We start from the raw sequence: 55518 nt of genomic DNA, 5'->3' as shown, positions 1-55518 counted from the left end.
GACGCTGTATTCGGCGGGACGCAGCAGGATCTGCTGCAGGAACGCGTCGGCGATGCTGTCCTTGACGGTGATGTCCTTGCCGGTCTTCGGGCTCTTGAACTTCATCCACGGGCCGCCGTCGATGAGTTCGGCGCCGAATTCCTTCTGGGCCAGGGCGTAGCCCCAGTCACGGAAGCCACCTTCGGTGAACTTCATGATGTTGCCCTTGTGCACCAGCGTTACGCTCGGCTTGTCGTTGTCGATCGCGTACTGCAGCGCCTTGCGCACCAGGCGCTCGGTGCCCTCCCTCGACACCGGCTTGACGCCGATGCCCGAGGTCTCGGGGAAACGGATCTTCTTGACGCCCATTTCCTCTTGCAGGAACTTGATGAGCTTCTTGGCCTTGTCGCTCTCGGCTTCGAACTCGATGCCGGCGTAGATGTCTTCCGAGTTCTCGCGGAAGATGACCATGTTGGTCTTGTGCGGCTCGCGCACCGGGCTGGGCACGCCTTCGAAGTACTGGATGGGACGCAGGCAGACGTAGAGGTCGAGTTGCTGGCGCAGCGCGACGTTCAGCGAACGGATGCCGCCACCGACGGGCGTGGTCAGCGGGCCCTTGATCGAAACGACGTAGTCGCGCACGGCGTGCAGCGTTTCCTCGGGCAGCCATACGTCGGGACCGTAGACCTTGGTCGACTTCTCGCCGGCATAGACCTCCATCCAGTGGATCTTCTTCTTGCCGCCGTAGGCCTTGGCCACCGCCGCATCCACCACCTTCAGCATCACGGGCGTGATGTCCAGACCGGTGCCATCGCCTTCGATGAAGGGGATGATCGGCTGGTCGGGCACATTCAGGGAGTTGTCGGCGTTGACCGCGATCTTCTGGCCTTCGGCCGGGACTTTGATGTGCTGGTAGCTGGACATGAAGGGGGAAAACTCCGAGGGTGGACCTAATTCAGGACGACTGTCTGCGAATTCAGACAGCGAGGGAGATTCGCTGTACAGCCCGCGAACAAATCGCTGTACATTTTAGACGCAACCCATCAGTGGGCGTTTGTCAACCTGCGGGCCGCCGGCCTCGTTAGTGCCTGACCTTCTGCTCGCCGGGAGGCGTTTCCAACCAATTCTCGATAGAGGAATCATCAATGAGCAAACTTCTCGCAGTCATGATCGCTGGCCTGTTCGCAGCCGGCGCCTATGCCCAAAACCCGGCTGGCACCACCCCCGAACAAGGGAACGCCAGCAACAGCAAGGCGCAGCAACGCGCTGAAGCCCGCAAGGACGCACGTCCTGCTGGCAAGGTGGCTGCTCCCGCTGGCGACATCGCCAAGACGCCCGAAGGCGGCGCCATCGGCACCGACAAGGCTGCCACCTCCGGCGAGAAGCGCGCTGAAACCCGCGACCAGCGTCGTCGCAACAAGGACGGCAGCGTGAAGCGCAAGTCGACCCAAGGCGGCACGCCCAACTAAGGATTCGTCCTCTTGAAAGAAAGCGCTCCATCGGGGCGCTTTTTTTTCGCCCTCATTCCTTGCTCATTTTTCAGGGGACGCGCCTGTCAACCGCGACGAATGCTTTCCGTTGAACATGCACCTCCACCGGGAGGTGGTCCATACCTAACAATCTCAAAGGATTTGTCATGAAGAAGCTGTTCGCTGCCCTGGTTGCCGGTCTCGTCGCATTCGGTGCCTTTGCCCAACAACCCGCCGAACCCGCCGCGGCCGCTCCCGCGGTCACCAAGGCCAAGGCGCCCGCCAAGAAGCACGCCGCCGCCAAGAAGCACAAGGCCCGCAAGGTCGCCAAGGCCCACGTCGCCACCAAGAAGGCGTAAGCTAGCCGCCTTCACAGGCCATGCCCGCCAGGCCCGCGTCAGCGGGCTTTTTTCATGGGGCCGGGCATGGCCTTCGTTGTATGGAAGAGTCTGAAAGAACCCCGATGCTCCAGCGTTTTGCCGCCCTCCTGGCCTGCTCCGTCGCCATCTCCGCCGCCCTGCTCGCTCCGGCCCACGCCCAGCAGGAACCCCAAACCAACCTCCCGCGCACCAAGCTGTCGATCGGCCTCTACACCATCGATGCGCAGATCGCCCAGGCGCCGGTCGAGCGCCAGGTCGGCCTGATGTTCCGCAAGGAGATGCCGCAGGCCGAAGGCATGATCTTCGTGTTCGAGCAGCCGGCCACCCAGTGCTTCTGGATGCGCAACACGCTGCTGCCGCTGACCGCAGCCTTCGTGGCCGAGGACGGCCGCATCGTCAACCTGGCCGACATGAAGCCGCAGACCGACGACTCGCATTGTTCCGAGGAGCCCGTGAAGTACGTGCTCGAGATGAACCAGGGCTGGTTCAAGAAGAAGAACATCAAGAAGGGCGCGAAGATCACCGGCGAATTGTTCGCCGTCGGCAAGCGCTGATTGCTTGCGTGCCCGCGCCGCCAACCGATAGCGGTTGGCCCAGCAAAAAGCCCCGCATGCGGGGCTTTTTCATTCGTGAAAGCACCGTGATGGTGCCTCTCGTCGGTCTCAGCCGAAGTTCTTCTCGGCGAACTCCCAGTTGACCAGCTTGGCCAGGAAGGTCTCGACGAACTTCGGACGCAGGTTGCGGTAGTCGATGTAGTAGGCGTGTTCCCAGACGTCGACCGTCAGCAGCGCCGTGTCGGCGGTCGTCAGCGGCGTGCCGGCGGCGCCGGTGTTCACGATGTCCACGCTGCCGTCGGCCTTCTTCACCAGCCAGGTCCAGCCCGAGCCGAAGTTGCCCACGGCCGACTTCACGAAGGCTTCCTTGAAGGCGTCGTAGCTGCCCCACTTGGCATCGATGGCCTTGGCCAGCGCGCCGCCGGGAGCGCCGCCGCCTTGCGGCTTCATGCAGTTCCAGAAGAAGGTGTGGTTCCAGATCTGGGCCGAGTTGTTGTAGATGCCGCCGCTGGACTTCTTGACGATCTCCTCGAGCGTCATCGACTCGAACTCGGTGCCCTTCTGCAGGTTGTTGAGGTTCACCACGTAGGCGTTGTGGTGCTTGCCGTAGTGGTACTCGAGGGTCTCCTTCGAGTACTCGGGTGCCAGTGCGTCGAGGGCGTACGGCAGGGGTGGGAGCACATGTTCCATGGTTTTTTCTCGTGGGTTGGTTGTGGGGAATCGATGATTCTAGAAAGGAAACGTGGCGCTCACGTCGGACGCGTTCCCGTCGCGCCGCGTGACGCGACGGTCAGATCGACGGAGCCATCGGACAGGCGGGCAACGACGGCATCGCCGGGTGCGAGCGCCTTCGCGCTGACGACGGCGCGGCCGTCGGCGTCGGTGATCCAGGCATAGCCGCGCTGCAGCACGAGCGCGGGATCGAGCAGCCTCAGCCGCAGCGCGACGCGCTCCAGGCGCTCGCGGCGCTGCACCAGCGCACGGTCGAACTTCGCGGGGAAATCGTCGGCCAGCTTCTGGGCCGCTTGCGATTGCCGCTGCGTCCTCGACAGCACCGCATAGTGCAGGCGCTGTGCGTGATGCGCGAGCCGCAGCTGCTGCCGCGCCACCAGCGTCGAGGGACGGCCCAGCCGGCCGGCGGCCTGGTCGAGCCGCTGGCCCAGCGCATCGAGCCGCGCGCCGATGGCGTCGTCGAGGCGCTCCTCGAGCAGCGCGAGGGCATCGAGCCACAGCGCCCGCGGCGCGCTCACCAGCTCCGCCGCGGCGGTGGGCGTGGGAGCGCGCAGGTCGGCGCAGAAATCGGCGATGGTGAAGTCGGTCTCGTGGCCCACGCCGCTGATGAGCGGCACCGGGCTCTGCACGATGGTGCGCGCCAGGCTCTCGTCGTTGAAGGCCCAGAGGTCCTCGATCGAGCCGCCGCCGCGCACCAGCAGGATGACGTCGACCGCGGGCTGCAGCGCATAGAGCGACTGCAGCGCGCGCACCAGTTCGCCGGGCGCACCGGCGCCCTGCACCGCGGCGGGAGCCACCGTCACGGGAATATGGGGCACGCGCCGGCGCAGCGCGGTCACCACGTCGTGGAGCGCCGCGGCGCCCAGCGAGGTGACCACGCCGATGGCGCGCGGCATCACCGGCAGCGCGCGCTTGCGCGCCGGGTCGAACAGCCCCTCGGCCTCCAGGCGCGCCTTGCGCTGCAGGAACTGCTCGAAGAGCGCGCCCTGCCCGGCCCGGCGCAGGCTCTCGACGACGAGTTGCAGGTCGCCGCGCGGCTCGTAGACCGCGAGGCGACCGCGCACCTCGACCTGGTCGCCGTCGCGCGGCGAGAAATCGAGCAGGCCCGCCGCGCGGCGGAACATGGCGCAGCGCAGCTGGCCCGACTCGTCCTTGAGCGAGAAGTAACAATGTCCACTCGCCGCGCGCGAGAAACCGGAGATTTCGCCGCGCACGGAAACCGGATTGAAGCGGGCATCGAGCGCATCGGCGACCGCGCGGCACAACGCGCCGACGGCCCATACGCGGGGCCCGGCGGGCGGATTCGGGTCACGCAAGTTCACAGAACCGCCGAATCATGATTTGGCACTCTTCCACAACGGGTGCCGCGGGCGGGGCGCCGCGCCCCCGGGGTCGGACAATTGCACGGTTTCTCGTGCAAGTTGTTGATTTCATTAAAAAAAGCGGTGCCCAAAATTCAATCGATCTAATGGAAAGCCCAGTTGGCGCGGCTCGCGGCGACTTGCGCAGCAGGTTAATCACAAAGTTATCCACAGAATCTGTGCGTCTTGGCCGACACGCAAACAAGCGCCGTGGCAATGGTGGGCTCGGTGGATAATCGCCGCGCATTGACAGCCTACGGGGCCGGAGGATTCCTTGTTTTCCATCATAGTTGCTGCAGGTTGGCCCATCTGGCCGCTGCTCGCTTGCTCGGTGATCGCACTCGCGCTTGTTATAGAACGTTTCACAAGTCTCAAGACGGTGAAAGTGCTGCCGCCCAAGCTGCTCGAAGAAACCATCACGGTGTCGCACAACGCGGTGCCGGGGCCCGACGTGGTGACCAAGCTGGAAAACAACTCGATGCTCGGCCAGGTGCTGGCCGCCGGCCTGCGGGCGCTGAACGCCAATCCGCGCTGCACCGAGGACGACCTGCGCGCCGCCATGGAGGCCTCGGGCCGCACCGTGGCGCACCGGCTGGAGCGCTACCTGCCCGCCCTCGCCACCATCGCCTCGGCCGCCCCGCTGCTCGGGCTGCTGGGCACGGTGATCGGCATGATCGAGATCTTCGGCTCGCAGTCGCCCACCAGCGGCGCGGTGGGCTCGGGCAATCCGGCGCAACTCGCGCACGGCATCTCGATCGCGCTCTACAACACCGCCTTCGGCCTGATCGTCGCGATCCCGACACTGATCTTCTGGCGCTATTTCCGCAGCCGCGTCGACGAGTACCTGCTGAACCTGGAACTCTCGGGCGAGCGCTTCGCGCGCCATCTCAACGCGCTGCGCAAATGAGCGCGCCCACCGCCGCCATGGCCGCCGCCGGGAGCGCCCGATGAGCCGCGGCCGCATGCAGTTTCGCCACGGCGCACGCGACGAGCCCGAGATCAACCTGATCCCGTTCATCGACGTGCTGCTGGTGGTGCTGATCTTCCTGATGCTGTCGACCACCTACAGCAAGTTCACCGAGATGCAGCTGCGGCTGCCGACGGCGGACGCGGACGCGCAGCGCGACTATCCCAAGGAAGTGATCGTCGGCGTCTCGGCCGACGGGCGCTACTCGATCAACAAGACGCAGTTGCCCGACCGCGCCGTGGACACCGTGGCGGCGGCGCTCGCCGCGGCCGCCACCGGCGGCAAGGACAGCGTGGTGATCATCAGCGCCGATGCCAGCAGTCCGCACCAGGCCGTGGTCACGGTAATGGAAGCGGCGCGCCGCGCGGGCCTGATGCAGATCACCTTCGCCGCCCAGTCGACGGCGCAAGCCGGGCACTGAGTTGCCGTCGCAGGGGCGCAACGGCACCGACACCGGCGCAACCGCCTCGCGGCTTCGGCACGCCTGGCTGCGGCGCGGCCCGCTGGCGATGCTGCTGTGGCCACTCTCCCTGCTCTTTCGCACCCTGGTGGCGCTGCGCGCGCTGCTCTATCGCCTCGGCTGGCTGCGCGCCGAACGCGTGCCTGTGCCCGTGGTCATCGTCGGCAACGTGATCGCGGGTGGCGCGGGCAAGACGCCGGTGGTGATGGCCGTGGTGCAGCATCTGCGCGAACGCGGCTGGCGGGTGGGCGTGGTGTCGCGCGGCTACGGCCGGCATACCGACGACTGCCGCGAAGTCCTGCCCGACAGCGATCCGCGCGAGGTCGGCGACGAGCCGGCGCTGATCCGACGCAGCACCGGCGCGCCGGTGTTCGTGGCGCGCCGCCGCGCCGAGGCCGCGCGCGCGCTGCTCGCGGCCCATCCCGCCACGCAGCTCATCGTGAGCGACGACGGCCTGCAGCACCTGGCGCTGGCGCGCGACATCGAGATCTGCGTGTTCGACGACCGCGGCATCGGCAACGGCTGGCTGCTGCCGGCCGGCCCCCTGCGCGAACCCTGGCCGCGCGATTGCGACCTGGTGCTGCACAGCGGCGAGCATCCGGCCTTCGCCGGCGGCTTCACCGCCACGCGCCAGCTGGCGACCTACGCGGTGGCGCACGACGGCACCCGGACGCCGCTGGCCTCGCTGGCTGCGCGCCCCATCACGGCGCTGGCGGCGATCGCGCGGCCCGAAGCCTTCTTCGAGATGCTGCGCGCGCAGGGCATCGAACCCGAACGGACCATCGCCCTGCCCGATCACCACGATTTCGCCGAGTGGCACGACGACGTGCCGGCCGACCACCTGCTGCTGTGCACCGAGAAGGACGCGGTCAAGCTCTGGCGCCAGGCGCCGCGCGCGCTGGCCGTGCCGCTGCTGTTCACCCCCTCCGAAGCCTTCCTCGCGGCGCTCGACGCAAAGCTATCATCGACCGATGGACACCAAGCTGCTTGAACTGCTCGTCTGCCCCGTCACCAAGGGCCCCCTGACCTGGAATCCCGAGAAGCAGGAACTCTGTTCGCGCAGCGCGCGCCTGGCCTATCCGGTGCGCGACGGCATCCCGGTGCTGCTCGAGAACGAGGCCCGCACCCTGTCCGACGACGAGCTCGGACTGTGAGCTTCACGGTTCTGGTGCCGGCCCGGCTGGCATCGACGCGGCTGCCCGACAAACCGCTGGCCGACATCGCCGGCGTGCCGATGGTGGCGCGCGTGGCGCAGCGCGCGGCGCAGTCCGGCGCGGCGCGCGTGGTGGTGGCGGCGGACCATGCCTCGATCCTCGCCGCCTGCCAGGCCCACGGCGTGGAGGCGATCCTCACCCGCCAGGACCATCCGAGCGGCAGCGACCGCCTCGCCGAAGCGTGCGAACAGCTCGGCCTCGATGGCGATGCGGTGGTGGTCAACGTGCAGGGCGACGAGCCGCTGATCGATCCGGCGCTGATCGACGCCGTGGCCGCGGCGCTGCTCTCGCGGCCCGATGCCGCGATGAGCACCGCGGTGCATGCCATCGATTCGGTGGCCGACTACCTCAATCCCAACGTCGTGAAGGCCGTGCTCGACGCGCAGGGCAACGCGCTCTATTTCAGCCGTGCGCCGATCCCGTGGTGGCGCGACGGCGCCGCGCCCGGCGTGCCGCCTGCGCGGCTGCCCTCGCCGGCGCCGCTGCGCCACATCGGCATCTACGGCTACCGCGCGGGCTTCGTGCGCCAATTTCCCGCGCTGCCGCCCTCGCCGCTCGAAGGCATCGAGGCGCTCGAGCAGTTGCGCGCGTTGTGGCATGGGCACCGCATCGCGGTGCACGTGAGCGACGCGGCGCCGGGTCCGGGCGTGGATACGCCGGAAGACCTGGCGCGGGTGCGGGCGCTGTTCGCCGCTACGACTTGAGCATCACCTGCCACAACCGGCCGGCCGGATCGGTCACGCGGACGTCGTAGAACCTCGGGTGCTCCCAGGTTTCGAACGGCAGTCCGATCTGCTCGAGGGTCTCGAAGAAGGCATCGGGGTCGGCCTGGTTCGACACCGAGACGAAGATCTCGGTGCTCGCGGAAGGCTTGGCCGGCGCCTCGGTGAAGTAGAACTCGAAGCCTTGATGGCCGGGCGCCACGTAGGAACGCCCGTCCTGGCTCGCAAACCCCAGCAAGGCCAGGAAGCGCTCCATGCGGGGCTTGTCGTTCGATCCGAGGATCACGGAAATCATGGCGTCGGCGCTTTCGGTGTCAGTCGCATTGCAGCTTCTTGTACTTCATTCGCGGCCGGCAGTTGCACTTGGCCCGCATCTCGTCGATGGTTCTGAACACGCCGTCCGAATCCTTGACCTTCTTGACCACCGTCGCCTTGTGCCCGAGCTTGGAGAGTTCCTCGAGCTCCGCGGCGTAATAGGGACTGTTGGAACCCTGCACGCCGATGGTCTGGAAGGTGTAGCCCTCGGCGGCGCGGTCGCGGATCCACTGCCGGTTGAAATCCACCGCCTCGCACATCCGGCGCCGCCACTCCTCGGGATCGGTCACGCCCTTGAGATTGGGGAAATTGTCGGGCCAGTCGTTCTTGATGGTCCGGGCGCCGAGCCTCGACGCAACGGCCTCGACGGCATCCTGCCCTTCGCCCAGCAGGATGACGCCCGCCAGGCCGTACGGGTCGATCCAGCCGATGGGGTTGGGCGCATAGGCAAAGAAGTTCTCGCCGCCGGCCAGGCCGATCGGGTCCTCGCTCACGAAGCGCCCGACATCGGGGTCGTAGTAGCGAAAGCGGCTGTAGTGCAGCCCGCTTTCGGCGTCGAAGTACTGGCCCTGGAACCGCAGGTTCTGCTCGACGGGCTGCGTCCCGGCGCGCGGCGTGCTTGAAGGCACCTCCACCTTGAGCGTGTTGCCCCAGGCCTTGTAGCTCGCGCTCCAGACGATCTCGCCATCCTCGCTGCTGAGCTCGCGTGGCGTGCCGAGGTGGTCGGTGTGGTAGTAGCGGATGCGCCAGGCATCGAGATCCACCACCGAGGCGCCGACGGCGGCCTCGTCCCGCGCCGGCGCGGCGGATGCTGCCTCGCCCTCGCCCCGGCTGCGCGCCTGGATCTGGCGTGCGGTGGCCAGCATCCGGTCGACGAAGGCGGTGCGGGACCGGCGAGGCTGCCAGTCCTGGTCTTCGTCGTCCTCTCGCGCCTCGCCCGCCGGCTCGCCCCGGAGGACTTCGGCCTGGACCTGCGCGACCGGCACGAAGCCAAGCCCCTGGTAGAGATACAGCGTCTGCAGCGCGCCGCGCTGCTCGCTCAGCAGCCGGTTGCCGTCCCATTCGAACAGCGTGCGTCCGAGCCGATCGCTTTTCTCGATGCGGCGCCCGAACGCGTCGTAGCGGTAGCGCGTGGTCTGCGTCGTGGTGCTGCCGCCCTGGCCCTGCCGCACCACGGTGACGCCCTGGAGCTGGTGCTCCACGTCCCACTCGAACTGCATGCGCGTGTGCCGGCCGATCCTCTTCTCGACCAGGTTGCCGTGGCTGTCGTAGCGGTAGCGCTTGTCCTCGAACACCTCGACGCGGTTGTCCTTGATCGCCCCCGCCGAAGGGGCGGCACCGCCGCCGGCGTCCGCGCCGGGCAGCAGGTTGTGGGCCGGATCGAACGCGAACTGCTCCTGCGACATCGGCTGCAATGCCGACAGCAGCCGGCCGATGCGGTCGTATCCATAGCGCGCGCGGCCACGCCGGCGATCGACCAGTTCGAGCAGGTTGCCGCCAGGGTCGTAGACATACTGGCGCGCCAGCACGAAGCGCTCGTCCCATCCCGGGACGGCATCGGTGCCGGCACCGGGATCGACCCGCGCCTCGTCGGCCCGCGGGCGCGCGGTGGCCTGGGCCAGAAGGCGGCCGACCGGATCGTAGCGATAGCGGCTCTCCAGCGCGCCCTGGCTGCGCGCGACCTCCCGATGCAGCGCATCGCGCTCGATGTCGCAGACCACCCGGCCGTCGAGGTTGATCTGGTGCAGATGGCCCGAACCGTAGTGGAGCCAGCGGATCTCGCGCCCGTCGGGCAGCACGGTGGCCAGCCGGTTGCCGAGCGCGTCGTAGCGATGGCGCTGCGTCGTGCGCAGCCCCTGGCCGACGCGGGTCTCCTCGAGCAACTGGCCCATGGCGTCGTAGCCCAGCGAGATCCGGCCGCCATTGTCGTTGGCGGCCTCGACCAGCCGGCCCGCGGCATCGTGGCGATAGTGCGTGGACTTGTGCTGCGCGACGCGCCGCCCCCGCGCGTCGAGCACGTGGCCGGCCACGAGCTTGTGCACCAGCCGCCCGCCCGCGTCGCGCTCGTAGCGGGTCACGATCGCCTGGCCGGCGGCGCTCGCCGCGGCAGCCGTCACCTCGTCCGTCAGGCCGAAGCCCCAGGGATCCTCGAAGGTCGGCGCGGTGCGCCTCGGCGGCAGGGCCTGCGGCGTGCCCGGCTGGCGCGATTGCTCGCGCGCCAGCCGCTGGTCGAGCCGCTGGCGCAGGGTCAGGCAGCCGAGCTCGATCTTCGCGAGCAGCAAGCCCGCGGGATCCCGCACGTAGCGCGTGTGGCGACCGTCGAAGCCGGTCTCCTCGACCAGCCGGCCCAGCGCGTCGTAGCCGAAGTCGTAGCGCACGGCGTTCTCGTTGTAGAGCGCCACCAGGCGGCGGGCGCCGTCGTACTCGTAGCGCAGTTCGCCGCCGGCCGCATTGCGCCGCACCAGCGGCAGTCCATCGAGCGCGAGCAGGTATTCGGTGCGGGCACCCAGCGGACTCACATGCGCCGTGAGGCGGCCCGCCGCGTCGTACTCGAAGCGTTCGACCGTGCCGTCGGCGCCGACGAGCGAGCGCAGCCGTCCGAGCTCGTCGCGCTGGTAGCGGGTGGTGTGGCCCAGCGCATCGGTCACGCTCTCGAGCCGGCCCCACTCGTCGTAGCCGTAGCCCGTAGGCTGCCCCGAGCAATCGACCTGCCGCACGACCTGTCCCGCCGCGTTGTAGCTCAGGTGGCGCGTCTTGCCGAGCGCGTCGACGATGGCGACCGGCAGGCCGCGGTCGTCGTACCGGTAGCGCGTGGGCTGCCCCAGCGCGTCGATCACCTCGACCAGGTTGCCGCGCGCGTCGTAGCGGTACCCGGTGGTCGCGCCGAGCGCATCGGCCAGGCTCGCGGGCTGGCCCGTCGCCGTGTCGTAGCGCACGGTGGTCACCACGAACTCGGTGTCGGTGGCCCCCGGAACCTGCACGCGCACCGGCCGGCCGCGTTCGTCATAGCCGTAGCGCGTGGTCCGCCCCGCCGGATCGGTCAGCGCGAGCAGGCGGCCGAAGGCATCGAGCTGCCGCACGGTGCGCCCGCCCATCGCGTCGACCGTGGCGGTCCATTCGCGGTCGGCGTTGAATTCGTAGACCTCGACACGGCCCAGCTGGTCGGTCACGCGGGTCGCGCGCGCCAGGTACTCGAAGTCGTAGCGCTCGCCGTTCGAGATCTCGCTGCAACGCACCCGGCCATGAGGCGCCTCCACGTCGTAGGCGTAGGAGGCGCGCAGGCCGCCGGGCTCGGTGTGCGCCACCAGCACGTGGTTGCGGTACTCGAATTCGCGCCGCATGCCGCCGAGCCGGTCGGTCACGCGGACCAGGTCGCCCGCGCGGTCGTACTCGTAGCCCACCAGCGGCGTGCGACGCCCGCCGTCGGCCGACAGCAGCTCGACCTTGCGCAGCCGCAGCGGCTCGCGCGCGCCTGGCACGACGTGCTCGAAGCCGAGCAGCAGCACCCGCCCCGCGCTGTCGACGATGCGCTCGGGCAGCGCCGAGGGGCCGTGTTCGATGTCGATCCGGTTGTCGTTGCGGTCCATGATCGACGCCAGCAGGTAGCGGGCGCTCCGCCCCGCGCCGCCGGGGAAGCGCCGGAAGACGAAGCGCTGCTCGCCATCCAGGCCCTCCAGCTGCAGCCGCTGCGCATCGAGCGCCCTGAGCGTGAAGCGTTCGAACTCGTTGTAGTGGCTGGCACCGGGCTTGAGCGCGGGAAAGACGATGTCGCGGCCGGATTCGTCGACCAGCACGAGCTTCGCGCGCCCCTGGATGCGACGCTCCTCGACGAAGAGGCCCAGCGGCAGGGTCCAGCCCTGCCCCAGCCAGCCGACGCGCGCATTGCGCGAGACGTAGGTCCGCTGCCACGGCAGCGGCAGCGGCGCTGGCAGGTCGAAGTCGAGCTCGAGCCCGCCGCCCAGCACCTTGCAGCCGAGCACCGGGTTCACGGGCTTGCCCACCACCGGGCACATCGGGCAGACATCGGGCTTGCGATCCCCCGGCGTGCTCGAATCCTCCCCGTCCGCCAGCCTGCGCGGATGCGGCTCGCCGCCCTCGTGCGGCCGCTCCTTGTGCTTCTTCTTGAACTCCTTGAGCTTGCGGATCGCCGCCGCGATGTCGTCGCCCTTGGTGATGCCGGCCTTGGCCATCAGTTGCGCGGCCTTGGTCGCGCCGCCCGCCGCCGCGCCCACGCCGGCCGTCGCCAGCGAGACGGCCACGGCCTCCGCGGTCTGGCCGAGGATCACGCCCACGGCCTCGCAGCCCTTGCCCTGCTTGACCATCTCCTCGACCTGCGCGGCGATCTCGCAGAGCTGGTCCTGCAGCATGTCGGCCGCGAAGTCGAGCAGGTCGTCCATGGTGATGGAGCCGTCGCGCAGGCCGTTGATCACGCCCACCACCTGCTTGCCCGCCTCCACCGCCTGGGCACCGAACTTCTGCAGCCCGTCGACCGCGCTGCTCATCGAGCCCAGCGGATCGGAGAAGAAGGCCTTGATGCCGCCCCACACGCTGCCGAGCATGTCGCCCACCGCGGCCACGTCGCCGGTGATGGTGTTCCAGGCGCCCGAGAGCACGTCCTTGCCGCAGCCCGCGGGGTCCGCGAACATGCGGTCCTTGCTGGCCACGCCGAGGGCGGCCATGTTGGTCTTCATCTGCTCCCAGCAGGCCTTGTCGGCGATCGCCTGCTCGGGGTTGATGCTGGTGTAGACCTTGGCCGGCGCATTCCCCTTGTTGATGGTGCCCATGTGGCCGTTGAACACGGCCAGGCCGCCGTCGATGTGCAGCGTCTGCGACCACTCCTTGGGCTCGAACTCGTCCATGTACGTGCCCGACATGACGCCCTTGCCCTTGCCGGCCTCGCCGCCGCGGCTGACCGGCACGCGCGAGCGGTCGAGGAAGTACTCGTTGGTGCGGCCGTCGGAACGGCTGGCGGTCTGCACCGATTCGTCGAAGTACGAGATCGTCCAGTAGGGAACCGGCACGCCCTTGTCGGGCTTGAGCGGCGTGTACTTCCAGTCGGGCGCCTTGGCCAGCGCGAAGTGTTCGTGGCGTTTCTCCGCCTGCTCGGGCGCGGCCATGCGTTCAGCGCTCCATGATGCTGAGGCTGGCCTGCGACCAGTCCTGCGCGCCGGTGGTCAGCCGCCAGACCAGCGCCAGCGTGCCCAGGTCGAGGTCGATGTGGACGGTCGACAGGTCCATGTCCAGCGGCACCACGATGCCGTCGTGGTCCGCCATCAGCGCGGTGGCCTTGAACGCCGGCAGGCGAAAGCCGCGCACGGCCTCGAACAGGCCCTCGAGCTCCACGTCCTCGTCGCCGCGCAGGTAGCCGTTGGTCTGCTGGTCGTCGGGCGCGCAGTTGAAGTAGCGCAGGTCGAAGTCGCGCGGCAGGTGCGGCGCGACCTGCGTGCGCCAGGCCTCGTCGGTGGTGCCGATGCGCGAGACGCGTGGCTGCCAGTCGCCGGGCACGGGCGCGAAGTTGAGGGTGCGGTAGTGGCGCCCAGGGGCGGCGGCCAGCGTCTCGTCGGGCGACAGCAGCTGCGGCGCCGGCCATTCGCGGTCGCGCTCCCAGCGCTCGCCGCGTTCGCCGCGGTGCCGGCCGCCGAAGCCGACGCCGACCGGGTTGGCGAGCCAGGCATCGCGCGGCTCGTCGTCGCCGCTCGGATGCTCGCCGCCGAAGGCATGCTCGTAGAGCAGCGGCACGCCGCGCACCGGCGCGGGATGCGACAGCTCCCAGCCCCCCATGGCACGGTAGCGCCAGTGGCGCGGCCCGGTGAGCTGCAGCGACTTGCGCAGCGCGCCCACCTGCACGTGCGCGAGCCAGCCATGGGCCGGTTCGCCGCCCGGCGCCCTGGCCTCGCCGGTCACCAGCACGTCGGTGCGTTCGCGAAACGGGATCAGGTCGCTGGGCTGCAGCAGGCTCGACGCACCCGGCTCTCCCGCGTAGCGGTCGGCCATGTTCAGCGGCGGCTGCTCCTCGAGCGGCGACAGGCCCTGGGCCGTGATCGCGAAGGTCGCCTTGGCGGCGAGGCTGTGGTATTCCTTTTCGTCGTACAGCTCGGTGTCGAATCCAAAGGCGGGGTACGGGGTCTCGTTGATCAGGGCGATGGCCATCGTCAGTTCATGTGGATGTGCTGGCCGTCCATGTCGACGACGGTGGCGCCGTTGACCTGGATGCGGTCGCCGCGGATGGCGATGGTTCCGTCCGACTTGAGCGTGATCGACGAGGCACCGCACACCAGCGTGAGCTCGTCGCCGGCCTGGTGCACCATGGTGCTGCCGGCGTTCACGCTGACCGTCTTGCCCGAGCTCAGCGAATAGCTGGTGCCAACCGTGGTCGCGTAGCGGGTGCCGACGTTGTGCGTGTGCAGGAAGCCCACGTTGCTCATCCACATCGCGCCCACGTTGAGGTTGTAGGCGGCGCCGATGTTGGTCATCTGCGCGATGCCCACGTTCTTCAGGCTGGTCAGGCCGATGGTCTCCTGCTTGTTGGAGCCCACCGTGAGGTTCTGGTTGACGCCGATCTTCACCTTCTCGTTGTTGCCCACCGTCTCAGTGCGGTTGACGCCGATCTTGATGGTCTCGTTGAGGCCGACGTCCTCCTTGCGGTTCTCGCCGATCGAGATCGTCTCGTTCTGGTCCACGCGCTCGCCGCGGTTCTTGTGGATGGTGATGCGCTCGTTGCCGTCGACGGTCTCGGTGCGGTCGTTGTGCACCGTGATGGTCTCGTCGTGATCCACGGTCTCGGTACGGTCGTGGCCCACGTGCACCGTCTCGTCGTGGTCGATGGTCTTGGCGCGGTCGTGGCCCACCCAATGGGTCTCGTCGTGCTCGACCTCGATGTCCTGGTTGCGCTCGGCATGCAGCCACACCTGCTCGGCGCCCTTCTTGTCCTCGAAGCGCAAGGCATTGGCGTTGGCGTCGGTCGCGCCCTCGGAGCTGCGCGTGAGCAGCCCGCTCTGCGTGGCGTTGGCCGGCAGCTCCCAGGGCGGCATGTTGTCGGCGTTGTAGACCCGGCCCGTGACGATCGGCCGGTCGGGGTCGCCGTTCTCGAAGTCGACGATCACCTCCTGGCCGATGCGCGGAATCTGGATGCCGCCGAAGTTGGTGCCGGCCCAGGGCGACGACACACGTATCCAGCACGAGCTGTTCTCGTCCTTGGTGCAGTAGCGGTTCCAGTGGAAGCTCAGCTTCACGCGGCCGTACCGGTCGGTCCAGAGCTCGCGTCCGGCCGGGCCGGTGACGATCGCGGTCTGCGGTCCCGTGGTGCGCGGGCGCGGCACGGCGGGCGCGTCGGCGCGGTAGACCTTGCTGGTCGGGATCACCTCGAAGTCGACGCGGCACTCGAAGCCCTGCTGGTCGCTCGCGTCGCCCACGTCCTGCAGGTGCAGCCGCGCGTCTGTCACCAGGTACTGCCGGTTGGCCTCGTCCTGCGGATGGCGCTCGAGTTCGAGCAGGCAGCCCGGCACCACGGCGCGCAGGTTGCCCGAGCCGCTGGCGCGCTCGCCGCCGACGCCGGCCTCCTGCATGCGCACGCGCGCCAGCTGCTCGCCCTCCGACTCGACCACGTAGTCGCCGGGCCAGCCGTAGCGCTCGCGGTCGCTCTGCGCGGTCTTGCGCGGCATCGCGCTGACCTGCTGCAGCCGCGCCTTCGGCCGCTGGAAATCGAAGTCGTCGGTGACCCAGCGCCCGCTCTGCAGGCATTCGGCGGCCTGGAAGCTGTCGCAATGCTCCTCGGCGATGGTCTCGTCGGCACCGCGGAACGGCACCTTGCGGTAGGCGGCATTCGCGTAGGGCTGGTGCGAGGACATGTCGTCCACGATCACCAGCTTGTGCGAATCCTCGGCGTGCTCGAAGTAGTAGTACAGGCCCCACTCGTGCAGCAGCCGCGCCACGAAGTCGTGGTCGCTCTCGCCGTACTGCACCTGGAACTCGCGCGGCGGATAGCTCTGCGTGGCGCGCAGCTCGAATGCGAAGCCGTAGCTGCCGAGCACCTCCTGCACGATCTCGAGCACGCTCTTGTTCTGGAAGATGCGGTAGTCGCTGGTGCGCACCGCCAGCGTCAGCCAGGGCTCGATCACCGCCTCGTAGAGCGCGCGGCGGTTCTCCAGGCGCAGGAAGCGCATGCGCGTCACCAGCCCGGAAATGTGCCGCTTGCTGCCACCCGCGCCTGGGCGGCCGTCCAGCACGATGTGGGCCGTGAGCGTTTCGCCCACCATCGGCTTGATGTCGACGTTGGCCGCCTGGCGCGGGCTGTGGCCCGGGGTTTCGGGGGTCGCGAGCACCAGGCTGTAGCGGAAGAGCCGGCTCAACCCCTCCTCGCCGTCGATGGACACCGGCTGGAGGGCCGGCCGCCCCCCGAGCATGGGCATGGCCGCACAGCTGGCGTCGAGGATGCAGCCGGCCTGCGAGGAAGCAATGGGCATGAAGTTGGATGTGTCCCGTGATGCGATGAGGCGCCGGATCGTGGACACGATGGCGTCATCTTTGTTTCTTCTTTTAACTTTCCGGATCAGTCTACGAAGAGCCGCCTTTGGGGGTCAAGAAGTCCTAAGTACTGCTTTCCCGCCATCGGCGCCCTCGATGTCCGGCGAAATTGTTCACGGGGCCGCGTGCTATCCTCGACGCAATTCCGTCCGCCGCACTCTGTCTTTGTCGAGGAGTGCGTGCGCGACGCGACACAAATCCAAGAACCCTCCGAGGACACCATGAGACTGATTTTGTTGGGCGCGCCCGGGGCGGGCAAAGGCACGCAGGCGGCCTTCATCTGCCAGAAGTACGGCATTCCGCAGATCTCCACCGGCGACATGCTGCGTGCCGCCGTCAAGGCCGGCACGCCGCTGGGCCTGCAGGCCAAGGCCGTGATGGATGCGGGCGCGCTGGTCAGCGACGACCTCATCATCAATCTCGTGAAGGAACGCATCGCCCAGCCCGACTGCGCCGAAGGCTTCCTGTTCGACGGCTTCCCGCGCACCATTCCGCAGGCCGACGCGATGAAGGCCGCGGGCGTCAAGCTCGACTACGTGCTCGAGATCGACGTGCCCTTCGGCGACATCATCGAACGCATGAGCGGCCGCCGCTCGCACCCGGCCTCGGGACGCACCTACCACCTCAAGTTCAACCCGCCCAAGGTCGAAGGCAAGGACGACCTGACCGGCGAGGAGCTGATCCAGCGCAAGGACGACGAGGAAGAGACCGTGCGCAAGCGGCTCGACGTCTACAGCCAGCAGACGCGTCCGCTGGTCGACTACTACTCGGCCTGGGCCAAGGCCGATCCGGCCGCCGCGCCGAAGTACCGCGCCATCCAGGGCGTGGGCACGGTCGAAGAGATCACGCAGCGCGCCCTGGCCGCACTCAGCAGCTGAGCCCCGGCTCGAATCGCGAGCCGCGCGCGGGCCCCGGGTCCCGCGACGCGGCTTTTTCTTTGCCCCCCGTTTTCAGATCAGCGCGAGCGTCAGCGCGATGCGCGCCTTGACCGGCGTCAGCGTGCCCGCGTCGCGCAGCTTGTCGCCCGGCTTCGCCAGGATGCGCCCCTGCGTGCAGCGGGTGGCGCGCAGCACCGCGATGCCGGCCTCCTGCGCCTCGAGTGCGGCCGCCTCGAGCGCATGGTGCAGCGTGCCGTTACCGGTGGTCGCCAGCACGAGGCCGCGCAGCGGCGAGATGGCGGCGTCGTCGGCGCGCAAGGCACGGATCACCGCATCGCTCGCGCCCGCGTGGCTCATCACGATCTCCACGCGCGGCCATGCGGCTTCGTCCTCGGGAAGACGACCGAAGGCCGCGCCCGCTTCCGAAGCCGGCCAGTCGCGCACGCGCCGCACCTCGCCCTCCTCCACGTAGCCCACCGGCCCCGCGTCGCCCGCGTCGAAGGCATCGAGCCGGTAGGTGTGCACCTTCTGCACGTCGAAGGCACCGAGCACCGTGCCCGCGCAGACCGCGGTCACGCCCTGCGCATCCGGCGTCGCGGCCACGGCGATCGCGTCGCGCACGTTCTGCGGGCCGTCGGGCGACAGCGCGGAGGCCGGGCGCATGGCGCAGGTCAGCACGATGGGCTTGCGCGGCGCCAGCACCGACTGGAGGAAGAAGGCGGTCTCCTCGAGCGTGTCGGTGCCGTGGGTGATCACCACGCCGGCCACGTCGGGCTGCGCCAGCCAATGGGCGCAGCGCAGCGCCAGCGCGCGCCAGATCGCGAAGGACATGTCCTTGCTGTCGACCTGCGCCACCTGCTCCGCCGCCAGCGTCACGCCCGCGGGCGCCTCGATGCCGCCGAGCAGGTCGGCCACGCCCACCTCGCCGGCGGTGTAGCCGATGTTGTCGCCGCTGTTCGCCGCGCGGCCCGAGATGGTGCCGCCGGTGCCAAGCACCACCACGCGCCGCGGATTCGAGGGGGAAGAAGTCGCCATCGCTTGCCAACTTTGAAAAACTGGTTAAAAATACAGGTACTGGATGTTCAGCCAGTGCCGCAAGGAACCACCATGCAGTTCGCCGTGAAGCTTACCGCCCGCCAGCAGCAGATCCTCGATCTGATCCAGAGCGCCATCGCCCGCACCGGGGCGCCGCCCACCCGTGCCGAAATCGCGAGCGAGCTGGGCTTTCGCTCCGCCAACGCGGCCGAGGAACACCTGCAGGCGCTGGCCCGCAAGGGCGTTATCGAACTCGTGAGCGGCACCTCGCGCGGCATCCGCCTCAAGGGCGATGCGCTGCGCTCGCTGGCCGAGTCGCGCAACAGCCAGTTCTCGCTCTCGCTGCCCGGCATGGCTCAGCTCGCATTGCCGCTCATCGGCCGCGTCGCCGCCGGTTCGCCGATCCTCGCGCAGGAGCACGTCGACCAGACCTACTACGTCGAGAACACGCTGTTCCAGCGCCAGCCCGACTACCTGCTCAAGGTGCGCGGCATGTCGATGCGCGACGCCGGCATCATGGACGGCGACCTGCTCGCCGTGCAGGCCACCAAGGAAGCGCGCAACGGCCAGATCGTGGTGGCGCGCCTCGGCGACGAGGTGACCGTCAAGCGCCTCAAGCGCAACAAGCAGGTGATCGAGCTGCACGCCGAGAATCCCGACTACCCGACCATCGTGGTCCAACCCGGCGAACCCTTCGAAATCGAAGGCCTCGCGGTCGGCCTGATCCGAAACACCATGCTGATGTAGCCCCGCCAGCCGGCCCGGCGGTCTGCATCGCCGAGCCGCTTCGCGGATCCGCATCCCGCATACCCCATCCGGTCGCCGCAGGTGGCGGGCGTATGGCGCTTGGTCGCCATCACCCTGCTGCGCCCGATGACAACGAATCCTGCCTGTGTTCAACCTCAAACCTTCTTGGAGTTCACATGGGAATCGCCCTCCTCACCTTCGTCGATCTTTGGATGCCGCTGCAATCGCTCGCGAACCGCTGGCTGCCCGCCCGCCCCGCGCGCCGCAACGATGAGAGCCTGTGCGCCAGCGAGCTGCGCTACGTGTCGGTACGGCCGTCGCGCGCGGCTCGTGGCGATGGCGCCCCGAACGCATTCCCGGCCACGCCCGTGGCGCAGGCGCCCTCGCGTCCGCTGCGGGTGGTGCGCCTCGTCGATCGCCAGCAGGGCGGCGCGCGCAACAGCAACCGGGTGGTGATCTCGGGCCGGATGGCCGACGTGTGCGCCGAGCTCGATCGCCTCGCCGCGCTCGAAGCGCTCGAAGCACCCGCCGGGGCGGCCCGCCCCGCGCACCTGCACTGAAAACGTCCTTCGGCGCGTCTCGCGCGCCGCCTCGGGGCCGGGTCCATGGGCAACCTCGCCCTTTGCCCGGCCTTCGAGCCGCTTCTCCCGTCTTTGCCCCGTTTTCGCCCCTCGAGGGCCGCGGGGCCGTATCCAAACGTTCTACGGCGCGCCGATTCCATGCTGCGAGGCACAATGGCATGCCATGAATATTGTGATCCTCGACGATTACCAGGATGCGGTGCGCAAGCTGCACTGTGCTTCGAAGCTCGATGCCTACGCAGCCAAGGTCTACACCAACACCGTCAAGGGCATCGGCCAACTCTCGGTGCGCCTCAAGGACGCCGACGTGATCGTCCTGATCCGCGAGCGCTCCCAGATCTCGCGCCAGCTGATCGAGAAACTCCCCAAGCTCAAGCTGATCTCGCAGACGGGCCGCATCAGCAGCCACATCGACGTGGCCGCCTGCACCGAGCGCGGCGTGGCCGTGGCCGAGGGTTCGGGCTCGCCGCAGGCGCCGGCCGAACTGACCTGGGCGCTGATCATGTCGGCCATGCGCCGGCTGCCGCAGTACATCAGCAACCTCAAGCATGGCGCCTGGCAGCAGTCGGGGCTCAAGTCGGCCTCGATGCCGCCCAATTTCGGCCTCGGCTCGGTGCTCAAGGGCAAGACGCTCTGCGTCTGGGGCTATGGCCGCATCGGCCAGCTTGTCGCGCGCTATGGGCAGGCCTTCGGCATGCAGGTGGTGATCTGGGGCCGCGAGGCGAGCTGCACCAAGGCACGCTCCGACGGCTTCCAGGTGGCGCAGAGCCGCCAGGAGTTCTTCGCGATGGCCGACGTGCTGTCGGTGCACCTGCGGCTCAACGACGAGACCACCGGCCTGATCACGCTCGAGGACCTCTCGCGCATGAAGCCGACCTCGCTGTTCGTCAACACCTCGCGCGCCGAGCTGGTCGAGTCCGATGCGCTGCTCGCGGCGCTCAACCGCGGCCGCCCCGGGCTGGCGGCGATCGACGTGTTCGAGAGCGAGCCGCCGCTGCAGGGCCATGCGCTGCTGCGCCTCGAGAACTGCATCTGCACGCCGCACATCGGCTACGTGGAGCAGGAGAGCTACGAGATGTACTTCGGCCAGGCCTTCGACAACGTCGTGAGCTTCATCAAGGGCAACCCCACCAACATCGTCAACCCCGGCGCACTGCAGGTCCGGCGGTGAAACCGTGAGCCAGCCGGCGCCGAGGGGCGCACTCTGGGCGCTGCTCGCCGGCAACTTCGTGATCGGCACCGGGGTGATGGTGGTGCCGGGCACGCTCAACGAGATCAGCGTCTCGCTCGATGTCAGCGCCGCCACCGCGGGCCAGCTGATCACGGCCGCGGCCTTCGTCACCTGCCTCGGCGCGCCGCTGCTCGCGGCCGCGGTGGCCGGCTGGGACCGGCGCCGGCTGCTGGCCCTCACGATGCTGTGGTACGCCGCCTGGCACGCGGTGTCGGTCTTCATGCCGAGCTTCGGCGCCCTGCTGCCGGTGCGCATGCTGGCGGTGATCGCGCCGGCCATCTTCACGCCCCAGGCGGCCGCCTGCGCCGGCATGCTGGTGCCGCCCGAACAGCGCGGGCGCGCGGTCACCTTCGTCTTCCTCGGCTGGTCGATGGCCTCGGTGCTGGGCCTGCCCATCGGCGCGCTGATCGGCGGCCATTTCGGCTGGCGCGCGGCCTTCCTCGCGATCTCGGCGCTCAGCATCGTGAGCGCGGTCTCGGTGTGGCTCACGCTGCCCAACGGCATCCGGCCAGCGGCGCTCACGGCCGCGGCCTGGGCGCGCGTGCTGCGCAGCCCGGTGCTGATGGGCATCGTCTCGATCACCGCGCTGCAGGGCGCGGGCCAGTTCGTGCTGTTCAGCTACTTCGGCCCGATCCTCAAGCAGCGCTTCGGCGCCGACGCCACCGCGCTGAGCCTGATGTGGGGCTGGTTCGGCGCCTGCGGCCTGCTGGGCAACATGGTCGTGAGCCGCGTCATCGACCGCGCGGGCGCGGGCCGCATGGTGCTCGCGACCACGGGACTGATCGCGCTGAGCCTGGCGCTCTGGCCGCTGGCGGACAGCCTGTTCTGGATCGCGGTGGTGGTCTCGCCCTGGGGCCTGGGCTGCTTCTCGACCAACTCGGCGCAGCAGGCGCGGCTGGTGGGCCTCGCGCCCGCGCTGGCGCCGGGCTCGGTGGCGCTCAACAGCTCGGGCATCTACATCGGCCAGGCCTTCGGCGCCGCGCTCGGCGGCTGGCTGCTGGCGCGCGACGCCATGCACTGGATGAGCTGGGTCGGGCTCGCGCTGCTGCTGGTCGCCATCGTGCTCAGCGCGAGCATCGACCGCAGCCGCCGGCCGGCCTGAACGGCGCGGCGAAACCCCGTCGCACCGGCGCCCGCAGGCCTCCCCGAGAAACACCGGGGAAACCCTTCTCCCGCCAGACTGCAAAATCGCTGCTGCAGCGGACGGCGTGCGCACGCGCGCGGACGGCTCGCCCGATACCTCTCAACCTTTGAAAAACCCCAGCCACACATGACAGTGAACTACACCCGGATCGGCGTCGTCGGCGCCGGTGCCATGGGGCGCGGCATCGCCCAGATCGCGGCCCAGGCCGGCAGCGAGGTGCTGCTGCTCGACAGCTTCGAGGGCGCCGCGGCACGCGGGCGCGATGCCATCGTCGCCCAATGGAACAAGCTGCACGAGAAGGGCCGCATCGACGAGGCCACGCGCGATGCCCAGATCGCGCGCGTGAAGATCGCCGATTCGGCGCAGGCGCTGGCCGGCTGCGACCTCGTGATCGAGGCCGTGGTCGAGAACCTCGAGGTCAAGCGCAAGCTGTTCGCCGAGCTCGAAGCCATCGTCGCGCCCGATGCGACGCTGGCCACCAACACTTCCTCGCTCTCGGTGACCGCGATCGCGGCCGGCCTCAAGCACCCCGAGCGCTTCGCGGGCTTCCACTTCTTCAACCCGGTGCCGCTGATGAAGGTGGTCGAGGTGGTGGCCGGCTTCAAGACCGCGCCCGAGGTCTGCACCCGGCTCGCGGGCTATGCCGCGCAGATGGGCCACAGCGCGGTGCAGGCGCAGGACACGCCCGGCTTCATCGTCAACCACGCCGGCCGCGGCTACGGCACCGAGGCACTGCGCATCGTGGGCGAAGGCGTGACCGACTTCGTGACCGTCGACCGCATCCTGCGCGAGCAGGCGGGCTTCCGTCTCGGCCCCTTCGAGCTGCTGGACCTGACCGCGCTCGACGTCTCGCACCCGGTGATGGAGTCGATCTACCGCCAGTACTACGACGAGCCGCGCTACCGCCCGAGCGTGATCACCGCGCAGCGCCTCGCGGCCGGCGCGCTGGGGCGCAAGACCGGCGAAGGCTTCTACCGCTACGAGGACGGCGCGATGCAGCAAGCGCCCGAGGCACCGGCGCCGAAGCTCGACACCCTGCCCGCCGTGTGGGTCTCGCCACGCGCCGCGCGCCGCGCCGAGCTGCTGCGCCTGGTCAACACGCTGGGCGCGCAGATCGACAGCGGCGCCACGGCCTCGCCGCAATCGCTGATCCTGGTCGCGCCGCTGGGCTTCGATGTCACCACCGTCGCGGCCGTCGACCGCCTCGATGCCACGCGCACGGTCGGCATCGACATGCTGATCGACGACGCGGCCAGCAAGCGCCGTGTGCTCGCCACCAACCCCGCCACGCGGCGCGACATGCGCGACGCAGCCCACGCCCTCTTCGCGCGCGACGGCAAGGCCGTGAGCGTGATCCGCGACAGCGGCGGCTTCGTCACGCAGCGCGTGATCGGCACCATCGTCAACATCGCGGCCGACATGTGCCAGCAGCGCGTGTGCACGCCGGGCGACCTCGAGACCGCGGTGCAGCTGGGCCTCGGCTATCCGCGCGGCCCGCTGGCCATGGGCAACCTCTACGGTCCGACCAACATGCTCGAGGTGCTGTTCAACATGCAGACCGTCTACGGCGATCCGCGCTATCGCCCGAGCCCGTGGCTGCGCCGCCGCGGCGCGCTGGGCCTGAGCCTGCTGCACGAGGAAGAGTGAGCCGCGACATGACCGCCGAACTCAAGAGCACGAGCGAAGGTCGCACCATGGTGCTGACGATCGCCAATCCCAGCCAGCGCAACGCGCTCGGCCCCGAGATCTATGCCGCCGGCATCGAGGCGCTCAACGGCGCCGAGAACAGCAGCGAGATCCGCAGCGTGGTCATCGTGGGCGAAGGCCCGTGGTTCTGCGCCGGCGGCTCGCTGCAACGGCTGCAGGCCAACCGGCAGCGCGAGCGCTCGGTGCAGGCCGAGAGCATCGAGGGGCTGCACAACTGGATCGACTCGATCCGCACCTTTCCGAAGCCGGTGATCGCGGCCGTCGAGGGCCCGGCCGCGGGCGCGGGCTTCTCGCTCGCGCTGGCCTGCGACTTCGTAGTGGCCGCGCGCGACGCGGTGTTCGCCGCCTCGTACAGCAACGTCGCGCTGTCGCCCGACGGCGGCCTGAGCTGGCATCTCGCGCAGATGCTGCCGCGCCAGCTCGCGAGCGAATGGCTGATGAACGGCGAACGCATCGGCGCCGAGCGGCTGCATGCGCTGGGCCTGGTGAACACGTTGAGCGATCCGGGCCAGGCCCTGGCCGGTGCGCTCGCGCTGGCCGCCAAGCTCAACGAGCGCGCGCCCAACTCGCTCGCGAGCATCAAGGAGCTGCTGAGCGAAGGCCGCGGCGCCACGCTCTCGTCGCAGCTGAGCCAGGAGCGCGACCACTTCGTGCGCAACCTGCACCACGCCAATGCCGGCATCGGCATCGCCGCTTTCCTCGAGAAGAAGAAGCCCCAGTACGAGTGAGTACGCGTGACGGGCAGTGGCGCTCCGCGTCGCTCCCGTGACAACCCTACGCCTTTCAGTCGCCGACAGGACAGACCATGGACGACCCCATTCTTACCATCGAAGAACGTGAAGCGATCAACAGCGGTCGCTGGTTTTCTTCCCTCTCCCCTTCGCTCAGGCACGACATCCTCCGATGCGCATTCGTCAGACGGTACAAGGACGGCGACCTGATCGCCGCGCGCGGCGATCCGCCCGAGCACTGGATCGCCTGTGCCAAGGGCGCGGTGCGCGTGAGCTCCACGGCCGTCTCGGGCAAGCAGGTGACGCTGACCTACGTGGAGCCGGGCATCTGGTTCGGCGACGTGGCGATGTTCGACGGGGACCGGCGCACGCACGATGCCTATGCGCATGGCGACAGCACCATCCTGTGCGTGGCGCGCGCCGACTTCCAGAAGATCCTGGCCGCGCACGTCGAGCTCTACGAGGCGCTGATGCGCCTGCAGGCACGGCGCATCCGCACGCTGTTCGGGCTGGTGGAAGACCTCAACACCTTGCCGCTGCGCGCGCGGCTCGCCAAGCAGCTCATCCACCTGGTGCGCAGCTACGGCGTGCCCAACCTGGACGACGGCAGCCAGATGCGCATCGGCCTGCAGCTCGCGCAGGAAGAACTCGCGCAGCTGCTGGGCGCCTCGCGCCAGCGCGTGAATCAGGAACTCAAGACCATGGAACGCGAGGACATCATCCGCATCGAGCCGGCCGGCCTGGTGGTGCTCGATCGCGCGGCGCTGATGCGCGTCTCGGAATCGGATCGATAGCATGAGCCAGGATTTTTCGAACTTCGTCGGCACCCGCGCGGTGTCGCAGCAGCACGCATTCGACGTCGACGCGCTGTCGGCCTGGCTCGAGAAGAACCTCGAGGGCTTCAAGGGCCCGCTCACGGTCGAGATGTTCAAGGGCGGCCAGTCCAACCCGACCTACAAGCTGGTCACGCCCACGCAGAGCTACGTGATGCGCGCCAAGCCCGGCCCGGTCGCCAAGCTGCTGCCCTCCGCGCATGCGGTGGAGCGCGAGTTCAAGGTGATGAGCGGCCTGGCCGGCACCGACGTGCCCGTGCCGCGCATGCACTGCCTGTGCGAGGACGAGGCCGTGATCGGCCGCGCCTTCTACGTGATGGAGTTCATGCAGGGCCGCGTGCTCTGGGACCAGTCGCTGCCGAACATGAGCAATGCCGAGCGCAGCGCCATCTACGACGAGATGAACCGCGTGATCGCGGCGCTGCACACGGTGAAGTACGCCGAGCGCGGCCTCGCCGACTACGGCAAGCCCGGCAACTACTTCGAGCGCCAGATCGGCCGCTGGAGCAAGCAGTACGTGGCCTCGATCACGCAGCCCATTCCCGAGATGGACAAGCTCATGGAATGGCTGCCGGCGCACATGCCCGCGAGCGCGCGCGACGAGAACATGACCTCGATCGTGCACGGCGACTTCCGGCTCGACAACCTGATGTTCCACGCCACCGAGCCGCGCGCGATCGCGGTGCTCGACTGGGAGCTGTCGACGCTGGGCCATCCGCTGGCCGACTTCAGCTACCACTGCATGTCCTGGCACATCTCGGGCGCGACCTTCCGCGGCATCGCAGGCCTCGACCACGCGAGCCTGGGCATCCCGACCGAGAGCGAATACATCCGCAAGTACTGCGAGCGCACCGGCCTCACCACGCCCGAGGCGCTGGCGCCCGACTGGAATTTCTACCAGGCCTACAACCTGTTCCGCATGGCCGCGATCCTGCAAGGCATTGCCAAGCGGGTCGAGGCCGGCACCGCATCGAGCGAGCAAGCCGTGGCCTCGGGCCGCGGTGCCCGTCCCATGGCCGAAATGGCCTGGCAATTCGCGCAGCGAGCATGAGCCTCCCGGCCTTTCACGTCGCCCTCCGGCATGTGATCCGCCGCCCCTCGCGGGGGAGGCCCGGCCCGCTCGTGCGCTCACGAAACGCACAACGCACCCTGTGCGCACACGGCCGTACCGGCGGCTAGGCACCACCCGAGCCGCCCGCCCTTCACCCCCAACGGAGACCCCCATGGATTTCGAATACTCGGCCAAGACCAAAGACCTCCAGAAGCGCGTCAGCGCGTTCATGGACGAGCACATCTATCCCGCCGAAGCCGAATACGCCGCCGAGCTCGCGGCCAACACGGCGGCCGGCAAGCGCTGGACCGCGCTCAAGACGGTCGAGAAGCTCAAGGACAAAGCCAAGGCCCAGGGCCTGTGGAACCTGTTCCTGCCGGTCGACAGCGCGGCCGCCTCGGGCTATGACGGCGCCGGCCTCACCAACCAGGAATACGCGCCGCTGGCCGAGATCATGGGCCGTGTGCCATGGGCTTCGGAAGCCTTCAACTGCTCGGCGCCCGACACCGGCAACATGGAGACCATCGCGCGCTACGGCTCCGAGGCCATCAAGGCACGCTGGCTCAAGCCGCTGCTCGAAGGCCAGATCCGCTCGGCCTTCGCGATGACCGAGCCCGACGTGGCCTCGAGCGACGCGACCAACATCTCGACGCGCATCACGCGCGAAGGCGACGAGTACGTCATCAACGGCCACAAGTGGTGGATCTCGGGCGCCGCCGATCCGCGCTGCGCCGTGTTCATCACCATGGGCAAGAGCGATCCCGAGGCGCCCAAGCACTCGCAGCAGAGCATGGTGATCGTGCCGGCCGACGCCAAGGGCATCCGCATCGTGCGCCCGCTCAACGTGATGGGTTACGACGACGCGCCGCACGGCCACGTCGAGATGTACTTCGAGAACGTGCGCGTGCCGGTCGACAACATCCTGCTCGGCGAAGGCCGCGGCTTCGAGATCGCCCAGGGCCGCCTCGGCCCCGGACGCATCCACCACTGCATGCGCCTGATCGGCCTGGCCGAGCGCGCGCTCGAGCTGATGTGCCGCCGCGCCTCGTCGCGCGTCGCCTTCGGCAAGACCGTGGCTTCGCAGACCGTGACGCAGGAACGCATCGCCGAGGCGCGCTGCAAGATCGACATGGCCCGCCTGCTCACGCTCAAGGCCGCCTGGCTCATGGACGTGGCCGGCAACAAGGTCGCGAAGAACGAGATCGCGATGATCAAGGTGGTGGCGCCTTCGATGGCCTGCCAGGTGATCGACTGGGCCATGCAGGTGCATGGCGGCGGCGGCATGTGCGACGACTTCCCGCTCGCCTACGCCTATGCCGGCGCGCGCACGCTTCGCTTCGCCGACGGTCCGGACGAAGTGCACCGCAACGCGATCGCCAAGTGGGAACTGGGCAAGTACGCACCGGGCAAGGCCGAGGCCGAGATGCCGGTCACGCGCTTCTGAGCGAGCGCTTTCCCAAAAGAAAAGGGCGCGATCTTCGCGCCCTTTTTTTCTGCCGCCCGCGATGAAGGCTCAGAGCTTCTTCTGCATGAACATCGCGCTGCCGAAGGCCGGGTCGAGCTGGTAGTCGGCGAAACCTTCGCGTTCGTAGGCTTTGCGCGCGGACACGTTGCCCGACAGCACCTCGAGCGTGAGCTTGCAGGCACCGCGTGCGCGGGCCTCCTGCTCCACGCGCTCGAGCATGCGCTGCGCGAGCCGCTGGCCGCGGTGGCTGGGCGCCACGACCACGTCGTGCACGTTCACCAGCGGACGGCAGGCGAAGGTCGAGAAACCTTCCACGCAGTTGATCAGTCCGACCGGTTGGCCGTTGTCGTAGGCAAGCACGCTGAAGGCCTGCGGCCGGGCCGCGAGCGCGGCCGGCAGTTCGGCACGCACCTGCGCGCTCAGGGGCGTGCCACCGCCGGCCGGATCGCGCGCATAGCCATCGAGCAGCTCGACCAGCGCCGCGGCCTGCGCGGAGTCGCGATAGTCGGCGAGCACGACCTCGATCGTCACTTCGCACCTTCCACCGTGGCCACGAGGCGCCTGGCGCTGGCCTCGGCCACCTGCGCATCGCGCGCCTCGACCATCACGCGCAGCAGCGGCTCGGTGCCGCTGGCACGGATCAGCACGCGGCCGGCGTCGCCGAGCTCGGCCTCGATGCGCTTCGTTTCGCTGGCCAGGGCCGCGTTGTCCTTCCAGTTCTGGCCGGGCGAAAGGCGCACGTTGATCAGCGTCTGCGGGAACAGCGTCATGCCCTCGAGCAGCTGCGCCACGCTCTTGCCGCTGCGCACGCAGGCCTGCAGCACCTGCAGCGCGCTCACGATGCCGTCGCCGGTGGTGTGGCAATCGAGCGCCAGCAGATGGCCCGAGCCCTCGCCGCCCAGCAGCCAGCCGTGCTTCTCGAGTTCCTCGAGCACGTAGCGGTCGCCGACCTTGGCACGCACGAACTCGATGCCCTGTCCACGCAGCGCCACCTCGACCGCCTTGTTGGTCATCAGCGTGCCGACCACGCCGGCCGGCTTGCTGCCGCGCGCGATGCGCTCGGCCACCATCAGGTAGAGCAGCTCGTCGCCGTTGAAGAGGCGGCCGCTGGCGTCCACCAGCTGCAGCCGGTCGGCATCGCCATCGAGCGCGATGCCGTAGTCGGCCTTCTGGGCCGTCACGGCGGCGATCAGGGCTTCGGGATGCGTGGCGCCGAAGCCGTCGTTGATGTTGAGGCCGTCCGGCGTGCAGCCGATGCTCTGCACCTCGGCACCCAGCTCGTGGAACACGTCGGGCGCCACCTGGTAGGCCGCGCCATGAGCCGCGTCGACCACCAGCTTCAGGCCGCGCAGGGTGAGGTCGTTGGAGAAGGTGCTCTTGCAGAACTCGATGTAGCGGCCGGCCGCGTCGTTGAGGCGGCGCGCCTTGCCCAGGCCGGCCGACTCGGCCCAGACCGGGTCTTCCTCGAGCGCGGCTTCCACCGCGAGCTCCCACTCGTCGCTGAGCTTGGTGCCCTGCGCGCTGAAGAACTTGATGCCGTTGTCGGGATAGGCGTTGTGGCTCGCGCTGATCACCACGCCGAGGCTGGCGCGCTGCGCGCGCGTGAGGTAGGCCACGCCCGGGGTCGGCAACGGACCGAGCAGCACCACGTCGACGCCGGCCGAGTTGAAGCCCGATTCGAGCGCCGACTCGAGCATGTAGCCCGAGATGCGGGTGTCCTTGCCGATCAGCACGGTGGGCCGGGCCTCGGTCTTCTTGAGCACGCGCCCCACCGCATGCGCGAGGCGCAACACGAAGTCGGCGGTGATCGGCGAACGGCCGACGGTGCCACGGATGCCATCGGTGCCGAAGTACTTGCGAGTCATGTTCTTGTCTTTTCTTTGGATGTTTGAAGGAATATTTCTGGAGAAAGCTGGCCCGGCTGCCGTGGCGATCCGACGGCTATGCGGCGGCCTTCATCGCGCGCCAGACCGCGAGCGCTGCGACCGTGTCGCGTACATCGTGCACGCGCACGATGGCAGCGCCATGATCGACCGCGAGCACGGCGGCCGCCACGCTGGGCACCCCGCGCTGCGCGGCCTGCTCGATACCCGTGACGGCGCCGATCGAGGATTTGCGCGACCAGCCCAGCAGCAGCGGATGACCCGCGCCGAGCAGCTCGCGCTGCCGCGCCAGCAGCGCGAAATTCTGCGCCACGGTCTTGCCGAAGCCGATGCCGGGGTCGAGCGTGATGCGCGCGGGCGCGACGCCGAGCGCGCCCAGCGCGTCGAGCTGCGCGCGCCAGAAGTCCAGCACCCGCGGTACGACCTCGCCGTCCATCGGCGTGGCCTGCATGGTCTGGGGATTGCGGTGCATGTGCATCAGGCAGATGCCGCACGAGGGATGCGCGGCGACCACCTCGCGCGCGCCCGGCTGGCGCAGCGCCCAGATGTCGTTGACGATGTCCGCGCCGAGGTCGAGCACCGCGCGCATGACCTCGGGCTTGTAGGTGTCGATGGAGAGCGGGACGTTCAGGCGCACCGCTTCGCGCACCACCGGCAGCACGCGCGCCAGTTCGGCCTCGAGCGGCACGGCGGGACTGCCGGGCCGGGTGGATTCGCCGCCGATGTCGAGGATGTCGGCCCCCTCCTCCAGCAGTTGCTCGCAGTGGCGCAGCGCGGCCGCGGTGGAGGCATGGGCGCCGCCGTCGGAGAAGGAGTCGGGCGTGACGTTCACGATGCCCATCACGCGCGGCTGCGTGAGGTCGATCGTGAAGCGGGAGGTCTGCCAGAAAGACATGGGGAGCGTCGTCATGCGGCGGTGACGGCCCGAACATGGAAAACGGGGCCTGAGGCCCCGTTGCTGTTTGATGCCAGACGCACTTCTCAGGCGGCGGTCGGCGAAGGTTCTGGATTCACGGCCGGCGTGCCGCCGTTGCCGCCACCGTTGCTGCCCGAGGGGGGCGTGCGCGGCGTCCAGTCCTTGGGCGGGCGCGGCTCCTTGCCGGCCATGATGTCGTCGAGCTGCTCGGAGTCGATGGTTTCCCATTCGAGCAAGGCCTTGGCCATGGCGTGCATCTTGTCGCTGTTCTCTTCGATCAGGCGACGCGCCAGCGCGTACTGGTCGTCGATGATGCGGCGCACTTCGGAGTCGACCTTTTCCATGGTCTGCTCGCTCATGTTGGTGGTCTTGGTGACCGAGCGGCCCAGGAACACTTCGCCTTCGTTCTCGGCATAGACCATCGGGCCGAGCGCATCGCTCATGCCGTACTTCATGACCATGTCGCGCGCCAGGTTGGTGGCACGTTCGAAGTCGTTGCTCGCGCCGGTGGTCATCTGGTGCATGAACACTTCCTCGGCGATGCGGCCGCCGAACAGCATGCTGATCTGGTTCAGCATGTACTCGCGGTCGTAGCTGTAGCGGTCCTGCGCCGGCAGACTCATGGTCACGCCGAGAGCACGGCCGCGCGGAATGATCGTGACCTTGTGGACCGGGTCGCACTTGGGCAGCAGCTTGCCGATGAGGGCGTGGCCGGACTCGTGGTAGGCCGTGTTGCGGCGCTCTTCCTCGGGCATGACCATGCTCTTGCGCTCGGGGCCCATGAAGATCTTGTCCTTGGCCTTCTCGAAGTCCTGCATCTCGACCACGCGCGCATTGCGGCGGGCGGCCATCAGGGCGGCTTCGTTGCAGAGGTTGGCCAGATCGGCACCCGACATGCCGGGCGTGCCGCGCGCGATCACGCTCGGGTTCACGTCCTGGCCCAGCGGGACCTTGCGCATGTGCACGCCGAGGATCTGTTCGCGGCCGCGGATGTCGGGCAGCGTGACGTAGACCTGGCGGTCGAAACGGCCCGGACGCAGCAGCGCGGCGTCGAGGATGTCGGGACGGTTGGTCGCAGCCACGACGATCACGCCGAGGTTGGTCTCGAAGCCGTCCATCTCGACCAGCATCTGGTTGAGGGTCTGCTCGCGCTCGTCGTTGCCGCCGCCGAGGCCGGCACCGCGCTGGCGGCCCACCGCGTCGATTTCGTCGATGAAGATGATGCAGGGGGCGTTCTTCTTGGCGTTCTCGAACATGTCGCGCACGCGGGCCGCGCCCACGCCGACGAACATTTCGACGAAGTCGGAACCCGAGATCGAGAAGAACGGGACCTTGGCTTCGCCGGCGATCGACTTGGCCAGCAGCGTCTTGCCGGTGCCGGGCGGGCCGACCAGCAGCAGGCCGCGCGGAATGCGGCCGCCAAGCTTCTGGAAGCGCTGCGGGTCCTTGAGAAAGTCGACGACTTCGCGCACCTCTTCCTTGGCCTCGTCGCAGCCTGCGACGTCAGCGAAGGTGACGGTGTTGTTGTTCTCGTCCATCATGCGCGCCTTGCTCTTGCCGAAGCTGAAGGCACCGCCCTTGCCGCCGCCCTGCATCTGTCGCATGAAGTAGACCCACACGCCGATCAGCAGCAGCATCGGGCCCCAGCTGACCAGCAGGGTCATGAGCAGGGAGCCCTCCTCGCGCGGCTTGACGTCGAACTTGACGTTGTTGGCGATCAGGTCGCCGACCAGGCCGCGGTCGAGGTAGGTGGCCGTCGTGCGGATCTTGCGGTCGTCGTTGGTGATCGCGACGATCTCGCTGCCGCCCTGGCCTTCCTGGATCGTGGCGCTCTTGATGCGGTTGCCGCGGACTTCCTCGAGGAAGTCCGAATAACCGATATTGCCTGCGCCGGCGGCGCCGCGGGTGTCGAACTGCTTGAACACAGTGAACAACACCATCGCGATGACAAGCCAGACGGCAACTTTGGAAAACCACTGATTGTTCAAACGAAGCTCCAGTCGAAAGCGCGTGACGGGAAGATGAAAATACGCGCTTGGGTACGCAGTTGCGCCCCATTTTAGGCTTTTCAAGCTGCGAAAAGCTCGGATTTCCCTAAAGCAGCCATAGCCTGACAAGGGTTTGGGCGGTTTTCGGTATCAACGCGTATCAGACGCCGGTTTTCAGGCCGATCCCGACCATGAAGGTCTCGGCCGAGCGGTCGCGCGAGGCCTTGGGCTTGAACGGCTTCACGATGCGGAAATGGGCCTTGAAGAGCTTCACGAGCTGGTCGTAGCCGCTGCCGTGGAACAGCTTGGCCACCAATGCCCCCTCGGGCTTGAGGTGGTGCTGCGAGAAATCGATGGCCAGCTCGATCAGGTGGGCGATCCGCGCCGCGTCGGCCGACTCGATGCCCGAGAGGTTGGGCGCCATGTCCGAGACCACCACGTCGGCCTTGCGGCCGCCCAGCGCCTCGGTGAGCTGGGCCAGCACGCTGTCCTCGCGGAAGTCGCCCTGCAGGAAGTTCACGTCCTCGATCGGCTCCATCGGCAGGATGTCGATCGCGACGATGGTGCCCTCGAGCGCGCCGGTGGCGGCCCCGCCCGGCGACATGCGCCGGCGCACGTACTGGCTCCAGGCGCCGGGCGCCGACCCGAGGTCGACCACCAGCTGGCCGGGCTTGATGAGGCCCAGCGCCTCGTCGATTTCCTTGAGCTTGTAGGCCGCGCGGGCGCGGTAGCCCTCCTTCGTGGCCAGTTTCACGTAGGGATCGTTGACGTGGTCGTGCAGCCACGCCTTGTTGACTTTCTTGGGCTTCGCCTTGGTGCTCATGGATTGGCCTGGGTGCCGGGACCCGGTTTCTTCGGGGGCCGGCGGGTCGGCTCGTGGAGGTGCTGTTCTACGTCCGATAATACGGGGATGCCCGCCATTCAACTTACCCCTGCCGAGCGCAAGGTGCACCGCGCCGAAGCTCACCACCTGGATCCGATCGTCATGGTCGGTGGCGACGGGCTCACCCCTGCCGTGAAGAAGGAGGCCGATGCGGCCCTCAAGGCCCACGGCCTCATCAAGGTGCGCGTCTTCTCCGACGACCGCGCCGCGCGCGAAGCGATGCTGCAGGAGCTGGCCGACGAGCTCGATGCCGCCCCGATCCAGCACATCGGCAAGCTGCTGGTGCTGTGGCGTCCCAAGCCCGTGAAGGAACGCGTCGTCGACGAGGACCGCATGCCCGGCCCGCGCGACGTCAAGATCGTCAAGTACAGCAAGCGCGGCGGCCAGCGCCCCGAAATCAAGACCCTGCGCGTGCTCGGCAACCAGCGCCTCACGCCCGGCGGCACGATCAAGCGCGCCAAGGCCAAGCGGCCGCTGTCGGCCAAGAAGCGCAACCAGGCGGACTGAGCTTGGCGCCAGCACAGGGCGCCACGCGCCATATCCTCTGCATGAAATGGGGCACCAAGTACGGCCCCGAGTACGTCAATCGGCTCTATGCCATGGTGCGCCGCCACCTGAGCGGCGATTTCCGCTTCGTCTGCCTGACCGACGACGGCCAGGGCGTGCGGCCCGAAGTCACCTGCCTGCCGATCCCGCCGCTGAACCTGCACCTGGCGCCGGGCCAGCGCGACGGCGCCTGGAAGAAGCTGACGACCTTCGAGGCCGACCTGCACGGCCTGCGCGGCACCGCCCTCTTCCTCGATCTCGACGTGGTGATCGTCGGCAGCCTCGATGCCTTCTTCGAACACCCGGGCGACTTCCTGATCATCCGCGACTACGACCGCTTCTGGCGGCGCGGCCGCATCACCGGCAACTCCTCGGTCTACCGCTTCGAGCTCGGCGCGCATGCCGACGTCCTCGGCTACTTCCGCGATCATCTCGACGAGGTGCAGGCGCGGTACCGCAACGAACAGACCTACCTGTCCGACGTGCTGCACAGGCAGGGCAAGCTGGCCTACTGGCCCGACGGCTGGTGCCCGAGCTTCAAGTACCACGGCATCCCCGCCTGGCCCTCCAACTACTGGAAGGCGCCGTTCGTGCCGCGGGACGCGCGGATCATGGTGTTCCACGGCGAGGTCAACCCGCCCGATGCGCTGGCCGGCCGGCGCAACCGACGCTTTCGCTACATCCGCCCGGCGCACTGGGTCGCCGAGCACTGGACCGAGTAAGGTCCTTCCGGGCCTCAGCGCGGCCGCTGGCCGCCGCTCATGCGCCAGAGCAGCACGCTGGCACACAGCCACTGCACCAGGTACATCCCGCTGCCCACCGAGTGCCAGAGCTTGAGGTTCTCGCGCGCCACGATGCGCGGCGCCACGGCGTACTGCTGCAGCAGCGCGAGCAGCATGGCGGCCAGCACCAGGAACAGGGCCGTCAGCACCGGCGGCGTCATGCCGTCGTCGGCCTTGGCGCGGAAATGGATCAGCAGGATGAGCCCGCACAGCAGCGCGATCCAGCTCTGGGCCTCGAACAATTGCGCCGCGAAGTTGCCCGCCACCGAGGGATTGCCGAGCCGCGCGAACAGCATCGGCACGACGAGAAAGCCGATGGTCGTGAGGCTGCCCCACCAGAGGGCGGCCAGCATCAGCGCGACACGGTCCTTCATCGCAGCGCCGTTCAGAGGTAGCTGACCGCCACGATCTCGTAGCGCTTGAGGCCGCCGGGCGTCTGCACCTCGACGCTGTCGCCCTCTTCCTTGCCGATCAGCGCGCGCGCGATCGGGCTCGACACGTTGATCAGGCCTTGCTTCAGGTCGGCCTCGTCCTCGCCCACGATCTGGTACTTGACCGGATCGCCGCTGTCCTCTTCCTCGAGTTCGACCGTGGAGGCGAAGACCACCTTGCCGCCGGCATCGAGCTCGGTCGGGTCGATCACCTGCGCGGCCGACAGCTTGCCCTCGATCTCGATGATGCGGCCCTCGATGAAGCCCTGGCGATCCTTGGCGACCTCGTACTCGGCGTTTTCGCTGATGTCGCCCTGGGCCCGTGCCTCGGCGATCGCATTGATGATCGCGGGCCGCTCCACCGTCTTGAGGCGGCGCAGTTCGTCGCGCAGCTTCTCCGCGCCGCGCTTGGTGATGGGGATGGTTGTCGCCATATATCGTTCTCCATAAAGCGAAACCGCCGAACGCTGCCGTTCGGCGGTCGATGGGGGAAGGCTCTCAAACGAGAGGTCGTCCGGTCAGCCGGCTCAGGATGGCGAGCGGGCTCGAAGCGGGATTGTATTGCTTCGCCGCGTCCAGGTGCAGGGTCTGTTCGAGCATGTACTGCCCGGCCATCACCGCGTGCGAGGTCTGGTCGGAGAAGCACACCCAGACCGAGCCGGGCGGGAACTCGGCGTTCTCCTGCGGCGAGGTCTTCTGGTAGTCGAGGTCCGACTTCATGCCGTCGTGCAGCTGCAGCATCAGGTGGTCGTACTCGCTGCGGAAGGACTTGGTCACGTGCAGCGCCTGCAGCAGCCTGGCCTGCCAGCGCGCATAGGGCTTGGCGCGCGGCAGGAAGCGGCGCGCGATGTCCTCGAAGGGTTCGCCCACGCGCCACACGCGCGGCGCGCCGTCGGGATTGACGTTGGTGAACACGCGCAGGATGCGCTCGCCGTAGTTGGGCCGCGAGGGAAAGGCGTCGACGTGCAGCCGCCGGTCGTCGGCGCGCCACGACTGCACGCGCGTCTCGACCTGCGCCGGGCGGTAGCTGGTGGGCGCGAGCCGCAGCGCGGGCACGTAGTGCGGCAGCAGCCCATGGATGAGCTGCTGCGCCTGCGCGCGAAAACGCCCGACCATGCCGGCCGCGAGTTGCTGCACCGCCTCGTCGCCCACGGCGCCCTTGAGCCTGCCGTTGGCGTCGAGGCTGATGTTGCGCACGTCGGGCGACAGCAGCGCGGGCGTGAGCAGCGCGCGTTCCTGCGGCTGCAGCTCGAAGCCCAGCCGCGGGAAGTACAGCACCTTGCCGGCCTCGAGCGCGGCGATCCACGCCTCGTTGGGCGTGGCCGCGCTCCAGTCGTCCAGCGCCAGTTCGACGAGCTGCGTTTCCATCGCGAGGCTCAGGCCGCGGCCAGCTGCGCGTGCATCTCCTGCACCGAGATCACGTCGAGGTCGTCCATGTAGCGCATGCCCTCGACCGCGGCTTCGGCGCCGAAGATCGTGGTGAAGGTGGTCACGCGCGCCAGCAGCGCCGAGGTGCGGATCTGGCGCGAGTCGGTGATCGCGTTGCGGCGCTCCTCGACCGTGTTGATGACCAGCGCGATCTCGTTGTTCTTGATCATGTCCACGATGTGCGGGCGGCCTTCGGTCACCTTGTTCACCGTCGCGCACTCGATGCCCGCGGCGTTGATGGCCGCGGCCGTGCCCTTGGTCGCGATCAGCACGAAGCCCAGCTGCGCCAGGCCGCGCGCGACCTCGACCGCGCGCGTCTTGTCGTTGTTCTTCACCGAGATGAAGGCCTTGCCCGACTTCGGCAGGTGCGTGCCGGCGCCGAGCTGCGACTTCACGAAGGCCTCGCCGAAGGTCTTGCCCACGCCCATCACTTCGCCGGTCGACTTCATCTCGGGGCCGAGGATGGTGTCCACGCCCGGGAACTTGACGAACGGGAACACGGCTTCCTTCACGCTGAAGTACGGCGGCGTCACTTCCTTCGTCACGCCCTGCGACGCGAGCGACTGGCCCGCCATGCAGCGGGCCGCCACCTTCGCGAGCTGGATGCCGGTGGCCTTGCTGACGTAGGGCACGGTGCGCGAGGCGCGCGGATTGACCTCGAGCACGTAGATCGTGTCCTTGCCATCCTTCTGCTGGATCGCGAACTGCACGTTCATCAGGCCGACCACGTTCAGCGCCTTGGCCATCGCGGCGCTCTGGCGCTTGAGCTCGGCCACGGTCTCGGCCGACAGGCTGTACGGCGGCAGCGAGCAGGCGGAGTCGCCCGAGTGCACGCCGGCCTGCTCGATATGTTCCATCACGCCGCCGATCAGGGTCTGGCCCTCGGCGTCGCGCAGGCAATCGACGTCGCATTCGACGGCGTCGTTGAGGAAGCGGTCGAGCAGCACCGGCGAGTCGTTGCTGACCTTGACCGCCTCGCGCATGTAGCGCTCGAGGTCGCGCTGCTCGTGCACGATCTCCATCGCGCGGCCGCCGAGCACGTAGCTCGGACGCACCACCAGCGGATAGCCGAGTGCCGCGGCCTTCTCGAGGGCCTCGGCTTCGGTGCGCGCGGTGGCGTTCGGCGGCTGCAGCAGCTGCAGTTCGTGCAGCAGCTTCTGGAAGCGCTCGCGGTCTTCGGCCGCGTCGATCATGTCGGGCGAGGTGCCGATGATCGGCACGCCGTTGGCCTCGAGGTCGAGCGCGAGCTTCAGCGGCGTCTGGCCGCCGTACTGCACGATCACGCCGACCGGCTTTTCCTTGTCGACGATCTCGAGCACGTCCTCGAGCGTCAGCGGCTCGAAGTACAGGCGGTCCGAGGTGTCGTAGTCGGTCGACACGGTTTCGGGATTGCAGTTGACCATGATGGTCTCGTAGCCGTCCTCGCGCATCGCGAGCGCGGCATGCACGCAGCAGTAGTCGAACTCGATGCCCTGGCCGATGCGGTTGGGACCGCCGCCGAGCACCATGATCTTCTTCTTGTCCGAGGGGTCGGCCTCGCACTCGTCCTCATAGGTCGAGTACATGTAGGCGGTGTCGGTCGAGAACTCGGCCGCGCAGGTGTCCACGCGCTTGTAGACCGGGCGCACGCCGAGCTCGCGGCGCTTCTCGCGGATCGCGGTGTCGGTGGTGCGCAGCTGCTTGGCCAGGCGACGGTCGGAGAAGCCCTTCTTCTTCAGCGCCAGCAGCGTGTCGCGGTCGATGTCGGCCAGCGACTTGGTCTCGAGCTCGAGCTCGATCTTCACGATCTCCTCGATCTGGACCAGGAACCACGGGTCGATCTTGGTCAGCGCGAACACCTCGTCCACGCTCAGGCCCTGGGCGAAGGCATCGCCCACGTACCAGATGCGCTCGGGGCCGGGCTCGCCGAGCTCCTTCTCGAGCACTTCGCGGTCCTGCGTCTTCTCGTTCATGCCGTCGACGCCGACCTCGAGGCCGCGCAGCGCCTTCTGGAACGATTCCTGGAAGGTACGGCCCATGGCCATCACCTCGCCCACCGACTTCATCTGGGTGGTGAGGCGCGAATCGGCCTGCGGGAACTTCTCGAACGCGAAGCGCGGAATCTTGGTGACCACGTAGTCGATCGAGGGCTCGAACGAGGCCGGCGTGGCGCCGCCGGTGATCTCGTTGCGCAGCTCGTCGAGCGTGTAGCCCACGGCCAGCTTGGCCGCGACCTTGGCGATCGGGAAGCCGGTGGCCTTGGAGGCCAGCGCCGACGAACGCGACACGCGCGGGTTCATCTCGATCACGACCATGCGGCCGTCCTTCGGGTTGATCGAGAACTGCACGTTCGAGCCGCCGGTGTCGACGCCGATCTCGCGCAGCACGGCCAGCGAGGCGTTGCGCAGGATCTGGTATTCCTTGTCCGACAGCGTCTGCGCGGGCGCCACGGTGATCGAGTCGCCGGTGTGCACGCCCATCGGGTCGAGGTTCTCGATCGAGCAGACGATGATGCAGTTGTCGGCCTTGTCGCGCACGACCTCCATCTCGTATTCCTTCCAGCCGAGCAGCGATTCCTCGATCAGCAGCTCGTTGGTCGGCGAGGCCTCGAGGCCGCGCTTGCAGATGGTCTCGAACTCCTCCGAGTTGTAGGCGATGCCGCCGCCGGTGCCGCCGAGCGTGAAGCTCGGGCGGATCACGGTCGGGAAGCCCACGCTCTTCTGCACCGCCCAGGCCTCGTCCATCGAGTGCGCGATGCCCGAGCGCGCCGAGCCCAGGCCGATCTTGGTCATCGCGTCCTTGAACTTCAGGCGGTCCTCGGCCTTGTCGATGGCCTCGGGCGTGGCGCCGATCAGCTCGACCGGCTTGCCGGTGGCCGCGCCCTGGTACTTGTCGAGCACGCCGTTGCGCCAGAGGTCGAGCGCGCAGTTCAGCGCGGTCTGGCCGCCCATGGTCGGCAGGATCGCGTCGGGACGCTCCTTGGCGATGATCTTCTCGACCGTCTGCCAGGTGATCGGCTCGATGTAGGTGACGTCGGCCGTGGCCGGGTCGGTCATGATCGTCGCGGGATTGCTGTTGATCAGGATGACCTTGTAGCCCTCCTCGCGCAGCGCCTTGCAGGCCTGCACGCCGGAGTAGTCGAACTCGCAGGCCTGGCCGATGATGATCGGGCCGGCGCCGATGATGAGGATCGATTTGAGGTCTGTGCGCTTAGGCATTCTCTTTCTCCGTCTTTTCCGTCTTGTTCTTTTCCATGAGTGCCGTGAAGCGATCGAACAGGTAGCCGATGTCGTGCGGGCCGGGCGAGGCTTCGGGGTGGCCCTGGAAGCAGAACGCGGGCTTGTCGGTGCGCGCCAGGCCCTGCAGCGTGTTGTCGAACAGGCTCACGTGGGTGGGACGCAGGTTCGCCGGCAGCGACTTCTCGTCGACCGCGAAACCGTGGTTCTGGCTCGTGATGCTGACGCGGCCGCTGTCGAGGTCCTTGACCGGATGGTTCGCGCCATGGTGGCCGAACTTCATCTTGAAGGTCTTCGCGCCCGAGGCCAGCGCCATGATCTGATGGCCCAGGCAGATGCCGAAGGTCGGGATGCCGGTCTCGATCAGTTCCTTGACGGCGCTGATCGCGTAGTCGCAGGGCTCCGGGTCGCCGGGGCCGTTGGCCAGGAAGATGCCGTCGGGCTTGAGCTTGAGCACGTCGGCCGCGGGCGTCTGGGCCGGCACCACGGTGATGCGCGCGCCGCGCTGGGCGATCATGCGCAGGATGTTCTTCTTGACGCCGTAGTCGAAGGCCACGACGTGGAAGCGCGGCGTGATCTGCACGCCATAGCCCGACCCCAGCTTCCACTCGGTCTCGGTCCACTCGTAGGTCTGCTTGACCGACACGACCTTCGCCAGGTCGAGGCCGGCCATGCTCGGCGCGGCCTTGGCGGCGGCGATCGCCTTGTCGATCAGCGCCTGGGTGACCGCTTCCCCTTCGGCCAGTCCCAGGATGCAGCCGTTCTGCGCGCCATGCGTGCGCAGGTGGCGGGTCAGCTTGCGGGTGTCGATGTTGGCGATGGCGACGGTCTTGCCCTCCACCAGGTACTGCGACAGCGTCGCGGTATGGCGGAAGTTGGAGGCGATCTGCGGCAGGTCACGGATGATGAGGCCCGCGGCATGGATCTTGTCGGCCTCGATGTCCTCGGGATTGACGCCGTAGTTGCCGATGTGCGGATACGTGAGCGTCACGATCTGCTGGCAGTAGCTCGGGTCGGTGAGGATTTCCTGGTAGCCGGTCATCGCGGTGTTGAACACCACTTCGCCGACGGTGGAGCCCGTGGCTCCGATCGAGTTGCCTTGAAAGACCGTGCCGTCTGCGAGCGCCAGGATGGCGGGCGGGAAACTTCCCTTGAGAGACAAAAGCACTGGGTTCTCCGGATGGTTACGGTCGCCCGGCGTCCCGGGCTTCGAAGCCTTGGGACTGCTGCTTAAGGGGAAGATGGCGTGGAATGCGGCCGGGCGACGCTGATTTGCGAGTAAGCCCCCGATTGTAGCCCGGCGGCCGCGGCCTCTCGCCTCGCGGGGCATGAAGATTCGCTAGCGCGTACACCAGCCATGCGTCAATGGCATGAACCCGGCGGGCAACTGAGAATGTTTCTTATCCTTTGAGGGCCGACGCGCCACTGGCATGCAGGCAGATGGCGGCGGCCGCGGCCACGTTGAGCGATTCCTCGCCGCCGGGCTGCGCGATGCGGATGTGGTGCGTGGCCAGCGCCTCGAGCGCGGCCGACACGCCCTGCCCTTCGTGGCCCAGCAGCCAGGCACAGGGATGCGGCAGCTTCGCCGCGTGCAGCCAGTCGCCGCGGTGCGAGCTGGTGGCGACCAGCGGCACCGCCAGTGCCGCGAGCGCCTCGGCATCGACACCCTCGATCAGCCGCAGGCCGAAATGGGCGCCCATGCCCGCGCGCAGCACCTTGGGCGACCAGAGCGCCGCCGTGCCCTTGAGCGCGATCACCTGCTGGAAGCCGAAGGCGGCGGCGCTGCGCAGCACCGAGCCGACATTGCCGGCGTCCTGCAACCGGTCGAGGACCACGGTGGGTGCCTCGGGCAGCACCGCGGGCCGCTCGGGCAGCTCGAGCAGGAAGCCCATCGGCGCCGGCGATTCCAGCCCGCTCGCCGCCTTCAGCAGTTCGTCGTCGACGACCACGGTCTTGGCGGCATCGCGCGACCATTCGGCGGGCGCCTGCGGCCAGAACGACAGCGAGAACACGGCCACCGACGGCGTCACGCCACGCGCCAGCGCGGCGCGGCACAGGTGGTCACCCTCGAGCCAGATGCGGCCCAGCTTGCGGTAGGCGCCCGGGTCCTGCGCCAGCTTGCGCAGGTCCTTGAGCAATGGGTTGTCGCGCGAGCTGATGCGGCTCGGGCCGGCGGGCGTGGTCATCGGATCAGGGCGCCGGACGAAGTTCGATCGCCACGACCTGGGTCTGCACCGACACAGCGGGCAGCGGCGATTCGACCTGGACGACCGGCACGGCAGGCGCCATGCGCGCCAGCGCGGCCGCCACCGGGCTGAACGAGCGCCGGTGGTGCACGCAGGCGCCGTGCTGCAGCAAGGCCTCGAGATGCTCGGGCGTGCCGTAGCCCTTGTGGCCCGCGAAGCCGTAGTGCGGAAACTCCTGGTGCAGCTGCTCGCAGAGCCGGTCGCGGTGCACCTTGGCCAGGATCGATGCGGCCGAGATCGCCTTCACCCGTGCATCGCCTTTGACGATGGCCTCGGCCAGCACGTCGAGCTGGGGCAGCCGGTTGCCGTCCACCAGCACCTTGGCCGGCTTCAGGCGCAGGCCCTCGACCGCGCGGCGCATCGCGAGCATGGTCGCCTGCAGGATGTTGTGGGTGTCGATTTCCTCCACGCTGGCCTGCGCGATCGAGCAGCACAGCGCCTTGGCCATGATCTGGTCGTGCAGGCGCTCGCGCTGCAGCGCGGTCAGGGTCTTGGAGTCGGCCAGGCCGCGGATCGGGCGCTCGTCGTCGAGGATCACGGCCGCGGCCACCACCGGCCCGGCCAGCGGACCGCGTCCCGCTTCGTCCACGCCCGCCAGCAGGCCGGGCGCGTCCCAGGCCAGGGGTGCCTGCTCAGCCTTCAAGAACTTTCTGGATCGCATCGGCGCACAGTGTCGGCGTATCGCGCTGCAGTTGCACGTGGAGTTCGGCAAAACGCGCCTCGAGCGCGCGCACCCGCTCGGGCGCGTCGAGCCATTCGAGCGTGGCCTGGGCCAGCGCCTCGGGCGATGCGGCTTCCTGCAGCAATTCGGGCACCACGAAGTCGCGGCACAGGATGTTGGGCAGCCCGACCCAGGGCTGGAGCTGCTTGCGCTGCATCATCCGCCACGAGAGGCTGTTCATGTTGTAGGCGATGACCATCGGCCGCTTGAACAGCGCCGCCTCGAGCGTGGCGGTGCCGCTGGCGATCAGCGTGACGTCGCAGGCGGACAGCGCGGCATGCGACTGGCCGTCGAGCAGCATCACCGCGTCGCCCAGGCCGCTGGCCTTCAGCAGCGTCTCGACCTCGGCGCGCAGGCCCGGCAGGATCGGCGCCACGAAGCGCAGCGCGGGCCGCGCCTTGCGCATCAACGCGGCGGCCTCGAAGAAACGGGCCGCCAGGTAGCGGACCTCGGAGCGCCGGCTGCCCGGCAGCAGCGCCACCACCTGCGCGTCAGGCGCGAGGCCCAGCGAGGCGCGCACCGCCCCGCGGTCGACCGTCATGGGAATCACGTTGGCCAGCGGATGCCCGACGTAGCTCGCCTGCACGCCCTGCGAGGCCAGCAGCTCGGGCTCGAACGGGAAGATGCACAGCACGTGGTCGGCCGCGGCGCGGATCTTCTCGATGCGCTCGGGCCGCCAGGCCCAGATCGACGGGCAGACGAAGTGCACCGTCTTCATGCCGCGACCGCGCAGGCCGGCCTCGAGGTCGAGGTTGAAATCGGGCGCGTCGACGCCGATGAAGAGCTCGGGCCATTCGCGCAGCAGCCGCGCCTTGAGCTGGCGCCGGATGCCCGCGATCTCGGCGTAGTGGCGCAACACTTCGATGTAGCCGCGCACCGCGAGCTTTTCCTGCGGCCACCAGCTTTCGAAACCGTGCGCCAGCATGCGCGGGCCGCCGATGCCGGCGGTCTGCAGATCGGGCCAGCGCGCGGTGAGGCCGTCGAGCAACAACCCGGCCAGCAGATCGCCGGATGCTTCGCCGGCGACCAGCGCGAAGCGTCGCTGCCCGTTGGATGTCATCGCTGGACGCTCAGCGCGCGATGCCGCGCGTGGAAGTGGCGAGGAAGCCGTCCATCAACGCCACGTCGGCCGCGGCATCGGGCGTTTCGGCAGCCAGCGCGGCGATGCCGGCGCGCGCCTCCTCGAGCGTCTTGCCCTGGCGGTACAGCAGCTTGTGCATGTCGCGGATGGCCGCGATGCGCCCAGCCGAGAAATCGCGCCGGCGCAGGCCGACCAGGTTCACGCCGCGCACCGCGAGCGGGGTGCCGTCGACCACCATGTAGGGTGGCACGTCCATCGCGACATGGGTGCCGAAGCCGATCATCGCGTGCGCGCCGATGCGCATCCGCTGGAGGATGCCCACCAGCCCGCCGACGGTGACCCAGTCGCCGATATGCACATGGCCGGCCAGCGTGGTGTTGTTGGCCATGGTGATCTGGTTGCCGAGCTGGCAGTCGTGCGCGATGTGCACGTAGGCCATGATCCAGTTGTCGTCGCCGATACGGGTGACGCCCGCATCCTGCACAGTGCCGACATTGAAGGTGCAGAACTCGCGCACCGTGTTGCGGTCGCCGATCGTGAGCTCGGTCGGTTCGCCCGCGTGCTTCTTGTCCTGCGGTACCGCACCCAGCGAGGAGAACTGGAAGATGCGATTGTCGCGGCCGAGGGTCGTGTGACCCTCGATCACGCAATGCGAGCCGATGACCGTTCCCGCACCGATACGCACATGCGGACCGATCACGGTATAGGGACCGACCGCGACCGACGGATCGAGTTCGGCCTTGGGATCGACGATGGCCGTCGGATGAACCTGCGTCATGCGCCGATCGTCAGGCGTTGATCTGGCGCATCGCGCACATCAGCGAGGCCTCGCAGGCCAGCTCGCTGCCCACCAGCGCCCGACCCTTGAACTTCGAGATGCCGGCCTTCATGCGCTCGATCTCGACCTCCAGCGTGAGCTGGTCGCCCGGCTCCACGGGCCGCTTGAAGCGCGCGCCGTCGATCGCGGCGAAGTAATAGACGGTGTTGTCGTCGGGCACGATGTCGAGCGAACGGAACGACAGCAGCGCCGCGGCCTGCGCCATGGCTTCGAGCATCAGCACGCCGGGCATCACCGGGCGATGCGGGAAATGGCCGTTGAAGAACGGCTCGTTCATGGTCACGTTCTTGAGCGCCGTGATGCGCTTGCCCTTCTCCATGTCCAGCACGCGGTCGACCAGCAGAAAAGGATAGCGGTGCGGCAGCAGCTTGAGGATTTGATGGATGTCGAGCGTCGTCGTCATGGTGGTCTTCTGTTCCTGCATCGTCGTCATTGTTGGGGGGGAGCCTTCTCCAGCGCCTTCAGTCGTTCGCGCAGGCTGTGCAACTGCTTGAGCGTTGCAGCGTTCTTTTCCCAGGTCGCATTGTCATCGATGGGGAACATGCCGGTGTACTGGCCGGCCTTGCGGATGGAGCGTGTCACCACGGTGGCGGCGGACACGTGGACGTTGTCGGCCACGCTCAGGTGGCCCAGCACGATGGCGCCGCCCCCGAAGGTGCAGTTGGCGCCGATGGTCGCGCTGCCGGCCACGCCGACACAACCCGCCATCGCGGTGTTGCGGCCGATGCGCACGTTGTGGCCGATCTGGATCAGGTTGTCGAGCTTCACGCCGTCCTCGAGCACGGTGTCGTCGAGCGCGCCGCGGTCGATGCAGGTGTTGGCGCCGATCTCGACGTCATTGCCGACGCGCACCGCACCGAGCTGCTCGATCTTGACCCAGCCCTCCTTGCTCGGCGCGAGACCGAAGCCGTCGGCACCGATGACCACGCCCGGATGCAGCAGGCAGCGCTCGCCGATCGTGCAGTCCTCGCTCACGGTGACGCGCGACTTCAGCACCGTGCCGGCGCCGATGCGCGCGCCGCGCTCGACCACGCACAGCGCGCCGATGCGGGCCGTGGGGTCGACCTGCGCTTCGGGATGGACCACGGCCGAGGGATGGATGCGCTCGGCCTCGGGCCGTGCATGGCTCGACTTCCACAGCTGCGTGAGCCGCGCGAAATAGAGGTAGGGATCTGCCGCGACGATGTAGGCCCCGCGCGCGGCTGCGGCCTCGCTCATCGCGGGCGACACGATCACGCAGGCGGCCCTGGAGGCCGCGAGTTCCTGCTGGTATTTGGGATGGCTCAGGAAGCTGAGCGCATCGGGCTGTGCATTCTGGAGCGGGGACAGCCGCTCGATGGACAGCATCGCATCGCCATGAAGCTCGCCCCCGAGGGCGTCAACGATGGCTCCTAGCTGCAGCGCCACGCCGGTACGCGGCGTTACTTGCCGCCCGTGGGCGAGGAAGCGGGCGACGGCGTGCTCAGCGAGGCGTTGAGCGCCTTGATCACCTTGTCGGTGATGTCGTGCTTCGGGTTGATGTAGATCGCTTCCTGCAGGATGGCGTCGTACTTCTCGGCTTCGGCAACCTGCTTGACCACGCGGTTCGCACGGTCGTAGACCTGTTGCAGCTCTTCGTTCTTGCGGGCGTTGAGGTCTTCCTGGAACTCGCGGCGGCGGCGCTGGAAGTCTCGATCCTGCTCGATCAGCGTGCGCTGGCGCGCGTTGCGCTGGCTTTCGGGCAGCGTGGCGGCCTCGCGCTCGAACTTCTCGGAGGCGGCCTTGAGGGCATCGCCCTGCGCCGTCAGGTCCTTCTCGCGCTTGAGGAACTCGGCCTCGAGCTTGGCCTGCGCCGCCTTCGCGGGCTGCGCTTCGCGCAGCACGCGGTCGGGATTGACGAAGCCGATACGAAATGTTTCCTGCGCCTGCGCCCATGCAGGCGCCGCGACCCATGCCATCGCGGGAATCAGCAACGCGCCTGCCGCGGCGCGAATCAAATGCGTCATTAGAAAGAGGTTCCGATCTGGAATTGCAGGCGCTGGATTCTATCCTTCGGGATCAGGATGACGCCCGTGTTCGGGTCCTGCACTTCCTTCTGCTGGCGCACCGGCACGGCGTAGGCGATGCGCAGCGGGCCGAGCGGCGAGATCCAGCTGATGCCGAGGCCGACCGAGGCACGGATCTTCTTCGAGGCCTTCCATTGCTCGTCGGTGAGGCCGGCCGAGCGCGAGCCGAAGACGTTGCCGGCGTCGAAGAAGCCGTACAGGCGCAGCGTGCGGTCGTTGCCGGCGCCGGGGAACGGCGTGCTGAGCTCGGCGTTGAAGATCGCCTTCTTGGTACCGCCGAGCGCCGCGCCTTCGGTCTGGCCGAGCAGCGGCACGTCGCGCGGACCGAGCGAGTTCTGTTCGAAGCCGCGCACCGAGCCCAGGCCGCCGGCGTAGAAGTTCTTGAAGATCGGGTAGACCTTGCCGCCGAACGCCTTGCCGTAGCCGACTTCGGAGTTGATCGCGAAGGTGTACTGCTTGTTGATCGGGAAGAACTGTTGGTACTGGTAGTTGGTCTTGATGTACCGCATGTCGCCGCCGACGCCGATCTCGAGGTTGGCGCGCTGCAGGCGGCCCTTGGTCGGGACCAGGGCGCTGTCGCGGTCGTCGCGCGCCCAGCCCACGGTCAGCGGGATGCCCCAGACGCTGTCGTTCGCGCAACCGTCAATCACGTCGAAGGTGATGCCCGGCACGAGACTCGGGACCGGACGCGTCGTGCAGCCGAAGTAGCTGCGGTAGGCGTTCGGGGTCAGGAACGCGTAGGTGTTCTTGGACTTGAAGGCGTAGCGCTCCACACCGATGCCGAAGAACACGGTGTCTAGCTCGCTGAACGGCACGCCGAAGCGGATCGAGGCGCCCTGGTTGACCAGCTGGTAATCGCCATCGACCGCCGTGTTGTAGGGGCGGGTCGTGTTGTGATAGACGCTGATCGTGCGCGAGATGCCGTCCTTGGTGAAGTACGGATCGGTGGTGGTCACCGAGATCGTGCGGTTCGACTTGCTGGTGTTGACCTGCAGGCCCAGGTAGTTGCCCGAGCCGAACACGTTTTCCTGCTGGATGCCGAAAGTCAGCGAGACGCGCTCCGCGCTCGAGTAGCCGGCGCCCAGCTGCAGCGAACCGGTGGGCTTCTCGGCCACGGTGATCAGCAGGTCGACCTGGTCGGGCGAGCCCGGCAGCTCCTGGGTCTCGACGTTCACTTCGGTGAAGTAGCCCAGGCGGTCCACGCGGTCGCGCGAGAGCTTGATCTTGTCGCCGTCGTACCAGGAAGCCTCGTACTGGCGGAATTCGCGGCGGATCACTTCGTCGCGCGTGCGGGTGTTGCCACCGACGTTCACGCGGCGCACGTAGACGCGGCGCGAGGGCTCGGCCTGCAGCACCAGCGTCACGCGGTTGTTGACCCGGTCGATCTCGGGCTTGGCCTGCACGCGCGCGAAGGCGTAGCCGAAGGTGCCGAAGTAGTCGGTGAAGGCCTTGGTGGTCGCGTTGACCTGCTCGCCGTTGTAGGGTTCGCCCGGCTTGATCGTGACCAGCGTCTTGAACTCGTCGTCGCGGCCGAGGAAGTTGCCGTCGAGCTTGACGCCCGCGACCACGAACTTCTCGCCTTCGGTGATGTTGACCGTGACCGACAGGTCCTGGCGGTCCGGCGAGATCGCGACCTGGGTCGAGTCGACGCGGAATTCGAGGTAGCCACGCGTGATGTAGTAGCTCTTCAGCGTCTCGAGGTCGGCATTGAGCTTGGCGCGCGAGTACTGGTTCGACTTGGTGTACCAGCTGAGCCAGCCGCCGCTGTCCTGGTCGAACAGGTCGAGCAGCGTGCTCTCGCTGAAGTCCTTGTTGCCGACGATGTGCACTTCGCGGATGCGCGCCGAGTCGCCCTCGGTGACCGTGAAGGTCAGGTTCACGCGGTTGCGCTCGATCGGCGTGACGGTGGTCACGACCTGTGCGTTGTAGAGGCTGCGGCTCACGTACTGGCGCTTGAGCTCCTGCTCGGCGCGGTCGGCCAGGGCCTTGTCGTAGGGCCGGCCTTCGGTCAGGCCGACTTCGCGCAGCGCCTTCTGCAGCGCGGCCTTGTCGAATTCCTTGGTGCCGACGAAGTCCACGTCGGCGATGGTCGGGCGCTCCTCGACGATCACCACCAGCACATTGCCGTTGACGTCGATGCGCACGTCCTTGAACAACCCCAGATCGAACAGCGCGCGGATCGCGGCGGAACCGCGGTCGTCGCTGTAGGTGTCGCCCACGCGCAGCGGCAACGACGCGAAGATCGTTCCGGGCTCCACGCGTTGCAGGCCTTCCACGCGAATGTCGCGCACGGTGAAAGGCTCGACGGCCCAGGCTGCCGTGGCCGCCAACGTGCTGGCCACCAGTGCGGCAACGCTACGCAGGCGAAAGCGACTGAAGTTTTTGTTCATCTGTGAATTGATCCGGCGCGGAAAGGGCCGGCAAGATAGTTAACCAAAGAGCCGCGATGTGTCGTTGAACAAGGCAATCGACATCATGACCAGGAGCAGGGCAACGCCACCGCGCTGAAGCCAGTCCATCCAGACGTCGGAGACGCTTTTACCGGTCAGGCCCTCCCAAAGATAATACATCAGGTGCCCCCCATCGAGGACCGGCAGCGGGAGCAGATTGAGCACGCCCAGGCTCACGCTGATGAGTGCGAGGAACACCAGGTACTGCGTGAGCCCCAGGCTGGCGGACTTGCCGGCGTAGTCGGCGATGGTGATCGGGCCGCTGAGATTCTTGATCGAGGCCTGGCCGATGACCATCTTGGCCATCATGCGCACGGTCAGTGCCGAGACCTCCCAGGTACGGACCACGCCGCGCCAGACGCCGTCGACCGGCCCCTGCCGCACGGTCACCATCTCGGGCGGCGCGCCCACGTAGGCACCGATGCGGCCGACCTTCAGACCGCCCTCGTCGCGCACCTCGGGTACGACCTCGAGGGTCTGGGCACGGCCTTCGCGCTCGATTCGCCACGGCTGCGCCTGCGCCTTGCCATCCTTGACCGAGGCACGGATCGCCTCGCGCAGCTGCTGGCCATCGACGATGGCGGTGTCGCCGATGGCGCGCACCAGGTCGCCACGGCGCAGGCCCGAGCGCTCGCCGGCGCCGCCGGCCATCACCTCGCCGATCTCGGGGCGGGTCATGGGCGCGAGCACGCCGATCTTGCGGAACATCTGGGCATCGGCATCCTTGGCCTCGATGCGGCTCAGCGGCAGCACCAGCGTGCGGGCCGGCTGGCCGCCCTGCCCCGCCACCTCGAGCGTCAGGTCGTGGCCGTCGAGCGCGCCGCGGGTCATGCGCCAGCGCAGGTCCTCGAAGGACTGGACCTCGCTCAGATCGTCGCCCTCGAAGCCGGCACGGGCGATGTGCTCGCCGCCGCGCAGCCCGGCCTGCTCGGCCAGCGAGGCCGCCACCGGCCGCGCCAGGGTCGCCACCGGCTCCTGCACGCCAATCCAGTTCACGGCCGTGTAGAGGGCCACCGCCATCAGCAGGTTGGCGATCGGGCCGGCCGCGACGATGGCCGCGCGCGAGCGCAGCGGCTGGGTGTTGAAGGCGCGGTGGCGCTCCTCGGGCGCCACTGGCGCCTCGCGCTCGTCGAGCATCTGGACGTAGCCGCCGAAAGGGAACAGGCCGACGGCGAACTCGGTGTCCTGCCCCGGATGCTGGCGCCGCGGCTTCCAGGTGTAGACGGGCTTGCTGATGCGCCAGAGGAAACGGCCGAGCAGCGAGGGGCTGTCCGGGCTGCCGAAGGGCAGCGTGGCCACGCCGAAGCGCTTGACCTTGACGCCGCAGGCCACCGCGACCCGGTAGTGCCCGAACTCGTGCACGGTGATCAGCAGGCCGAGCGCGACGATGAACGCGACGAGGGTGAGCATCCGGAACCTTGCTTCTGGGAATCGGCGACGCGGGTGGGCGTCAGGCGGAAAGGCGCAGCGCCGCGGCATTCGCGGCGGCGCGGGCGCTGGCGTCGATGGCCAGCAGATCGGCCCGCGACCCCGGCTTGGAGGGCGCAACTGCCTCCAAAGTTTCCATGTTGACCGCATGAATGCGGTCGAAGCGCAGCCGGCGCGCCAGGAAGGCCTCGACCGCGACCTCGTTGGCGGCATTGAGCACGGCCGTGGTGCCCGGCACCGCGCGCAGCGCCTGCCAGGCTAGGTCGAGGCCCGGGAAGAGCGCCGCGTCGGGCGCGGCGAAGCTCAGGTCGGCCAGCTGGCGGAAGTCCAGCCGCGTGGCCCCGCTCTCGATGCGCTCGGGCCAGGCCAGGCCGACGGCGATCGGCACCCGCATGTCGGGCGTGCCGAGCTGGGCCAGCACCGAGGCGTCGGTGAACTGCACCATCGAATGGACCACGCTCTGCGGATGGATGACCACCTCGATCTGCTCGGGCGCCACGCCGAACAGGTGCCGCGCCTCGATCACTTCGAGGGCCTTGTTCATCATGGTGGCCGAGTCGACCGAGATCTTGCGCCCCATCACCCAGTTGGGATGGGCGCAGGCCTGCTCGGGCGTGACGGAGCTCAGGGTGTCGGGCGCGCGGGTGCGGAACGGACCGCCCGATGCGGTGAGGATGATCTTGTCGATGCGCCGCGCCCAGGTGGACGGGTCCTCGGGCAGCGACTGGAAGATGGCCGAGTGCTCGCTGTCGATTGGCAGCAGCGTCGCCCCGCCCTCGCGCACCGTGCGCATGAACAGGTCGCCGCCGACCACCAGCGCCTCCTTGTTGGCCAGCAGCAGGCGCTTGCCGGCGCGCGCGGCCGCCAGGCAGGGACCCAGGCCGGCGGCGCCGACGATGGCGGCCATGACGGCATCGACCTCGTCGTGCGATGCTATCTCTTCGATAGCGCCAGCGCCAGACAGAACCCGGGTGGGCAGATGGTTCTGCTGCAGCTTTTCGGCCAGCGCGGCCGCATGGGCTTCGCTCGCCATGACCGCGAAGCGTGGGGAGAAGCGCGCGCACTGCGCGAGCATCTCGTCGACCTTGGTGGCGGCCGAGAGCGCGAAGACCTCGAAGCGCTCGGGATGGCGCGCGATGACGTCGAGCGTGTTGGCGCCGACCGACCCGGTCGAGCCGAGCACCGTCACGCGTTGTCTGGGGAAAGTGTTCACAGAAAAGCCAGCATCATTGCAATGGGCAGCGTGGGCAAGAGGGCATCCACCCGATCGAGCACCCCGCCATGGCCGGGCAGCAGCCGGCTGCTGTCCTTGGCGCCCGCGCTGCGCTTGATCAGCGATTCGACCAGGTCGCCGACCACGCTCATCGCCGCCATGAAGACCACGCCGAGCAGCAGCAGCCACCAGCCGCGCGTCGCCAGCCGGCTGTAGAGGCTGGCCACCGTGGCCTGCGCCGAGGCATCGGCCCAGACCCAGGCCAGTGCCAGCACCACCACGCCCGCCATGCCGCCCCAGACGCCTTCCCAGCTCTTGCCGGGACTGATGGCGGGCGCGAGCTTGCGGCGCGTGAACTTGAGACCGAAGGCGCGGCCGGCGAAATAGGCGAAGACGTCGGCGACCCAGACCAGCACCAGGATCGACAGCAGGAAGTTGATGCCGATCAGGCGCGCCTGCACCGCGGCCAGCCAGGCCACCCAGAGCGCGAGCAGCCCGCCCACCAGCCTGATGCCGCGCGGCACCTTGGGCCAGCCCGGAACGGCGGCACGCAGCAGCGCCGCGCCACCGAGCACCCAGGCGGCGCTGGCGACGATCCACAGCGGCAGCAGCGGCTGGGCCAGCAGCCCGAGCCACCACGAGAACGCGCACAGCGCCACCATCTCGAGGCCCAGGAACACGGACACGCGCTGGCCGTAGCCGTTGAGACGCCCCCACTCCCAGGCCGCGGCGCCGATCAGCACCAGCATCACGCAGCCGAAGGGAACGTAGGAAGGATAGAAAAGCGCCGGCAGCAGGATCGCCAACAGGACGATCGCCGTGAGGATGCGTTGCTTGAGCATGCAGCGGGGTCGTCCGGAAAAGAGGGATCAGGCGGTCTGGCGCGATCGGGCGTCGGTCGTGACCTGCGCCGAGGTCTTGCCGAAGCGGCGCTCGCGGTTCTGGAATGCGGCGATGCCCTCGTCGAGCGCGGCCTCGTCGAATTCGGGCCAGAGCTTGTCGCTGAAGAACAGCTCGGCGTAGGCGCTCTGCCAGAGCAGGAAGTTCGACAGCCGCTGCTCGCCGCCGGTGCGGATGAACAGGTCGGGGTCGGGCACGTGGGCCAGCGCCATCGCGCGGTCGAGGTTGAGCTCGGTCAGCGGCTCGCCGCGCGCGGCCAGCTTGGCGGCGGCCTGGGCGATGTCCCAGCGGCCGCCGTAGTTGAAGCACACGTTGAGCACCAGGCGGTCATTGGCCGCCGTGGCGTTCTCGGCGTCGACCAGCCCCTTCACCATCTTCGGCGACAGGCCGCCGCGCTCGCCGACGAAGCGCAGCTGAACGCCGTCGCGGCCGAGCTTGGGCACCTCGCGCGCCAGCGCGCCGACCATCAGGTCCATGAGGCCCGAGACTTCCTCGGGCGGACGGTTCCAGTTCTCCGAGGAGAAGGCGAACACGGTGAGCACCCGCACGCCGCGATCGACGCAGGCCTTGACGCAGCGCCGCAGCGACTCCACGCCCTGCTTGTGCCCCGCCACGCGGGGCAGGAAGCGCCGCGTGGCCCAGCGGCCATTGCCATCCATGACGATGGCGATGTGGTGCGGAATGGTCTGCGGCTTGGAGGCGGCCATGGGCAGCCTCAAACGGCCATGATCTCCGCTTCCTTGGCCGTGATCAGGCGATCGATTTCCGCGATGTGGCGGTCGGTCACTTTCTGGATCTCGGCTTCGGCGCGCTTCTGGTCGTCTTCCGAAGCCAGCTTTTCCTTGACCAGCTTCTTGACCGCCTCGTTGGCGTCGCGGCGCAGGTTGCGCGTCGCGATCTTGGCGCTCTCGCCTTCGTTGCGCACCAGCTTGGTCATCTCGCGGCGGCGCTCCTCGCTCATCGCCGGCAGCGGCACGCGGATCAGCTCGCCCATCGAGGCCGGGTTGAGACCCAGGTCGCTTTCGCGGATGGCCTTCTCGATCTTGGCGCCCATGCCCTTTTCCCAGGGTTGCACGCTCAGCGTGCGCGAGTCGAGCACCGACACGTTGGCCACCTGGCTCAGCGGCACCTGCGAGCCGTAGTACTCGACATGGATCGAGTCGAGCAGCGCGGCGTTGGCACGGCCGGTGCGGATCTTGGTGAGGTTGTTCTGGAAGGCAGCGATCGACTGGTTCATCTTCGCGTCGGTCGTGCTGCGGATATCGGCAATGGTCATTCTCAAATACTCCTAGGCATGCACCAGCGTGCCCTCGTCCTCGCCCATGACGACGCGCTTGAGCGCGCCGTTCTTGAAGATCGAGAACACCTTGATCGGCAGCTTCTGGTCGCGGCACAGCGCGAAGGCCGCCGCGTCCATGATGCCGAGATTCTGCGCGATGGCCTGGTCGAAGGTCAGGCTGGCGTAGCGCGTCGCGTCGGGATGGGTCTTCGGATCGGCGCTGTAGACGCCGTCGACCTTGGTCGCCTTGAGCACCAGCTCGGCGCCGATCTCGGCGCCGCGCAGCGCGGCGGCGGTGTCGGTGGTGAAGAAGGGGTTGCCGGTGCCGGCAGCGAACACCACGACCTTGCCTTCCTCGAGGTACTGCAGCGCCTTGGGCCGCACGTAGGGCTCGACCACCTGCTCGATGGCGATGGCGGACATCACGCGCGCCACCAGCCCCTGCTTGTTCATGGCATCGGCCAGCGCCAGCGAGTTCATCACCGTGGCCAGCATGCCCATGTAGTCGGCCGTGGCGCGGTCCATGCCGACCGAGCCGCCCGCGACGCCGCGGAAGATGTTGCCGCCGCCGATCACGACCGCCACCTCGACGCCCATGTTCACGACCTCGGCCACTTCCGCGACCATGCGCACGATGGTGGCGCGGTTGATGCCGAAGGCATCGTCGCCCATCAGTGCCTCTCCCGACAGCTTCAACAAGATTCGCTTGTGGGCTGGGCGGGGATCAGACATGGGCAATTTCCTTTGAGAGTGAGCGGGGGCGAGTGTAGGGCTTGGCGGTGAAAAGGCGACAGCATGCACCGGCACGCCGTCGCCTTCTGGCGGGAACGGTCTCAGGCAGCGGCCTTGGCGGCGGCGACCTGGGCCGCGACTTCGGCGGCGAAGTCGTCGACCTTCTTCTCGATGCCTTCGCCGACCACGTACAGGGTGAAGCCCTTGACGGTGGTGTTGACGGCCTTGAGCATCTGTTCGACGGTCTGCTTGTCGTTCTTCACGAAGGGCTGGTTGTGCAGCGAGACTTCCTTGAGGAACTTCTGCACGCCGCCCTCGATGCGCTTGGCAACGATGTCGGCGGGTTGCGGCTTCTTGCCTTCGGCTTCGGCGGTCTTGCGGTCTTCTTCCGCCTTGCCCGCTGCCACGGCGCGTTCCTTCTCGATCAGCTCGGC

Annotated in this window: 53 protein-coding genes (2 of these 53 running past the window's edge); 20 read left to right on the top strand and 33 right to left on the bottom strand. The window is 68.3% G+C overall.

Annotation, left to right across the window (positions count from 1 at the left end; all coding sequences use genetic code 11):
- A protein-coding gene (gene icd / locus ACEN9J_RS04440; RefSeq protein ID WP_413763427.1) for an NADP-dependent isocitrate dehydrogenase crosses the window boundary here: on the bottom strand, nucleotides 1-903 show its 5' portion. Its footprint begins 357 nt before the window's first position; only the first 903 of its 1260 coding nucleotides appear in the window; its start codon is at nucleotides 901-903; the stop codon falls past the left edge of the window.
- Between the two features lie 221 nt (nucleotides 904-1124).
- On the opposite strand from icd, the gene ACEN9J_RS04435 reads away from it, so the two are divergent.
- The 3 genes from ACEN9J_RS04435 to ACEN9J_RS04425 all read left to right on the top strand — a co-directional run bounded on the left by ACEN9J_RS04435 (nucleotide 1125) and on the right by ACEN9J_RS04425 (nucleotide 2382).
- Nucleotides 1125-1448, top strand: a complete 324-nt coding sequence (locus ACEN9J_RS04435) for a hypothetical protein (protein WP_057594841.1) — start codon at nucleotides 1125-1127, stop codon at nucleotides 1446-1448.
- A 167-nt stretch (nucleotides 1449-1615) separates the two neighbouring features.
- Nucleotides 1616-1807, top strand: a complete 192-nt coding sequence (locus tag ACEN9J_RS04430; RefSeq protein WP_261205580.1) for a hypothetical protein — start codon at nucleotides 1616-1618, stop codon at nucleotides 1805-1807.
- A gap of 104 nt (nucleotides 1808-1911) precedes the next feature.
- The gene (locus ACEN9J_RS04425) at nucleotides 1912-2382 is read left to right on the top strand and encodes a DUF192 domain-containing protein (RefSeq protein WP_413763426.1); all 471 of its coding nucleotides are present in this window, start codon (nucleotides 1912-1914) and stop codon (nucleotides 2380-2382) included.
- Between the two features lie 108 nt (nucleotides 2383-2490).
- On the opposite strand, the gene ACEN9J_RS04420 is transcribed toward ACEN9J_RS04425, so the two are convergent.
- Together ACEN9J_RS04420 and xseA are read right to left on the bottom strand one after the other, a co-directional pair.
- The gene (locus ACEN9J_RS04420; RefSeq protein WP_413763425.1) at nucleotides 2491-3072 is read right to left on the bottom strand and encodes a Fe-Mn family superoxide dismutase; all 582 of its coding nucleotides are present in this window, start codon (nucleotides 3070-3072) and stop codon (nucleotides 2491-2493) included.
- A gap of 59 nt (nucleotides 3073-3131) precedes the next feature.
- The gene (gene xseA / locus ACEN9J_RS04415) at nucleotides 3132-4436 is read right to left on the bottom strand and encodes an exodeoxyribonuclease VII large subunit (protein WP_413763424.1); all 1305 of its coding nucleotides are present in this window, start codon (nucleotides 4434-4436) and stop codon (nucleotides 3132-3134) included.
- Between the two features lie 313 nt (nucleotides 4437-4749).
- Here xseA and ACEN9J_RS04410 point away from each other — a divergent pair, with 313 nt between their 5' ends.
- From ACEN9J_RS04410 to kdsB, 5 genes are all read left to right on the top strand, one after another.
- A complete protein-coding gene (locus ACEN9J_RS04410; RefSeq protein ID WP_057596380.1) occupies nucleotides 4750-5382 on the top strand; it encodes a MotA/TolQ/ExbB proton channel family protein in 633 nt (210 codons plus the stop codon).
- Nucleotides 5383-5437: 55 nt separating this feature from the next.
- A complete protein-coding gene (locus ACEN9J_RS04405) occupies nucleotides 5438-5863 on the top strand; it encodes an ExbD/TolR family protein (RefSeq protein ID WP_413764540.1) in 426 nt (141 codons plus the stop codon).
- Nucleotides 5864-5951: 88 nt separating this feature from the next.
- A complete protein-coding gene (gene lpxK / locus ACEN9J_RS04400) occupies nucleotides 5952-6893 on the top strand; it encodes a tetraacyldisaccharide 4'-kinase (protein ID WP_216087432.1) in 942 nt (313 codons plus the stop codon).
- Nucleotides 6874-7056, top strand: coding sequence for a Trm112 family protein (locus ACEN9J_RS04395; RefSeq protein WP_057596378.1), 183 nt, complete (start codon nucleotides 6874-6876; stop codon nucleotides 7054-7056). The genes lpxK and ACEN9J_RS04395 overlap by 20 nt, the downstream gene beginning before the upstream one ends.
- Nucleotides 7053-7820 (top strand): 3-deoxy-manno-octulosonate cytidylyltransferase, encoded by a 768-nt coding sequence (kdsB, locus tag ACEN9J_RS04390; RefSeq protein WP_261205575.1) that lies wholly within the window; start codon nucleotides 7053-7055, stop codon nucleotides 7818-7820. The genes ACEN9J_RS04395 and kdsB overlap by 4 nt, the downstream gene beginning before the upstream one ends.
- Here kdsB and ACEN9J_RS04385 read toward each other — a convergent pair.
- From ACEN9J_RS04385 to ACEN9J_RS04370, 4 genes are read right to left on the bottom strand one after another with little or no spacing between them, the layout of a single operon-like run.
- Nucleotides 7810-8133 carry a hypothetical protein gene (locus tag ACEN9J_RS04385; RefSeq protein ID WP_413763423.1) on the bottom strand — a complete coding sequence of 108 codons (324 nt, stop codon included), beginning with the start codon at nucleotides 8131-8133 and terminating at the stop codon, nucleotides 7810-7812. The genes kdsB and ACEN9J_RS04385 overlap by 11 nt on opposite strands.
- Nucleotides 8134-8152: 19 nt before the next feature.
- Nucleotides 8153-13270: an RHS repeat-associated core domain-containing protein gene (locus ACEN9J_RS04380; protein WP_413763422.1), complete on the bottom strand. Its 5118-nt coding sequence runs from the start codon at nucleotides 13268-13270 to the stop codon at nucleotides 8153-8155.
- A 4-nt stretch (nucleotides 13271-13274) separates the two neighbouring features.
- Nucleotides 13275-14303 carry a DUF2169 domain-containing protein gene (locus ACEN9J_RS04375; RefSeq protein WP_413763421.1) on the bottom strand — a complete coding sequence of 343 codons (1029 nt, stop codon included), beginning with the start codon at nucleotides 14301-14303 and terminating at the stop codon, nucleotides 13275-13277.
- A 2-nt stretch (nucleotides 14304-14305) separates the two neighbouring features.
- Nucleotides 14306-16615: a type VI secretion system Vgr family protein gene (locus tag ACEN9J_RS04370; RefSeq protein ID WP_413763420.1), complete on the bottom strand. Its 2310-nt coding sequence runs from the start codon at nucleotides 16613-16615 to the stop codon at nucleotides 14306-14308.
- A gap of 282 nt (nucleotides 16616-16897) precedes the next feature.
- On the opposite strand from ACEN9J_RS04370, the gene adk reads away from it, so the two are divergent.
- A complete protein-coding gene (adk, locus tag ACEN9J_RS04365; protein ID WP_057596372.1) occupies nucleotides 16898-17554 on the top strand; it encodes an adenylate kinase in 657 nt (218 codons plus the stop codon).
- A 72-nt stretch (nucleotides 17555-17626) separates the two neighbouring features.
- Here adk and ACEN9J_RS04360 read toward each other — a convergent pair whose 3' ends face one another.
- Nucleotides 17627-18589: an asparaginase gene (locus ACEN9J_RS04360; RefSeq protein ID WP_413763419.1), complete on the bottom strand. Its 963-nt coding sequence runs from the start codon at nucleotides 18587-18589 to the stop codon at nucleotides 17627-17629.
- Between the two features lie 72 nt (nucleotides 18590-18661).
- Between ACEN9J_RS04360 and lexA the strand changes: the two genes are divergently transcribed.
- The 9 genes from lexA to ACEN9J_RS04315 all read left to right on the top strand — a co-directional run bounded on the left by lexA (nucleotide 18662) and on the right by ACEN9J_RS04315 (nucleotide 28058).
- Nucleotides 18662-19336, top strand: coding sequence for a transcriptional repressor LexA (gene lexA, locus ACEN9J_RS04355; RefSeq protein ID WP_057596370.1), 675 nt, complete (start codon nucleotides 18662-18664; stop codon nucleotides 19334-19336).
- A gap of 176 nt (nucleotides 19337-19512) precedes the next feature.
- The gene (locus ACEN9J_RS04350; protein ID WP_057596369.1) at nucleotides 19513-19896 is read left to right on the top strand and encodes a hypothetical protein; all 384 of its coding nucleotides are present in this window, start codon (nucleotides 19513-19515) and stop codon (nucleotides 19894-19896) included.
- A 184-nt stretch (nucleotides 19897-20080) separates the two neighbouring features.
- Complete coding sequence (locus tag ACEN9J_RS04345; protein WP_261210695.1) at nucleotides 20081-21088, top strand: D-2-hydroxyacid dehydrogenase family protein; 1008 nt, start codon at nucleotides 20081-20083, stop codon at nucleotides 21086-21088.
- Nucleotides 21089-21092: 4 nt separating this feature from the next.
- Nucleotides 21093-22250, top strand: a complete 1158-nt coding sequence (locus tag ACEN9J_RS04340; protein WP_261210694.1) for an MFS transporter — start codon at nucleotides 21093-21095, stop codon at nucleotides 22248-22250.
- A 168-nt stretch (nucleotides 22251-22418) separates the two neighbouring features.
- On the top strand, nucleotides 22419-23939 hold the full coding sequence (locus tag ACEN9J_RS04335) for a 3-hydroxyacyl-CoA dehydrogenase (RefSeq protein ID WP_296728181.1): 1521 nt from the start codon (nucleotides 22419-22421) through the stop codon (nucleotides 23937-23939).
- An 8-nt stretch (nucleotides 23940-23947) separates the two neighbouring features.
- Entirely contained in the window at nucleotides 23948-24727 is a 780-nt protein-coding gene (locus ACEN9J_RS04330; RefSeq protein ID WP_057596382.1) for an oxepin-CoA hydrolase, alternative type, read from the top strand.
- Nucleotides 24728-24804: 77 nt separating this feature from the next.
- The gene (locus ACEN9J_RS04325) at nucleotides 24805-25524 is read left to right on the top strand and encodes a Crp/Fnr family transcriptional regulator (protein WP_057596365.1); all 720 of its coding nucleotides are present in this window, start codon (nucleotides 24805-24807) and stop codon (nucleotides 25522-25524) included.
- A gap of 1 nt (nucleotide 25525) precedes the next feature.
- Nucleotides 25526-26614: a phosphotransferase gene (locus ACEN9J_RS04320; RefSeq protein WP_057596364.1), complete on the top strand. Its 1089-nt coding sequence runs from the start codon at nucleotides 25526-25528 to the stop codon at nucleotides 26612-26614.
- Between the two features lie 172 nt (nucleotides 26615-26786).
- Nucleotides 26787-28058, top strand: coding sequence for an acyl-CoA dehydrogenase family protein (locus tag ACEN9J_RS04315; RefSeq protein ID WP_057596363.1), 1272 nt, complete (start codon nucleotides 26787-26789; stop codon nucleotides 28056-28058).
- A gap of 69 nt (nucleotides 28059-28127) precedes the next feature.
- Here the strand turns inward: ACEN9J_RS04315 and ACEN9J_RS04310 are convergent, their stop codons facing one another.
- The 5 genes from ACEN9J_RS04310 to ACEN9J_RS04290 form a co-directional block, all read right to left on the bottom strand.
- Complete coding sequence (locus ACEN9J_RS04310) at nucleotides 28128-28610, bottom strand: GNAT family N-acetyltransferase (RefSeq protein WP_057596362.1); 483 nt, start codon at nucleotides 28608-28610, stop codon at nucleotides 28128-28130.
- Nucleotides 28607-29944, bottom strand: a complete 1338-nt coding sequence (gene glmM, locus ACEN9J_RS04305; RefSeq protein ID WP_413763418.1) for a phosphoglucosamine mutase — start codon at nucleotides 29942-29944, stop codon at nucleotides 28607-28609. The genes ACEN9J_RS04310 and glmM overlap by 4 nt, the downstream gene beginning before the upstream one ends.
- Nucleotides 29945-30020: 76 nt before the next feature.
- Nucleotides 30021-30857 (bottom strand): dihydropteroate synthase, encoded by an 837-nt coding sequence (folP, locus tag ACEN9J_RS04300; protein ID WP_413763417.1) that lies wholly within the window; start codon nucleotides 30855-30857, stop codon nucleotides 30021-30023.
- 86 nt (nucleotides 30858-30943) lie between these two features.
- Nucleotides 30944-32866: an ATP-dependent zinc metalloprotease FtsH gene (gene ftsH, locus ACEN9J_RS04295; protein WP_057591678.1), complete on the bottom strand. Its 1923-nt coding sequence runs from the start codon at nucleotides 32864-32866 to the stop codon at nucleotides 30944-30946.
- A gap of 160 nt (nucleotides 32867-33026) precedes the next feature.
- Nucleotides 33027-33689, bottom strand: a complete 663-nt coding sequence (locus tag ACEN9J_RS04290) for an RlmE family RNA methyltransferase (protein WP_057591677.1) — start codon at nucleotides 33687-33689, stop codon at nucleotides 33027-33029.
- An 87-nt stretch (nucleotides 33690-33776) separates the two neighbouring features.
- On the opposite strand from ACEN9J_RS04290, the gene ACEN9J_RS04285 reads away from it, so the two are divergent.
- Both ACEN9J_RS04285 and ACEN9J_RS04280 read left to right on the top strand, forming a co-directional pair.
- Nucleotides 33777-34256 (top strand): YhbY family RNA-binding protein, encoded by a 480-nt coding sequence (locus ACEN9J_RS04285; RefSeq protein ID WP_057591676.1) that lies wholly within the window; start codon nucleotides 33777-33779, stop codon nucleotides 34254-34256.
- A gap of 41 nt (nucleotides 34257-34297) precedes the next feature.
- Nucleotides 34298-35017: a hypothetical protein gene (locus tag ACEN9J_RS04280; protein ID WP_057591675.1), complete on the top strand. Its 720-nt coding sequence runs from the start codon at nucleotides 34298-34300 to the stop codon at nucleotides 35015-35017.
- A gap of 14 nt (nucleotides 35018-35031) precedes the next feature.
- Here ACEN9J_RS04280 and ACEN9J_RS04275 read toward each other — a convergent pair whose 3' ends face one another.
- The 20 genes from ACEN9J_RS04275 to tsf form a co-directional block, all read right to left on the bottom strand.
- Nucleotides 35032-35451 (bottom strand): DUF4149 domain-containing protein, encoded by a 420-nt coding sequence (locus ACEN9J_RS04275; RefSeq protein WP_057591674.1) that lies wholly within the window; start codon nucleotides 35449-35451, stop codon nucleotides 35032-35034.
- An 11-nt stretch (nucleotides 35452-35462) separates the two neighbouring features.
- Nucleotides 35463-35942 carry a transcription elongation factor GreA gene (gene greA / locus ACEN9J_RS04270; protein WP_057591673.1) on the bottom strand — a complete coding sequence of 160 codons (480 nt, stop codon included), beginning with the start codon at nucleotides 35940-35942 and terminating at the stop codon, nucleotides 35463-35465.
- Between the two features lie 64 nt (nucleotides 35943-36006).
- Entirely contained in the window at nucleotides 36007-36876 is an 870-nt protein-coding gene (locus tag ACEN9J_RS04265; RefSeq protein ID WP_413763416.1) for a Kdo hydroxylase family protein, read from the bottom strand.
- Between the two features lie 8 nt (nucleotides 36877-36884).
- The gene (gene carB, locus ACEN9J_RS04260) at nucleotides 36885-40133 is read right to left on the bottom strand and encodes a carbamoyl-phosphate synthase large subunit (RefSeq protein WP_057591671.1); all 3249 of its coding nucleotides are present in this window, start codon (nucleotides 40131-40133) and stop codon (nucleotides 36885-36887) included.
- Entirely contained in the window at nucleotides 40126-41319 is a 1194-nt protein-coding gene (gene carA / locus ACEN9J_RS04255; protein ID WP_057591670.1) for a glutamine-hydrolyzing carbamoyl-phosphate synthase small subunit, read from the bottom strand. Before carA ends, carB begins: the two co-directional genes overlap by 8 nt.
- A gap of 232 nt (nucleotides 41320-41551) precedes the next feature.
- On the bottom strand, nucleotides 41552-42337 hold the full coding sequence (locus tag ACEN9J_RS04250; protein ID WP_057591669.1) for a TrmH family RNA methyltransferase: 786 nt from the start codon (nucleotides 42335-42337) through the stop codon (nucleotides 41552-41554).
- Nucleotides 42338-42341: 4 nt separating this feature from the next.
- Entirely contained in the window at nucleotides 42342-43058 is a 717-nt protein-coding gene (rnhB, locus tag ACEN9J_RS04245; RefSeq protein WP_261210687.1) for a ribonuclease HII, read from the bottom strand.
- Nucleotides 43030-44178, bottom strand: a complete 1149-nt coding sequence (lpxB, locus tag ACEN9J_RS04240) for a lipid-A-disaccharide synthase (RefSeq protein WP_413763415.1) — start codon at nucleotides 44176-44178, stop codon at nucleotides 43030-43032. The genes rnhB and lpxB overlap by 29 nt, the downstream gene beginning before the upstream one ends.
- A 10-nt stretch (nucleotides 44179-44188) precedes the next feature.
- Nucleotides 44189-44977: an acyl-ACP--UDP-N-acetylglucosamine O-acyltransferase gene (gene lpxA / locus ACEN9J_RS04235; RefSeq protein WP_057591668.1), complete on the bottom strand. Its 789-nt coding sequence runs from the start codon at nucleotides 44975-44977 to the stop codon at nucleotides 44189-44191.
- A 10-nt stretch (nucleotides 44978-44987) separates the two neighbouring features.
- Nucleotides 44988-45470 (bottom strand): 3-hydroxyacyl-ACP dehydratase FabZ, encoded by a 483-nt coding sequence (fabZ, locus tag ACEN9J_RS04230; protein WP_172705594.1) that lies wholly within the window; start codon nucleotides 45468-45470, stop codon nucleotides 44988-44990.
- Nucleotides 45467-46444 carry a UDP-3-O-(3-hydroxymyristoyl)glucosamine N-acyltransferase gene (gene lpxD / locus ACEN9J_RS04225; RefSeq protein ID WP_413763414.1) on the bottom strand — a complete coding sequence of 326 codons (978 nt, stop codon included), beginning with the start codon at nucleotides 46442-46444 and terminating at the stop codon, nucleotides 45467-45469. Before lpxD ends, fabZ begins: the two co-directional genes overlap by 4 nt.
- Nucleotides 46445-46458: 14 nt before the next feature.
- Entirely contained in the window at nucleotides 46459-47022 is a 564-nt protein-coding gene (locus ACEN9J_RS04220; protein ID WP_057591666.1) for an OmpH family outer membrane protein, read from the bottom strand.
- On the bottom strand, nucleotides 47022-49472 hold the full coding sequence (bamA, locus tag ACEN9J_RS04215; protein ID WP_057591665.1) for an outer membrane protein assembly factor BamA: 2451 nt from the start codon (nucleotides 49470-49472) through the stop codon (nucleotides 47022-47024). The genes ACEN9J_RS04220 and bamA overlap by 1 nt, the downstream gene beginning before the upstream one ends.
- 39 nt (nucleotides 49473-49511) lie before the next feature.
- Nucleotides 49512-50942 (bottom strand): RIP metalloprotease RseP, encoded by a 1431-nt coding sequence (rseP, locus tag ACEN9J_RS04210; protein ID WP_057591664.1) that lies wholly within the window; start codon nucleotides 50940-50942, stop codon nucleotides 49512-49514.
- Between the two features lie 40 nt (nucleotides 50943-50982).
- Nucleotides 50983-52173 carry a 1-deoxy-D-xylulose-5-phosphate reductoisomerase gene (gene ispC, locus ACEN9J_RS04205; protein ID WP_413763413.1) on the bottom strand — a complete coding sequence of 397 codons (1191 nt, stop codon included), beginning with the start codon at nucleotides 52171-52173 and terminating at the stop codon, nucleotides 50983-50985.
- A complete protein-coding gene (locus ACEN9J_RS04200; RefSeq protein ID WP_057591662.1) occupies nucleotides 52170-53015 on the bottom strand; it encodes a phosphatidate cytidylyltransferase in 846 nt (281 codons plus the stop codon). The genes ispC and ACEN9J_RS04200 overlap by 4 nt, the downstream gene beginning before the upstream one ends.
- A gap of 27 nt (nucleotides 53016-53042) precedes the next feature.
- A complete protein-coding gene (uppS, locus tag ACEN9J_RS04195) occupies nucleotides 53043-53780 on the bottom strand; it encodes a polyprenyl diphosphate synthase (protein ID WP_057591661.1) in 738 nt (245 codons plus the stop codon).
- Between the two features lie 8 nt (nucleotides 53781-53788).
- On the bottom strand, nucleotides 53789-54349 hold the full coding sequence (gene frr / locus ACEN9J_RS04190) for a ribosome recycling factor (protein WP_057591660.1): 561 nt from the start codon (nucleotides 54347-54349) through the stop codon (nucleotides 53789-53791).
- 12 nt (nucleotides 54350-54361) lie between these two features.
- A complete protein-coding gene (gene pyrH / locus ACEN9J_RS04185) occupies nucleotides 54362-55084 on the bottom strand; it encodes a UMP kinase (protein ID WP_057591659.1) in 723 nt (240 codons plus the stop codon).
- Nucleotides 55085-55185: 101 nt separating this feature from the next.
- Nucleotides 55186-55518 carry the 3' end of a translation elongation factor Ts gene (gene tsf, locus ACEN9J_RS04180; RefSeq protein ID WP_057591658.1) on the bottom strand. Its footprint extends 591 nt past the window's final position, so 333 of the gene's 924 nt are visible here — the last part of the coding sequence; its start codon lies off the right edge, out of view — the gene reads right to left on this strand; its stop codon occupies nucleotides 55186-55188.

Source organism: Variovorax sp. Varisp41 (genome assembly GCF_047325085.1).
GTDB lineage: Bacteria > Pseudomonadota > Gammaproteobacteria > Burkholderiales > Burkholderiaceae_C > Variovorax.
This window is presented reverse-complemented; position numbering and strand designations above follow the sequence as displayed.

What these genes read in the sequence shown, in the direction of transcription:
- ACEN9J_RS04435 (WP_057594841.1), top strand. Translation starts at nt 1,125, where the DNA reads ATGAGCAAACTTCTCGCAGTCATGATCGCTGGCCTGTTCGCAGCCGGC.
- ACEN9J_RS04430 (WP_261205580.1), top strand. Translation starts at nt 1,616, where the DNA reads ATGAAGAAGCTGTTCGCTGCCCTGGTTGCCGGTCTCGTCGCATTCGGT.
- ACEN9J_RS04425 (WP_413763426.1), top strand. Translation starts at nt 1,912, where the DNA reads ATGCTCCAGCGTTTTGCCGCCCTCCTGGCCTGCTCCGTCGCCATCTCC.
- ACEN9J_RS04420 (WP_413763425.1), bottom strand. Translation starts at nt 3,072, where the DNA reads ATGGAACATGTGCTCCCACCCCTGCCGTACGCCCTCGACGCACTGGCA.
- ACEN9J_RS04405 (WP_413764540.1), top strand. Translation starts at nt 5,438, where the DNA reads ATGCAGTTTCGCCACGGCGCACGCGACGAGCCCGAGATCAACCTGATC.
- lpxK (WP_216087432.1), top strand. Translation starts at nt 5,952, where the DNA reads ATGCTGCTGTGGCCACTCTCCCTGCTCTTTCGCACCCTGGTGGCGCTG.
- ACEN9J_RS04395 (WP_057596378.1), top strand. Translation starts at nt 6,874, where the DNA reads ATGGACACCAAGCTGCTTGAACTGCTCGTCTGCCCCGTCACCAAGGGC.
- ACEN9J_RS04385 (WP_413763423.1), bottom strand. Translation starts at nt 8,133, where the DNA reads ATGATTTCCGTGATCCTCGGATCGAACGACAAGCCCCGCATGGAGCGC.
- ACEN9J_RS04380 (WP_413763422.1), bottom strand. Translation starts at nt 13,270, where the DNA reads ATGGCCGCGCCCGAGCAGGCGGAGAAACGCCACGAACACTTCGCGCTG.
- ACEN9J_RS04375 (WP_413763421.1), bottom strand. Translation starts at nt 14,303, where the DNA reads ATGGCCATCGCCCTGATCAACGAGACCCCGTACCCCGCCTTTGGATTC.
- ACEN9J_RS04370 (WP_413763420.1), bottom strand. Translation starts at nt 16,615, where the DNA reads ATGCCCATTGCTTCCTCGCAGGCCGGCTGCATCCTCGACGCCAGCTGT.
- adk (WP_057596372.1), top strand. Translation starts at nt 16,898, where the DNA reads ATGAGACTGATTTTGTTGGGCGCGCCCGGGGCGGGCAAAGGCACGCAG.
- ACEN9J_RS04360 (WP_413763419.1), bottom strand. Translation starts at nt 18,589, where the DNA reads ATGGCGACTTCTTCCCCCTCGAATCCGCGGCGCGTGGTGGTGCTTGGC.
- lexA (WP_057596370.1), top strand. Translation starts at nt 18,662, where the DNA reads ATGCAGTTCGCCGTGAAGCTTACCGCCCGCCAGCAGCAGATCCTCGAT.
- ACEN9J_RS04350 (WP_057596369.1), top strand. Translation starts at nt 19,513, where the DNA reads ATGGGAATCGCCCTCCTCACCTTCGTCGATCTTTGGATGCCGCTGCAA.
- ACEN9J_RS04345 (WP_261210695.1), top strand. Translation starts at nt 20,081, where the DNA reads ATGAATATTGTGATCCTCGACGATTACCAGGATGCGGTGCGCAAGCTG.
- ACEN9J_RS04335 (WP_296728181.1), top strand. Translation starts at nt 22,419, where the DNA reads ATGACAGTGAACTACACCCGGATCGGCGTCGTCGGCGCCGGTGCCATG.
- ACEN9J_RS04330 (WP_057596382.1), top strand. Translation starts at nt 23,948, where the DNA reads ATGACCGCCGAACTCAAGAGCACGAGCGAAGGTCGCACCATGGTGCTG.
- ACEN9J_RS04325 (WP_057596365.1), top strand. Translation starts at nt 24,805, where the DNA reads ATGGACGACCCCATTCTTACCATCGAAGAACGTGAAGCGATCAACAGC.
- ACEN9J_RS04320 (WP_057596364.1), top strand. Translation starts at nt 25,526, where the DNA reads ATGAGCCAGGATTTTTCGAACTTCGTCGGCACCCGCGCGGTGTCGCAG.
- ACEN9J_RS04315 (WP_057596363.1), top strand. Translation starts at nt 26,787, where the DNA reads ATGGATTTCGAATACTCGGCCAAGACCAAAGACCTCCAGAAGCGCGTC.
- glmM (WP_413763418.1), bottom strand. Translation starts at nt 29,944, where the DNA reads ATGACTCGCAAGTACTTCGGCACCGATGGCATCCGTGGCACCGTCGGC.
- folP (WP_413763417.1), bottom strand. Translation starts at nt 30,857, where the DNA reads ATGTCTTTCTGGCAGACCTCCCGCTTCACGATCGACCTCACGCAGCCG.
- ACEN9J_RS04290 (WP_057591677.1), bottom strand. Translation starts at nt 33,689, where the DNA reads ATGAGCACCAAGGCGAAGCCCAAGAAAGTCAACAAGGCGTGGCTGCAC.
- ACEN9J_RS04285 (WP_057591676.1), top strand. Translation starts at nt 33,777, where the DNA reads ATGCCCGCCATTCAACTTACCCCTGCCGAGCGCAAGGTGCACCGCGCC.
- ACEN9J_RS04280 (WP_057591675.1), top strand. Translation starts at nt 34,298, where the DNA reads ATGAAATGGGGCACCAAGTACGGCCCCGAGTACGTCAATCGGCTCTAT.
- ACEN9J_RS04275 (WP_057591674.1), bottom strand. Translation starts at nt 35,451, where the DNA reads ATGAAGGACCGTGTCGCGCTGATGCTGGCCGCCCTCTGGTGGGGCAGC.
- greA (WP_057591673.1), bottom strand. Translation starts at nt 35,942, where the DNA reads ATGGCGACAACCATCCCCATCACCAAGCGCGGCGCGGAGAAGCTGCGC.
- ACEN9J_RS04265 (WP_413763416.1), bottom strand. Translation starts at nt 36,876, where the DNA reads ATGGAAACGCAGCTCGTCGAACTGGCGCTGGACGACTGGAGCGCGGCC.
- carB (WP_057591671.1), bottom strand. Translation starts at nt 40,133, where the DNA reads ATGCCTAAGCGCACAGACCTCAAATCGATCCTCATCATCGGCGCCGGC.
- ACEN9J_RS04250 (WP_057591669.1), bottom strand. Translation starts at nt 42,337, where the DNA reads ATGACCACGCCCGCCGGCCCGAGCCGCATCAGCTCGCGCGACAACCCA.
- rnhB (WP_261210687.1), bottom strand. Translation starts at nt 43,058, where the DNA reads ATGCGATCCAGAAAGTTCTTGAAGGCTGAGCAGGCACCCCTGGCCTGG.
- lpxB (WP_413763415.1), bottom strand. Translation starts at nt 44,178, where the DNA reads ATGACATCCAACGGGCAGCGACGCTTCGCGCTGGTCGCCGGCGAAGCA.
- lpxA (WP_057591668.1), bottom strand. Translation starts at nt 44,977, where the DNA reads ATGACGCAGGTTCATCCGACGGCCATCGTCGATCCCAAGGCCGAACTC.
- fabZ (WP_172705594.1), bottom strand. Translation starts at nt 45,470, where the DNA reads ATGACGACGATGCAGGAACAGAAGACCACCATGACGACGACGCTCGAC.
- ACEN9J_RS04220 (WP_057591666.1), bottom strand. Translation starts at nt 47,022, where the DNA reads ATGACGCATTTGATTCGCGCCGCGGCAGGCGCGTTGCTGATTCCCGCG.
- bamA (WP_057591665.1), bottom strand. Translation starts at nt 49,472, where the DNA reads ATGAACAAAAACTTCAGTCGCTTTCGCCTGCGTAGCGTTGCCGCACTG.
- rseP (WP_057591664.1), bottom strand. Translation starts at nt 50,942, where the DNA reads ATGCTCACCCTCGTCGCGTTCATCGTCGCGCTCGGCCTGCTGATCACC.
- ACEN9J_RS04200 (WP_057591662.1), bottom strand. Translation starts at nt 53,015, where the DNA reads ATGCTCAAGCAACGCATCCTCACGGCGATCGTCCTGTTGGCGATCCTG.
- uppS (WP_057591661.1), bottom strand. Translation starts at nt 53,780, where the DNA reads ATGGCCGCCTCCAAGCCGCAGACCATTCCGCACCACATCGCCATCGTC.
- frr (WP_057591660.1), bottom strand. Translation starts at nt 54,349, where the DNA reads ATGACCATTGCCGATATCCGCAGCACGACCGACGCGAAGATGAACCAG.
- pyrH (WP_057591659.1), bottom strand. Translation starts at nt 55,084, where the DNA reads ATGTCTGATCCCCGCCCAGCCCACAAGCGAATCTTGTTGAAGCTGTCG.